The sequence below is a fragment of the Enterobacter sp. SST3 genome (genome assembly GCF_000286655.1).
In the GTDB taxonomy this organism is placed as follows: Bacteria; Pseudomonadota; Gammaproteobacteria; order Enterobacterales; family Enterobacteriaceae; genus Enterobacter; species Enterobacter roggenkampii.
In genome coordinates this window covers 1-56,118 of the sequence record NZ_ALNS01000016.1, presented here as the reverse complement: position 1 = coordinate 56,118, position 56,118 = coordinate 1, and the positions used below count along the sequence as shown (strand labels likewise).

54 protein-coding genes and 2 pseudogenes (1 of these 56 only partly in view) are annotated in these 56,118 nt (G+C 59.2%); 30 read left to right on the top strand and 26 right to left on the bottom strand.

Features of this window, described 5'->3' with window-relative positions; all coding sequences use genetic code 11:
* Nucleotides 1-157, bottom strand: the beginning of a protein-coding gene (trpS, locus tag B498_RS11140) for a tryptophan--tRNA ligase (RefSeq protein ID WP_008501358.1). Its footprint begins 845 nt before the window's first position; only the first 157 of its 1,002 coding nucleotides appear in the window; it begins with the start codon at nt 155-157; the stop codon falls past the left edge of the window.
* Nucleotides 158-355: 198 nt separating this feature from the next.
* Between trpS and fosA the strand changes: the two genes are divergently transcribed.
* Nucleotides 356-781 carry a FosA/FosA2 family fosfomycin resistance glutathione transferase gene (fosA, locus tag B498_RS11145; RefSeq protein ID WP_008501357.1) on the top strand — a complete coding sequence of 142 codons (426 nt, stop codon included), beginning with the start codon at nt 356-358 and terminating at the stop codon, nt 779-781.
* Here fosA and B498_RS11150 read toward each other — a convergent pair.
* Complete coding sequence (locus B498_RS11150; RefSeq protein WP_008501356.1) at nt 767-1,774, bottom strand: LacI family DNA-binding transcriptional regulator; 1,008 nt, start codon at nt 1,772-1,774, stop codon at nt 767-769. The two genes, fosA and B498_RS11150, sit on opposite strands and share 15 nt — an antisense overlap.
* A 185-nt stretch (nt 1,775-1,959) precedes the next feature.
* On the opposite strand from B498_RS11150, the gene B498_RS11155 reads away from it, so the two are divergent.
* Together B498_RS11155 and B498_RS11160 are read left to right on the top strand one after the other, a co-directional pair.
* Complete coding sequence (locus B498_RS11155; RefSeq protein ID WP_008501355.1) at nt 1,960-3,048, top strand: cellulase family glycosylhydrolase; 1,089 nt, start codon at nt 1,960-1,962, stop codon at nt 3,046-3,048.
* 50 nt (nt 3,049-3,098) lie between these two features.
* A complete protein-coding gene (locus B498_RS11160) occupies nt 3,099-4,493 on the top strand; it encodes an MFS transporter (RefSeq protein ID WP_008501354.1) in 1,395 nt (464 codons plus the stop codon).
* Nucleotides 4,494-4,534: 41 nt separating this feature from the next.
* Here B498_RS11160 and B498_RS11165 read toward each other — a convergent pair whose 3' ends face one another.
* From B498_RS11165 to B498_RS11180, 4 genes are read right to left on the bottom strand one after another with little or no spacing between them, the layout of a single operon-like run.
* Entirely contained in the window at nt 4,535-5,356 is an 822-nt protein-coding gene (locus B498_RS11165) for an alpha/beta fold hydrolase (RefSeq protein ID WP_008501353.1), read from the bottom strand.
* A 30-nt stretch (nt 5,357-5,386) separates the two neighbouring features.
* A complete protein-coding gene (locus B498_RS11170) occupies nt 5,387-7,006 on the bottom strand; it encodes an MFS transporter (RefSeq protein ID WP_008501352.1) in 1,620 nt (539 codons plus the stop codon).
* Nucleotides 7,003-7,410 carry a DoxX family protein gene (locus B498_RS11175; protein ID WP_008501351.1) on the bottom strand — a complete coding sequence of 136 codons (408 nt, stop codon included), beginning with the start codon at nt 7,408-7,410 and terminating at the stop codon, nt 7,003-7,005. The genes B498_RS11170 and B498_RS11175 overlap by 4 nt, the downstream gene beginning before the upstream one ends.
* Nucleotides 7,410-9,281: an amidohydrolase gene (locus tag B498_RS11180; RefSeq protein WP_008501350.1), complete on the bottom strand. Its 1,872-nt coding sequence runs from the start codon at nt 9,279-9,281 to the stop codon at nt 7,410-7,412. Before B498_RS11180 ends, B498_RS11175 begins: the two co-directional genes overlap by 1 nt.
* A 218-nt stretch (nt 9,282-9,499) precedes the next feature.
* Between B498_RS11180 and B498_RS11185 the strand changes: the two genes are divergently transcribed.
* The 5 genes from B498_RS11185 (at nt 9,500) to B498_RS11205 (ending at nt 16,722) form a co-directional block, all read left to right on the top strand.
* Nucleotides 9,500-10,186 carry a hydrolase gene (locus B498_RS11185; RefSeq protein ID WP_008501349.1) on the top strand — a complete coding sequence of 229 codons (687 nt, stop codon included), beginning with the start codon at nt 9,500-9,502 and terminating at the stop codon, nt 10,184-10,186.
* A 61-nt stretch (nt 10,187-10,247) separates the two neighbouring features.
* Nucleotides 10,248-10,469, top strand: a complete 222-nt coding sequence (locus tag B498_RS11190; RefSeq protein ID WP_008501348.1) for a DUF1427 family protein — start codon at nt 10,248-10,250, stop codon at nt 10,467-10,469.
* Entirely contained in the window at nt 10,466-10,729 is a 264-nt protein-coding gene (locus tag B498_RS11195) for a XapX domain-containing protein (RefSeq protein WP_008501347.1), read from the top strand. Before B498_RS11190 ends, B498_RS11195 begins: the two co-directional genes overlap by 4 nt.
* 20 nt (nt 10,730-10,749) lie before the next feature.
* A complete protein-coding gene (locus B498_RS11200) occupies nt 10,750-11,130 on the top strand; it encodes a response regulator transcription factor (protein ID WP_008501346.1) in 381 nt (126 codons plus the stop codon).
* Between the two features lie 9 nt (nt 11,131-11,139).
* The gene (locus B498_RS11205; RefSeq protein WP_008501345.1) at nt 11,140-16,722 is read left to right on the top strand and encodes an ATP-binding sensor histidine kinase; all 5,583 of its coding nucleotides are present in this window, start codon (nt 11,140-11,142) and stop codon (nt 16,720-16,722) included.
* A 3-nt stretch (nt 16,723-16,725) separates the two neighbouring features.
* Here B498_RS11205 and B498_RS11210 read toward each other — a convergent pair whose 3' ends face one another.
* Nucleotides 16,726-17,343, bottom strand: a complete 618-nt coding sequence (locus tag B498_RS11210; protein WP_008501344.1) for a response regulator transcription factor — start codon at nt 17,341-17,343, stop codon at nt 16,726-16,728.
* A gap of 179 nt (nt 17,344-17,522) precedes the next feature.
* On the bottom strand, nt 17,523-17,909 hold the full coding sequence (locus B498_RS11215; RefSeq protein WP_008501343.1) for a VOC family protein: 387 nt from the start codon (nt 17,907-17,909) through the stop codon (nt 17,523-17,525).
* A gap of 82 nt (nt 17,910-17,991) precedes the next feature.
* Here B498_RS11215 and B498_RS11220 point away from each other — a divergent pair.
* The 8 genes and pseudogenes from B498_RS11220 to B498_RS11255 all read left to right on the top strand — a co-directional run.
* Nucleotides 17,992-18,600 (top strand): annotated as a pseudogene (locus tag B498_RS11220) (ATP-dependent Clp protease proteolytic subunit); the annotation flags it as partial.
* Nucleotides 18,601-18,735: 135 nt separating this feature from the next.
* Complete coding sequence (locus B498_RS11225) at nt 18,736-19,857, top strand: cupin domain-containing protein (RefSeq protein WP_008501341.1); 1,122 nt, start codon at nt 18,736-18,738, stop codon at nt 19,855-19,857.
* Nucleotides 19,858-20,075: 218 nt separating this feature from the next.
* Nucleotides 20,076-20,813 (top strand): DUF3944 domain-containing protein, encoded by a 738-nt coding sequence (locus tag B498_RS11230; RefSeq protein WP_008501340.1) that lies wholly within the window; start codon nt 20,076-20,078, stop codon nt 20,811-20,813.
* Nucleotides 20,813-21,697, top strand: a complete 885-nt coding sequence (locus B498_RS11235) for a hypothetical protein (protein ID WP_008501339.1) — start codon at nt 20,813-20,815, stop codon at nt 21,695-21,697. The genes B498_RS11230 and B498_RS11235 overlap by 1 nt, the downstream gene beginning before the upstream one ends.
* Nucleotides 21,698-22,041: 344 nt before the next feature.
* The gene (locus B498_RS11240) at nt 22,042-22,857 is read left to right on the top strand and encodes an ATP-binding protein (RefSeq protein WP_237716803.1); all 816 of its coding nucleotides are present in this window, start codon (nt 22,042-22,044) and stop codon (nt 22,855-22,857) included.
* 10 nt (nt 22,858-22,867) lie between these two features.
* Nucleotides 22,868-24,121, top strand: coding sequence for a hypothetical protein (locus B498_RS11245; protein WP_008501337.1), 1,254 nt, complete (start codon nt 22,868-22,870; stop codon nt 24,119-24,121).
* Nucleotides 24,118-25,656, top strand: coding sequence for a hypothetical protein (locus tag B498_RS11250; RefSeq protein ID WP_008501336.1), 1,539 nt, complete (start codon nt 24,118-24,120; stop codon nt 25,654-25,656). Before B498_RS11245 ends, B498_RS11250 begins: the two co-directional genes overlap by 4 nt.
* Before the next feature lie 8 nt (nt 25,657-25,664).
* Nucleotides 25,665-26,333 carry a flagellar motor protein MotB gene (locus B498_RS11255; RefSeq protein WP_008501335.1) on the top strand — a complete coding sequence of 223 codons (669 nt, stop codon included), beginning with the start codon at nt 25,665-25,667 and terminating at the stop codon, nt 26,331-26,333.
* Between the two features lie 94 nt (nt 26,334-26,427).
* On the opposite strand, the gene B498_RS11260 is transcribed toward B498_RS11255, so the two are convergent.
* Nucleotides 26,428-27,846, bottom strand: a complete 1,419-nt coding sequence (locus B498_RS11260) for a PLP-dependent aminotransferase family protein (protein WP_008501334.1) — start codon at nt 27,844-27,846, stop codon at nt 26,428-26,430.
* A gap of 176 nt (nt 27,847-28,022) precedes the next feature.
* Here B498_RS11260 and B498_RS11265 point away from each other — a divergent pair, with 176 nt between their 5' ends.
* Nucleotides 28,023-28,184, top strand: coding sequence for a DUF1127 domain-containing protein (locus B498_RS11265; protein ID WP_008501333.1), 162 nt, complete (start codon nt 28,023-28,025; stop codon nt 28,182-28,184).
* A gap of 86 nt (nt 28,185-28,270) precedes the next feature.
* Here B498_RS11265 and B498_RS11270 read toward each other — a convergent pair whose 3' ends face one another.
* On the bottom strand, nt 28,271-29,659 hold the full coding sequence (locus tag B498_RS11270) for a PLP-dependent aminotransferase family protein (RefSeq protein WP_008501332.1): 1,389 nt from the start codon (nt 29,657-29,659) through the stop codon (nt 28,271-28,273).
* Between the two features lie 101 nt (nt 29,660-29,760).
* On the opposite strand from B498_RS11270, the gene B498_RS11275 reads away from it, so the two are divergent.
* Complete coding sequence (locus B498_RS11275; protein WP_008501331.1) at nt 29,761-30,240, top strand: carboxymuconolactone decarboxylase family protein; 480 nt, start codon at nt 29,761-29,763, stop codon at nt 30,238-30,240.
* Here B498_RS11275 and B498_RS11280 read toward each other — a convergent pair.
* Nucleotides 30,227-31,129: a LysR family transcriptional regulator gene (locus tag B498_RS11280; protein ID WP_008501330.1), complete on the bottom strand. Its 903-nt coding sequence runs from the start codon at nt 31,127-31,129 to the stop codon at nt 30,227-30,229. The two genes, B498_RS11275 and B498_RS11280, sit on opposite strands and share 14 nt — an antisense overlap.
* 100 nt (nt 31,130-31,229) lie before the next feature.
* Here B498_RS11280 and B498_RS11285 point away from each other — a divergent pair, with 100 nt between their 5' ends.
* From B498_RS11285 to B498_RS11310, 7 genes and pseudogenes are all read left to right on the top strand, one after another.
* A complete protein-coding gene (locus B498_RS11285; protein WP_008501329.1) occupies nt 31,230-32,645 on the top strand; it encodes an aldehyde dehydrogenase family protein in 1,416 nt (471 codons plus the stop codon).
* Between the two features lie 151 nt (nt 32,646-32,796).
* The gene (locus tag B498_RS11290; RefSeq protein WP_008501327.1) at nt 32,797-33,126 is read left to right on the top strand and encodes an antibiotic biosynthesis monooxygenase family protein; all 330 of its coding nucleotides are present in this window, start codon (nt 32,797-32,799) and stop codon (nt 33,124-33,126) included.
* Nucleotides 33,105-33,221: pseudogene (locus B498_RS22280) on the top strand (amino acid-binding protein); the annotation flags it as partial. The gene B498_RS11290 and the pseudogene B498_RS22280, both read left to right, overlap by 22 nt.
* Complete coding sequence (locus B498_RS11295) at nt 33,214-33,909, top strand: ArsR/SmtB family transcription factor (RefSeq protein WP_008501326.1); 696 nt, start codon at nt 33,214-33,216, stop codon at nt 33,907-33,909. The pseudogene B498_RS22280 and the gene B498_RS11295, both read left to right, overlap by 8 nt.
* A gap of 145 nt (nt 33,910-34,054) precedes the next feature.
* Nucleotides 34,055-34,525: a MarR family winged helix-turn-helix transcriptional regulator gene (locus tag B498_RS11300; protein WP_008501325.1), complete on the top strand. Its 471-nt coding sequence runs from the start codon at nt 34,055-34,057 to the stop codon at nt 34,523-34,525.
* The gene (locus B498_RS11305; protein WP_085930304.1) at nt 34,522-35,589 is read left to right on the top strand and encodes an HlyD family secretion protein; all 1,068 of its coding nucleotides are present in this window, start codon (nt 34,522-34,524) and stop codon (nt 35,587-35,589) included. The genes B498_RS11300 and B498_RS11305 overlap by 4 nt, the downstream gene beginning before the upstream one ends.
* Nucleotides 35,579-36,655, top strand: coding sequence for a DUF2955 domain-containing protein (locus B498_RS11310; RefSeq protein ID WP_008501323.1), 1,077 nt, complete (start codon nt 35,579-35,581; stop codon nt 36,653-36,655). Before B498_RS11305 ends, B498_RS11310 begins: the two co-directional genes overlap by 11 nt.
* Here B498_RS11310 and B498_RS11315 read toward each other — a convergent pair.
* The gene (locus tag B498_RS11315) at nt 36,652-37,923 is read right to left on the bottom strand and encodes a DUF445 domain-containing protein (protein WP_008501322.1); all 1,272 of its coding nucleotides are present in this window, start codon (nt 37,921-37,923) and stop codon (nt 36,652-36,654) included. The two genes, B498_RS11310 and B498_RS11315, sit on opposite strands and share 4 nt — an antisense overlap.
* Before the next feature lie 241 nt (nt 37,924-38,164).
* On the opposite strand from B498_RS11315, the gene B498_RS11320 reads away from it, so the two are divergent.
* Genes B498_RS11320 through tssD form a run of 3 tightly spaced genes read left to right on the top strand, consistent with a single transcriptional unit; the run spans nt 38,165 to nt 39,531 of the window.
* Nucleotides 38,165-38,527, top strand: a complete 363-nt coding sequence (locus B498_RS11320; RefSeq protein ID WP_008501321.1) for a tlde1 domain-containing protein — start codon at nt 38,165-38,167, stop codon at nt 38,525-38,527.
* Nucleotides 38,527-39,039, top strand: coding sequence for a hypothetical protein (locus B498_RS11325; RefSeq protein WP_008501320.1), 513 nt, complete (start codon nt 38,527-38,529; stop codon nt 39,037-39,039). The genes B498_RS11320 and B498_RS11325 overlap by 1 nt, the downstream gene beginning before the upstream one ends.
* Nucleotides 39,040-39,531 carry a type VI secretion system tube protein TssD gene (gene tssD / locus B498_RS11330; protein ID WP_008501319.1) on the top strand — a complete coding sequence of 164 codons (492 nt, stop codon included), beginning with the start codon at nt 39,040-39,042 and terminating at the stop codon, nt 39,529-39,531.
* 21 nt (nt 39,532-39,552) lie between these two features.
* On the opposite strand, the gene B498_RS11335 is transcribed toward tssD, so the two are convergent.
* Nucleotides 39,553-40,179, bottom strand: coding sequence for a LysE family translocator (locus tag B498_RS11335; protein ID WP_008501318.1), 627 nt, complete (start codon nt 40,177-40,179; stop codon nt 39,553-39,555).
* A 47-nt stretch (nt 40,180-40,226) separates the two neighbouring features.
* Nucleotides 40,227-40,970: a helix-turn-helix transcriptional regulator gene (locus B498_RS11340; protein ID WP_008501317.1), complete on the bottom strand. Its 744-nt coding sequence runs from the start codon at nt 40,968-40,970 to the stop codon at nt 40,227-40,229.
* A 151-nt stretch (nt 40,971-41,121) separates the two neighbouring features.
* On the opposite strand from B498_RS11340, the gene B498_RS11345 reads away from it, so the two are divergent.
* Nucleotides 41,122-42,492, top strand: a complete 1,371-nt coding sequence (locus B498_RS11345; protein ID WP_008501316.1) for an NAD-dependent succinate-semialdehyde dehydrogenase — start codon at nt 41,122-41,124, stop codon at nt 42,490-42,492.
* A gap of 42 nt (nt 42,493-42,534) precedes the next feature.
* Here the strand turns inward: B498_RS11345 and B498_RS11350 are convergent, their stop codons facing one another.
* Both B498_RS11350 and B498_RS11355 read right to left on the bottom strand, forming a co-directional pair.
* Nucleotides 42,535-42,855: a hypothetical protein gene (locus B498_RS11350; protein ID WP_008501314.1), complete on the bottom strand. Its 321-nt coding sequence runs from the start codon at nt 42,853-42,855 to the stop codon at nt 42,535-42,537.
* Nucleotides 42,855-43,400, bottom strand: coding sequence for a YfaZ family outer membrane protein (locus B498_RS11355; protein WP_008501313.1), 546 nt, complete (start codon nt 43,398-43,400; stop codon nt 42,855-42,857). The genes B498_RS11350 and B498_RS11355 overlap by 1 nt, the downstream gene beginning before the upstream one ends.
* Before the next feature lie 411 nt (nt 43,401-43,811).
* Here B498_RS11355 and B498_RS11360 point away from each other — a divergent pair, with 411 nt between their 5' ends.
* A complete protein-coding gene (locus tag B498_RS11360) occupies nt 43,812-45,170 on the top strand; it encodes an esterase-like activity of phytase family protein (protein ID WP_008501312.1) in 1,359 nt (452 codons plus the stop codon).
* Nucleotides 45,171-45,239: 69 nt separating this feature from the next.
* Here B498_RS11360 and yjiA read toward each other — a convergent pair whose 3' ends face one another.
* From yjiA to hpaH, 10 genes are all read right to left on the bottom strand, one after another.
* Nucleotides 45,240-46,193, bottom strand: coding sequence for a GTPase (yjiA, locus tag B498_RS11365; protein WP_008501311.1), 954 nt, complete (start codon nt 46,191-46,193; stop codon nt 45,240-45,242).
* Nucleotides 46,194-46,203: 10 nt separating this feature from the next.
* Nucleotides 46,204-46,407 (bottom strand): YbdD/YjiX family protein, encoded by a 204-nt coding sequence (locus tag B498_RS11370; RefSeq protein WP_003856610.1) that lies wholly within the window; start codon nt 46,405-46,407, stop codon nt 46,204-46,206.
* A 96-nt stretch (nt 46,408-46,503) separates the two neighbouring features.
* Nucleotides 46,504-48,657, bottom strand: coding sequence for a carbon starvation CstA family protein (locus B498_RS11375; RefSeq protein WP_008501310.1), 2,154 nt, complete (start codon nt 48,655-48,657; stop codon nt 46,504-46,506).
* 191 nt (nt 48,658-48,848) lie between these two features.
* The gene (locus tag B498_RS11380; RefSeq protein ID WP_008501309.1) at nt 48,849-49,766 is read right to left on the bottom strand and encodes a helix-turn-helix transcriptional regulator; all 918 of its coding nucleotides are present in this window, start codon (nt 49,764-49,766) and stop codon (nt 48,849-48,851) included.
* Nucleotides 49,767-49,943: 177 nt separating this feature from the next.
* Nucleotides 49,944-50,456 carry a 4-hydroxyphenylacetate 3-monooxygenase reductase subunit gene (locus B498_RS11385; RefSeq protein ID WP_008501308.1) on the bottom strand — a complete coding sequence of 171 codons (513 nt, stop codon included), beginning with the start codon at nt 50,454-50,456 and terminating at the stop codon, nt 49,944-49,946.
* Between the two features lie 17 nt (nt 50,457-50,473).
* Nucleotides 50,474-52,036 (bottom strand): 4-hydroxyphenylacetate 3-monooxygenase, oxygenase component, encoded by a 1,563-nt coding sequence (gene hpaB, locus B498_RS11390; protein WP_008501307.1) that lies wholly within the window; start codon nt 52,034-52,036, stop codon nt 50,474-50,476.
* Nucleotides 52,037-52,231: 195 nt separating this feature from the next.
* Complete coding sequence (hpaA, locus tag B498_RS11395; protein WP_008501306.1) at nt 52,232-53,122, bottom strand: 4-hydroxyphenylacetate catabolism regulatory protein HpaA; 891 nt, start codon at nt 53,120-53,122, stop codon at nt 52,232-52,234.
* Nucleotides 53,094-54,446: a 4-hydroxyphenylacetate permease gene (hpaX, locus tag B498_RS11400; protein ID WP_008501305.1), complete on the bottom strand. Its 1,353-nt coding sequence runs from the start codon at nt 54,444-54,446 to the stop codon at nt 53,094-53,096. The genes hpaA and hpaX overlap by 29 nt, the downstream gene beginning before the upstream one ends.
* A 21-nt stretch (nt 54,447-54,467) precedes the next feature.
* Entirely contained in the window at nt 54,468-55,265 is a 798-nt protein-coding gene (gene hpaI, locus B498_RS11405) for a 4-hydroxy-2-oxoheptanedioate aldolase (RefSeq protein ID WP_008501304.1), read from the bottom strand.
* Nucleotides 55,266-55,274: 9 nt separating this feature from the next.
* On the bottom strand, nt 55,275-56,078 hold the full coding sequence (gene hpaH, locus B498_RS11410; RefSeq protein WP_008501303.1) for a 2-oxo-hept-4-ene-1,7-dioate hydratase: 804 nt from the start codon (nt 56,076-56,078) through the stop codon (nt 55,275-55,277).
* Between the last annotated feature and the right edge of the window lie 40 nt (nt 56,079-56,118).

The window sequence follows — 56,118 nt, the reverse complement described above, 5'->3', positions numbered from 1 at the left end:
TGCTGCCGTTGTCGGTCAGCCCCTGCAGGTCGGCAATCAGCACAAACTGGTTGTGCGTCTGCTGGAGCGCCACGCGCTGGCGCAGCGATCCGACGAACTGGCCGAGGTGCAGCGGGCCGGTTGGGCGGTCGCCGGTGAGGATAGTTGGTGCGTTCATAAAGACTCCTTAATATGCAGTTGCCGAAAGGGGTCTTAGATGTGAGAAAGCCGCCTTTCGGCGGCTATCTGAAAATGGGGAAAACTACTCCGTGCCGCCTTTAAGAAGGCAGCCACCAGCGGTTTACGGTGAGCACGGCGTGGTTTATGTTCATCTCTTTACCGTACCACGTCCGGCGCGAAAAACAAAAGGCACGTCATGCTGCAATCACTCAACCATTTGACCCTCGCGGTCAGCGACCTGCAAAAAAGCGTCACCTTCTGGCACGAGTTGCTGGGGCTGACGCTGCACGCCCGCTGGAATACCAGGGCCTATCTCACCTGCGGCGATCTGTGGGTCTGCCTGTCGTACGACGAGGCGCGCCAGTACGTGCCGCCGCAGGAGAGCGACTACACCCACGACGCGTTTACCGTGGCGGAAGCGGATTTTGAACCGTTCTCGCAAATGCTTGAGCAGGCGGGCGTCACCGTCTGGAAGCAGAACAAAAGCGAGGGGGCGTCGTTCTATTTTCTCGACCCGGACGGGCACAAGCTGGAGCTGCACGTGGGCAGCCTCGCCGCGCGTCTGGCGGCGTGTCGCGAGAAGCCCTATGCGGGCATGGTGTTTACCTCAGACGGGGCTTGAGGCGCGTACCTTCAGCCTGCCCGCCAGCGTCACGTGCGTGGCGGCATCTTCCTGATTGCACAGGTACTCCACCGCCAGCCGTCCCAGCTCGCTGTAGGGCAGCTGGATACTGGTTAGCGGCGGGGTGAGCTGCTCGGAGATCTTCTGGTCGTCGTAGCCCGCCAGCAGCATGTCCTGCGGGATGCGCACGCCGTTCACCGCCAGCGCCTGATAGCAGCCGATGGCCAGCCAGTCGCTGGCGCAGAAGATGGCGTTCGGACGCTCGGCCAGTTCCAGCAGAGAGGTGGTGGCGGTAAAGGACTCGCTGAACTGCCAGTTGGTCTGGCGCACCAGGCCGTCGTCGCACGCGAGTCCGGCCTGCTGCAGCGCGGCCTGGTAGCCCGCCAGACGCTGGCGCGAGGCCTCCATCCAGCTCTCGCCGGTGATGTGGGCGATGCGCGTCGCCCCGCAGGCGATGAGGTGTTTCGTCACCTGGAAGGCGTTGGCGTAGTCGTCCGGGATAAACGACGGCAGCAGCGGCGAGCCGGGGTCGCGCTGGTTGAGCAGCACCAGCGGGATGCGGGTGCAGTCCTGGAAGGCGGTCATGTCCACCAGCGTGGTGACCGGAGAGGCGAGAATAATCCCGATGCAGTTGCGCTTCTCCAGCTGGCGGATGATGTTCAGCGCCAGCTCGATGTCGTCGCCGTAGTCGTAGACGGTGAGCAGGGTCTCGTTGCGCCACGCCGCTTCCCGCGCCTGGCTGATGGCGTCGATAAACGGGTCGAAGCTCTGCAGCGAGCTGACCAGCAGGGCGATCTCTTCCTGGTTGCGCGGGGGGTGTACGGCGGGGAGGCGGTCGTAGCCGAGCTCGGTAGCCACACTAATCACCCTATGACGGGTATCGTCGCTGAGCTTGATGTTGCGGGACTGGTTGAGCACCAGCGATACCGTCGCCTGCGACACCCCGGCCGCCCGCGCAATATCGTTCATCGTCACTTTCGTTTTTCGCTTCATCCGTCCTCTCCCTTTCGCGACTTCGCATCATACCCTAACCGCACGCTTACGCGCCGTCGATCACGTTTCTCATTCATCGAAGCGCGAACTTTGTGAGGGGCATCGCTTTTCTTCGTGCGAGAAATTGCGCATTTATCCCACAACTAATATTTATTAGCTAAATATTATCAGTAAGAGGACGCGTAATGAAAGAGCAGTGGAGCAGGGAGCAGGCACAGGCGTGGTATGAGCAAAAAGGCTGGCTGTGCGGGTTTAACTACCTGCCGTCGACGGCGGTGAACTGGACCGATATCTGGCAGGCAGAGACCTTCGATGCCGAAACCATCGAGCGCGAGCTGGGCTGGGCGGCGGACGCGGGCTACAACACCCTGCGCATCAACCTGCCGTTTATCGTGTGGGAGCACGACCGCGACGGGCTGATGGCGCGCATCGACCGCTTTTTGACGATTGCCGACGGCCGCGGCTTCAGCATCATGCTGACCCTGATGGACGACTGCGGCTTCTCCGGCGACGAGCCGTACCTCGGCCCGCAAAAGCCCCCGGTGCCGGGCAAGCACAACAGCCAGGCGGCGGCGAGCCCGGGGCGCGACAAGGTGTGCGATCCCGACTGCTGGGCAGACATTGAGCGCTATATCCGCGACGTTGTGCGCCAGTTCCGCGACGATAAGCGCGTGCTGTTGTGGGATCTCTACAACGAGCCGGGCAACCGCGGCATTTTCGCCACCGGCACGCAGGAGGTGCAGTACGACGCGAAGCTGGAGACCTGCGCCCACGCGCTGATGAAGCTCGCATTCCAGTGGGTGCGTGAAGAAGATCCGACCCAGCCGCTCACCGTTTGCGCGTGGCGCCTGCCGCCGGAAGAGGAGGGCGAGACGTTCTTCCAGCATCCGCTGGACCAGACCGCGCTGGCGCTCTCGGACGTGGTGAGCTTCCACGCCTACACCCACACCGGGCGCATGACGGCGATTATTCAGCAACTGCAAAAGCTTGGTCGCCCGCTGTTCTGCACCGAATGGCTGGCGCGCCACGTGGGCAGCAAGATGGAAGAGCAGCTTCCGCTGATGTACGCGGCGAAGGTCGCGCCGTACCAGTGGGGGCTGGTGCGCGGCAAAACCCAGACGTGGCTGCCGTGGCCGGTGGTGATGAAGGAGTCCACGGACTACTGCCGCCTCTGGTTCCACGACGTGTTCGAGGAGAACGGCATCCCGTTCTCGCGCCGTGAAATCGCCCTGATGCAGCAGCTGCGCAAGATCGCCCCGCAGGCGCAGGACTAATAATATCGACCCGGCGGCTGACCGCCGGGCAACCAGGCAGGCATATAACAATGGCAATGACAATGAAAATACCGTCTCGCGAGCTGTGGTCTTATTTTGGCTATGGTTTAGGTCAGTGTTTTAGCTTTGGTTTAGTGGGTTCGTTTATTAACTATTTTTACACCGACGTGCTGGGGATCTCGGCGCTGGCGGCCAGTACCATCTTCCTGATTGCCCGCGCGTGGGACGCGGTTCACGATCCGCTGTTTGCCAGCATTATGGACACCATTAACAGCCGGTTCGGCAAGTTTCGCCACTTTTTGCTGATCGCCCCGCTGCTGATCACCGGCGTCACGCTGCTGTCGTTCTATAAAATCGAAGCGGATATGACCACCAAAATCCTCTACGCCGGGGTGACCTACATCCTGTGGGGGACGCTGTACGCCATCTCCGATATCCCGTTCTGGTCGATGTCGTCGGTGATGACCAACGACTCCGCCCAGCGCACCCGCGCGGTGACGGCGGCGATGCTCGGGGTGAACGCGGGGATTGCCTGCGCCAACATCTTCTTCCCGAAGCTGGCGGCGTTCTTCGCCCAGTACAGCAACGATAAAGGCTACTTTATGGCGGCGCTGGTGATGATGCTGGTGGGCCTGCCGCTGATGCTTAACGGCTTTATGCAGATCAAAGAGCGCGTGCCGCCGAGCCCGGAAAAGGTGACCATTCGCGACACCTTCCACAACCTGCGCCAGAACAAGCCGCTGTTTATCGTCCTGCTGTCGTTCTTTTTCTGTGTGTTCCACAACGTGGCGGGCGGGCTGTATATCTACTTCTTTATCAATAATCTGGGCGACGGCAGCCTGCAGATGGCGATTGGCGTGATGGGGATTGTGGCGGCGGTGCTGTGCCTGGTCGCCCCGATGCTGACGCGCCGGATGCAGAAGCGGAAGCTGTTTATGATCCTCTGCGGGCTGGACGTGGCGGTGCGCGTGGTGATGTGGTTTGTCGGGTATCAGCAGGTGACGATGCTGTTTATTCTGCTCGGCCTGAGCACGCTGTTCGTGATGATGACCAACATCCTCACCTCGTCGATGATTGCCGACACCATCGAGTACGCGGAGTACCACACCCACAAGCGCTGCGCGGCAATCACCTTCTCCGGGCAGACCTTTACCGGCAAGATGTCGGTGGCGGTGGGCGGCGGGTTAATCGGCGTGTTTCTGACGATGATAGGCTACGTGCCGCAGGCGCAAATTCAGAGCGAGAGCGTGCTGTCGGGGCTGTTCTTCGGGATTTGCCTGCTGCCGGCGATAGGGTCGCTGATCCGCATGGGCTTTATGTCGCGCTTTACCTTTACCGAGGAGAAGCATGCGGAGATTTGTCGGCTGCTGGCGGAGCGGAACGCGTCTGCGAAAGCGCCGGGTGGCGGCTGCGCCTTACCCGGCCTACAGGACCAGCCCTTGTAGGCCTGATAAGCGAAGCGCCATCAGGCTTCGCTTTTAAAGACTTAAAGCGACTTCACAAACGCCAGCAGATCTTCGTTGAGCTGGTCCTGGTGGGTCAGCGCGAAGCCGTGCGGCGCGTTGTCGTACACCTTCAGCGTGGCGTTTTTGATCATCTCTGCCGCCAGCTTGCCGGTGCTTTCAAACGGCACGATCTGGTCGTTGCTGCCGTGGATCACCAGCGTCGGCACGTCGATTTTCGCCATATCCGGGCGGAAGTCGGTTTCGCCGAACGCGGTCACGCAGTCGATGGTGCCTTTTAGCGACGCCAGCAGGGCGATGTTCAGCGTCTGGGTCAGGGCACCGGCGGAGACGGTCTGCCCGGCGTTGATGCCAAAGAACGGGGTGGCGAAGTCGCTGATGAACTGGGCGCGATCTTTACGCAGCCCGTCGCGAATGCCGTCGAACACGCTCTGATCCACGCCCTGCGGGAAGGAGTCGGATTTGCCGAAGATTGGCGTCACCGCGCCCAGCAGCGCCAGACCGGCGACGCGCGCGCTGCCGTAGTTGTTGATGTAGCGGGTCACGTCGCCGCCGCCCATGGAGAAGCCCACCAGCGTCACGTCCTGCAGATCCAGAGTGGTAATCAGGTCGTTGATGTCGGATGCAAAGGTGTCGTAGTCGTAGCCGTTCCACGGCTGATCCGAGCGGCCGAAGCCGCGACGGTCAAAGGCGATGGCGCGGAAGCCGCGTTCGGCCAGATAGTTCAGCTGGCTGTCCCACATGTCGCCGTCCAGCGGCCAGCCGTGGCTGAAGAGAACCGGTTTGCCCGCGCCGCCTTCTTTGTAGTAAATCTGCGTGCCGTCTTTTGCCTTAAACGTTGCCATAGTGTGTTCCTGTGCAGGTGATGGTTGTGGTTATACCGGCGCGACCAGATAGCGAATGGCCGGTGATGTTGTGCCCTGATGAAAAGCCAGAACGCGGCTCTGCAGCAGGAGGTCATTCATGGTGTGGCGCTCCTGCTGGCGCAGATGCTCAATCCACGAGCCCATCAGGAAGGTCTCGATAAACAGGCCGGGGCGCTCGATATCCTCGTACACCGCCCAGCTCATCGCCCCGGCGCGGCGTCGCACCCGGCGCAGCTCGTGCACCGCCTGCAAAAACGCTTTCGCGTTGTGCGGGTCGATGATGTACTCGTGCGAGACCAGCACCGGGCCACGCTCGTTCGGCAGGTCGATCTCCACGCCGTCCAGCGGCTGGCCGCTCAGGTCGAGGTTTAAATCAGGATCTTTCTCCAGCTTCCAGCGGAACACGGTGGCGCTTGCCAGCACCATCCCCAGCGTGGCGACAACCAGCGCGGTCGGGGTGCCAAACCGGGAGGCAATCTGCCCCCAGATGGCGCTGCCCGTGGTCATCGAGCCGAAGAACACCGTCAGGTAGACCGCCAGCGCGCGGGCCTTCACCCAGCGGGCGGCGCTGCGCTGCGCGCCGAGGTTCAGCGTTGAAAGCACCGCAATCCACGCGAAGCCGGTGAAGAACTCAAACAGGTTGAGCAGCCAGACGTGGCGCACAAACGCCAGCGCCAGCATGGTGAGGGCAAAGACCAGGCTCGCGGCCACCATCAGGCGGTCGGCGTTCAGCCGCTGGCGCAGGCGCGGCAGCAGGATGGCCCCGGCAATCGCCCCCAGTCCAATGCACGCCAGCATCACGCCGTAGCCCGCCGGGCCCAGGCCCAGCTCGCGGCGCGCCACCAGCGGCAGCAGCGCCCAGCCTGCGCTGCCGAAAACGAAGAAGGCCACCGTACGCACCAGCACGTTGCGCAGCACCGGGGCGGCGTGCACGTAGCGGATGCCTGTGCGCACCGCCGAGAAGAAGTGCTCCGGCGGCAGACGCTGAATGGACGGGGCCGGACGCCAGCGCCACAGCACCCACGCCACGCCCACCACGGACAGCGCGTTCAGGGCAAACACCATCCACGGCCCGGCCAGCGACAGCAGAAAACCGCCCAGCGCCGGGCCAATCGCCCGGCTGATGTTCACCCCGAGCGAGTTCAGCGCCACGGCGGCACCCAGCTCGGGCTTGCTCACCAGATCGGGCACCACGGCCTGAAACGGCGGCGAGCTCATCGCCGCCCCCACGCTCAGCAGAAACGTCGCCACCAGCAGCACGGTGGGGGTAACGTGTCCGGTGAAGGAGAGCGCCGTCAGCCCGGCGGCGGCGATGAACACCCACAATTGAGAGAAGAGCAGGTATTTACGTCGGTCGACGATGTCCGCCATCACCCCGGACGGCAGGGCGAAGAGGAACATCGGCAGGCTGCTGGCCGCCTGCACCAGCGCGATATCCAGCGGATCGGCGCTCAGGGTCAGCATGCTCCAGTTGATGCCGACGTCACTCATCCATGAGCCGACGTTAGAGACCACCGTGGCGATCCACAGCATGCGGAACACCGGCTGGCTCAGCGGCTGCCAGGGCGAAACCGCCCGCGCGGGCGTCGTCTCAACGTGTGTGTCGCGAACGTCGTTAACCTGGGTCATGCGAACCTCTCCGTTGCCTTACGCTGCAGCCGCCACTGGCCCGGCCCGGTGAGGGCGAGAGTGGTGAAGATAATCAGCAGCAGCCAGCCAAACTGCCCTTCGGCAATCGACCAGTTCGGGTGGACCGCCAGCATCGCCACCAGCAGCACGGCGATAATCGGCAGGCACGCCAGGCGGGTGTAGACGCCCGCAATGATCAACAGTGGGCAAACCACCTCGGCGACAATCGCCGGGATCAGGCTGGCGTAAGGCCCGAAGCCGAACGGATCTTCAATGCGCGTCAGCTCTTCGCTGAAGTGCAGCACCTTCGGCAGGCCGTGCACGTAGAGCAGCAGCAGGCTGCCGGTCAGGCGCAGGAAGAACAGCCCCAGGTCGACCCGGGGCGGAGCAAAGGTGTTTTTCATCAGAATGCAAAGCAGCTGCAGCCCAGCGCCCCCCAGAAAGCGTTATCGTCGGACACCGGCATCGCTGACGTGCGGGCGAAGTCATGCTGGTGGCTGTGAACCCCGCACGGCCCGCTGCAGTGGTGGACGGCGCTCATACCCACGCGGGCGGCCTGCGGCGGCGCGCTGCGGTAGTGGCCCGGCACCTTGACCACCGGGGACCACTCGGGCAGGACCGGGATGGCCGGCGGCGCGAGCGGGCCAAAGCTGCCCGCGGCGTAGACGATGTCGCCGTTCACCACCGTGAGAACGGACTCGATGCCCTTGATCTCCTCTTCCGGCACGCGGAAGTAGTCTTTGCTCAGCACCGCCAGGTCCGCGAGCTGGCCGACCTTGATCTGCCCCTTCTGGTTCTGCTCGCTGGAGAACCACGCGCTGCCCTGGGTCCAGAGCATCAGGGCGGTATCGCGGTCCAGACGGGCACTGTGGTCGTACATCTGCATTCCGCCGACGGTGCGGCCGGAGACCAGCCAGTAGAGCGCGGTCCACGGGTTGTAGCTCGCCACGCGGGTGGCGTCCGTTCCTAAGCCTACCGGCACGCCGGTCTCGAGCATTTTCGCCACCGGCGGCGTGTGGCGGGTGGCTTCGATGCCGTAACGCTCGGCAAAGTATTCCCCCTGGAAGGCCATGCGGTGCTGGACGGCAATGCCGCCGCCGAGCGCTTTGATGCGGTCGATGTTGGCCTGGGTGACGGTTTCCGCATGGTCGAAGAACCAGTGAAGGCCGTTGAACGGAATGTCGCGGTTCACCTTCTCGAAGACGTCCAGCATGCGGCTGATGGATTCGTTATAGGTGGCGTGCAGGCGGAACGGCCAGCGGTGCTCCACCAGATGGCGCACCACGCGCTCCAGCTCGTCCTCCATGCCCGGCGCAAGGTCCGGGCGCGGCTCGAGGAAATCTTCAAAATCGGCGGCGGAGAAGACCAGCATCTCGCCCGCGCCGTTGTGGCGGAAGAAGTCGCTGCCCTGGCCCGGCGTGAGCATGTCGGTCCATTTTTCAAAATCTTCCAGCTCGTGGCCCGGGCGCTGGGTAAACAGGTTGTAGGCGATGCGGATGGTCATCTGCTTTTTCGCGTGCAGCTCGGCGATCACCTCGTAGTCTTCCGGGTAGTTCTGGAAGCCGCCGCCCGCGTCGATGGCGCTGGTCAGCCCCAGACGGTTGAGCTCGCGCATGAACTGGCGGGTGGAGTTGACCTGCTGCTCCAGCGGCAGCTTCGGCCCTTTGGCCAGCGTGGCGTAGAGGATCATGGCGTTCGGACGGGCAATCAGCATCCCGGTCGGGTTGCCGTTGGCGTCGCGCTGGATCTCCCCGCCCGGCGGGTTTGGCGTGTCTTTGGTGTAGCCGACCACCTTCAGCGCGGCGCGGTTGAGCAGGGCGCGATCGTAGAGGTGCAGGATGAAGACCGGGGTATCCGGCGCGGCGTCGTTGATTTCGTCGAGGGTCGGCATACGGCGCTCGGCAAACTGGAACTCGGTCCAGCCGCCCACCACGCGCACCCACTGCGGCGACGGGGTGCGCAGCGCCTGCTCTTTCAGCATCCGCAGGGCGTCGGCCAGGGAGGGCACGCCTTCCCAGCGCAGCTCGAGGTTGTAGTTCAGCCCGCCGCGAATCAGGTGCAGGTGCGAGTCGTTCAGGCCGGGGATGGCGGTGTGGCCTTTCAAATCCACTACTTTGGTGGCGTCGCCGTGGTGTTGCATCACCTCGGCGACGGTACCCACTTCCAGAAATTTTCCGTCGCGCACGGCAACGGCTTCCGCGACAGGATTCTCGCGATCGACGGTATGAAACTGGCCGTTAACCAGAATGAGATCGGCTTTACCGAGGGTAACCATAACTGCTCCTGACTGAGAGGGGAATGGTCAGGATTATGGGAACCGGTTTCGGCAAAGATCCAGTTATACAATAGGATAGGTATACCAAAGTATAACTATACCTAAGGTTAACTATACGAAGAGATAATTACGCGCGGAGGCGGCAAACCGCAGGATAAAGGTGATTTTATCGTCGCGGCGCTCGCGGCGATTTCTACCCTTAACCACTGGAAAATGCTATGACCTCTTCAAAGCTCGAAGTGTTAACCCCTGCGAACTGTCAGATCATCTTTATCGATCACCAGCCACAGATGGCGTTTGGCGTGCAGTCGATTGACCGTCAGGTGCTGAAAAACAACACCGTGGCGCTGGCGAAAGCGGCTAAGGTGTTCAACATCCCGACCATCATCACCACCGTAGAGACCGAAAGCTTCTCCGGTAATACCTATCCGGAGCTGCTGGACGTGTTCCCGGGCCAGGACATTCTGGAGCGTACCTCCATGAACTCCTGGGACGACCAGAAGGTGCGCGACGCGCTGAAGGCCAACGGCAAGAAGAAGGTGGTGGTTGCCGGTCTGTGGACCGAAGTGTGCAACAACAGCTTTGCCCTGTGCGCGATGCTGGAAGGCGACTACGAAATTTATATGGTGGCGGACGCGTCCGGCGGCACCTCCAAAGAAGCCCACGACTACGCGATGCAGCGCATGATCCAGGCGGGCGTGATCCCGGTGACCTGGCAGCAGGTGATGCTGGAGTGGCAGCGCGACTGGGCGCGTAAAGAGACCTACACCGCGGTGATGGACATCGTGCGCGAGCACTCCGGCGCGTACGGCATGGGCGTGGATTACGCCTACACCATGGTGCACAAAGCGCCGTCTCGCCAGAAGAGCGAGCACCGCACCTTAGCGCCGGTTCCGGCTCGCTAAGTCCCGTCGGCGGGCTGGTCCCTCATCCGGCTCGCCGCTGCCTCTTTCTCTGGAGTTCACGATGAGTACTGGGCTGATATCCCTTGCGGCAGGCGTGTTGATTGGCCTGATGTATGCCGTGCTGAAGGTGCGCTCCCCCGCGCCGCCCGCGCTGGCGCTGATTGGCCTACTGGGGATGCTGGCGGGTGAACAGGCGACGCGCCATCTCTTATCCCGCGACGGCGCGCCGCCGCCTCAGGCGATCGTTCCGCAGGCCAGTTCGCAGACGGGAGCGTCATCATGAAAGCATGGATAATTTCGCTGGTGTGCGGCGTGGGTGCTGGGGTAATTTACGCTCTGCTCGACGTCCATTCCCCGGCGCCGCCGGTTGTCGCCCTGCTTGGCCTGTTTGGCATGTTGGTGGGTGAACAGCTCATCCCGGTGGGACGGCGTTTACTGAGTCGCGAACCGCTCACCCTCGCCTGGTTTCGTCACGAATGCGTACCGAAAATCAGCGGCACGGCGCCCCCTGCGCCCGCGAAGGATACCCGCGACGTTAAATGACTGGTTAGAGGAATAACAGCATGACGCTGCCGTGGCGCATTGCCATCATTGATGACGAACGTTCCGTCCGCAGCGGGTTGAGTAATCTCCTGGAGTCGGAAGGCTATTCGACCGATACGTTTGATTCGGCAGAGGTATTTCTGAGCCATCCGCTCGCCCTGTCCGGCGCGGCGCTGGTGATCACCGATATCAAGCTGCGGGGCATGAGCGGCCTTGAGCTGTTTGACAAGCTGCGGCTGCTGGCCGTACCGCCGCCGCCCGTGCTCTTTATCTCCGGTCATGCTGATGAAAATATGCAGCGGTACGCTCTCGGTCTGGGCGCCGCTGCTTTTTTGCGTAAGCCCATTAACATCGATATTCTGCTGGATCATATCCAGCGGGAGCTGGCCCGCCGACAATAAGGATCGCGGATGAACGAAAACGAGCAGCCTGCATTCTGGCCCGCCCAGGGAAATCTTCACCAGGGGCGGGTTTTTGTCCTTAAAGAGGATGTGATTTTTACCGTGCTGGCGCAGGAGGGCGGAATCGCCTGGATGCACGCGCGACATCCTCATTCCGGCGGCTCGTTCATTATCGCCACCGCGGTCAGCGACGAAGAGGAAGAGCGTGCCACCCGGCTGCTTAAAAACGAGTTTGCGCTGCGCGATATGCTGCAGGACAGCTGGGCCATTCGCGCCGTCGCCTCCACCCAGTACCGGGGACGCTTCGCGCTGGTGTACGCCCCGTTTTCCTTTGAGCTACTGGCGCGGCGCGCGGGCAGGGCGATCTCGGGGATCGCGCGCTTTATCGAGCTGGCGATCCAGATCTGCGTCCCTCTGCGCCAGATGCATCTGCAAAACCTGATCCACGGCGATATCAAGCCCGGCAGCATTTTTGTTCAGCACGATGCCACCTGCCGTCTGGGCAGCTTTGGCCTCTCCTGCACGCTCTCCGATGCTTTCTCCAAGACCCGGCTTGCGGTTTCAGGCGGTACGCCTGCGTGGATGTCGCCGGAACACACCTCCCGCACCCAGCGTCCCGTGGATAACCGCAGCGATCTCTACAGCCTCGGCATGGTGCTGTATGAACTCCTGACCGGCCGCCTGCCGTTTGAGCTGGGAGAGGACGACCAGACCAACTGGGCGCATTACCACATCGCCTCGGCGCCGCTCGCCCCGGACGCGATACGCCCGGACGTGCCGGGGATGCTGTCGACCATCATCCTGAAGCTGCTGGAAAAGCACCCCGATAACCGCTACCAGACGGTCGACGGGCTGATTGCCGACCTCCGCCGCTGCCAGGCGACGCTGACCTGCGAGGGCGACATCGTCGCCTTTACCCCCGGCCAGCAGGACCGTACCCCGGCGATCCATCTGGCGGACTCCCTGTTCGCGACCCATCCGCAGGCGAACGACGTCATTGCCGCGTTTGAGCGGGTGGGGCAGAACCGCGTGCCGGAGCTGGTGACCATCGGCGGGCCGTCGGGGATCGGCAAATCCTCGATCATTGCGACGGCGCTTAAAACGCTGCAGCAGCGCACGGTGCTGCTGGCGGTGGGCAAGGTCGATCAGTTTTCACCGTCGCTGCCCTACGGCGTATTAAGCTCCGCGTTCCGCACCCTGACGCTGCACCTGCTGGGGCTGCCGGCAGACGAGGTGGCGAAGTGGAAAATCCGCCTCTCGCGCGCCCTGGAAGGCTATGAAGAACTGGCCGTCAGCCTGGTGCCCGAGCTGGGCCTGCTGCTTGAGAGCAAGCCGCGCTTCTCGGCGGATACGTTTTCAATTGATGCCCGGGCGCGCTTCAGCCATATGGTGCTGGCGCTGGTGAAAACCTTTGCCTCGCAGGGCTGCCCGCTGGTGCTGGTGCTGGACGATCTTCAGTGGAGCGATGCCGCCAGCCTGCAAACGCTCAACGCTCTGCTGGTGAACTGCGGCGCCATCCCGCTGCTGGTGGTTGTCGCTCACCGCGATATCGGCTCGTTGTCCGACCCCACGCTGCAACAGCAGCTGGCGAGCCTGCCGGAGGCGGCACAGCACGCGAGCGAGATTGTCCCGCAGGCCCTCTCGGTTAAAGCCGTGGCGCGCTGGCTGGCAACGGTGTTTCGCACCCGCAGCGCGGCGACGACCGACCTTGCCACCCTGATCCACGAGAAGACGGGCGGCAACCCGCTCTTTGTGCACGAGTTTTTCCGCCGCATCGTCGACGACGGGCTGGTGGTGCATAACAAATACCAGGACAAATGGCATTACGATTTGCAGGCGATCCGCGCCCGGCATTACACCGAAAACGTGGTCACCCTGGTGCTGGAGCAGCTCGAAGAGTTGCCCGACGAGACGCGCCGCCTGCTGGGCAGCATTGCCTGTCTCGGCGGCACGGGCGAGATGGAGATGATGTGCCGCGTGGTTGGCCTGTCGATGGCGGAGATGCGCTATGCATTGCATCCGGCGGTGATGGCCCAGCTCATCGTGCTGACGGAAAAAAAGTACGCCTTCACCCACGACAGGGTGCAGGAGGCTGCCGTTGCGCTGCTGGATCGGCATGAGAAAAGCCACATTCACCTGACGACCGCCAGCCTGCTGGCCGACGCCGCGCGCCAGGCGGCGGGGAATGAGCTGCTGTTCCGCGCCGTTCACCACGTCACGGCCGCGCTGGACAGCATCCAGCCCGCCCCGCAGCGCCAGCGGTTCCGCGAGCTGAGCCTGCTGGCCGCGCGACGGGCGAAGCGTTCGGGTGATTACCTTTCGGCGCTGAGCTATATCCAGACTGCCCGAGCGCTGGGCAACGCCGGGACGGTGTCAGACTTTATGCTCGATATCGAAGAGGCGGGCTGCGAGTTTGCGCTGGGGCACCTGGAGCGGACCCGCGAGCTGTGTGACGCCATCCTCGGCTGCCCCGGCGGGCTGACCGAAAAAGCGCTGGCGGCCAACCTGCTGGTGGAAGTCTACATTCGCCAGTCGGACAGCCGTCTGGCGCTGGAGGCGGCGCTCTGCTGGCTGGGGGTGTTTGGCATCCAGATTGGCCGCTATCCGGAAGATGCCGACTGCGACGAGGCCTGGGAACGCTTTTGCAACCGCGCAAATGACGCGCCGCAACATCTCTTTGCCCCGCTCTCGCGGATGGAGAACCCGGAAACGGAAGCGGTGATGAACCTGCTCTACAGTGCCAGCATTTGTGCCAGCTTCATCTGCCCGCGCCTGCATTTCTTACTGCTCTGCCGCATGATGCACCTGACCCTTGACCACGGCATCACCGGCGCCTCCACCACGGCGATGGCCTGGTTTGGCGTGCTGATGGGCCACCGCTACGCCGAGTATCGCCTCGGGTTTCAGTACGGCACGCTGGCCCGCGAGCTGGTGACCCGCCACGGCTACGATGCGTTTGAAGCCAAGACCCTGCTGCCGCTCGACCAGCTCAGCGTCTGGACCCAGCCTTTGTCGTTCACCATCGAGTGCGCGAAAGCCTGCTTCAGCGCGGCGGTCACCCACGGGGATATGACGATGGCCTGCTTTGCGGCCTGCCACCAGGTGATCAACTTCCTCTCTCGGGGCGATCACCTGGACGGGGTGCTGACCAGCATCGATCGCGGCCTGGCGTTCGTGCGTAAAACCCACTTCCAGGACGTGGAAAGCATTTTGATGGTGCAGCGCGGCTACGTTGAGTTCCTGCGCACGCCGGTCATCGGCACCTGGAGCGCGTCGCAGGTCTTGCCCGAGGCGCTGCTTCCCGCGTCGCCGGAGCAGGCCCCGGAGCAGACCTCCACCATGCTGTTCTGGTACTGGCTCTATCGCGGCATGGCGCACTTTACCTGCGGCGAGTACGCCGACGCGCAGGCGGATCTGGAGATGGCGGGGTGGTACGCGTGGTCCGCGCCGGGGCACATCCATCTGCTGGATTACCATCTCTACAGCGCGCTGGCGCTTTCGCGTCAGCTGACGCCGGAGACCTTCTCGGCGAACCACCGCCGCAGCATTCACGCCCACTACGACAAAATCGCCCTCTGGGCGCGCATTAATCCCGGCACGTTCGCGGATAAAGAGGCGCTGATCTACGCCGAAATCGTGCGTCTGGACGGGATGAACAGCATCGCGCTTGAGCAGTACGAGAAGGCGGTCCGGCTCTCCCGCGAGGGCGGATTTAATCCGATTAATGCCCTGGCCCACGAGCTGGCGGGCCGCTTTGCGCTGGCCTGCGGCTATCCAACCGCCTCGGACGCACACTTCCGCGGGGCCATCTCCGCCTGGGGCCGCGCGGGCGCGCAGGCCAAGGTGCGCCAGCTTGAGCAGGATTTCCCGCACCTGCTGGCCTCCGGGCAGGCGAGCGCCTATGACACGGTAGCGTTCGCCCAGAACGAGACCATCCGCGATCTGCAGAGCGTGATCAAAGCCTCCCGCGCGCTGTCGGAAGAGATCAACCTTGAGCGCTTAATCGAAAACCTGATGACGATCCTCCTCGAACGCGCCGGGGCGCAGCGCGGCCTGCTGCTTCGCGTGAGCGATAGCCTCATTCCGGAGATCGAGGCCAGCGCCTGGACCAGCACCGATGGCGTGCGGGTGCGGATCCTGAAAGACGTGCCGACGGCGACCGACCTGCCGCTGTCGGTGCTCGCGGCGGTGATCCGCACCGGGCAGGAGATCCGCACCGGCAGGCCGGAGGAGTTTCACCCCTTCAGCCAGGACCCCTATCTGGTGACCTCGGGAGCGGCCGTTATGTGCGTCCCGATGTTCAAACAGGCGCGGCTGGTGGGCGTGCTGTACCTGGAAAACCGCCTGATGCCGGAAGTGTTTACCGCCGAGCACTCGCGCGTGGTCAGCCTGCTGGGCGCGCAGGCGGCGGTCTCCCTGGAGACGGCGCGGCTGTACGCCGAGCTGCTGGCGGAGAACATCCAGCGCCGCCGGGTGGAGAAAGAGCTGCGCGCCAGCCAGACCTCGCTGATGCTGGGCGAGCAGATCAGCCACACCGGCAGCTGGCGCTGGGAGCTGGAGCAGGATCTGATGTTTGTCTCGGACGAGTACGCCCGCATTCTCGGCCTGCCCAAGCAGCAAAAGACGATCTCCATGGCGGAGTTTTTGACCTTCGTCCATGAGGACGATTACGCCCGCATCAACGCCATTGTTACCCAAAGCGTGCGCGACGGGCTCTCGATGCGCGCGGAGTTTCGCGTTAAGCGTCCCGACGGCTCAACGCGCTACATCCTCGGCATTGGCGATCCGGTGGGCGTGGGCAGCGAGGTGAACGAGTATTACGGTATCATCACCGATATCACCAGCCAGCGCGCCGCAGAGGATGCCATGCGGGTGGCGCAGGCGGATCTGGCGCGGGTGTCCCGGGCCACCACCGTCGGACAGCTGACCTCCTCCATCGCCCATGAGATCAACCAGCCGCTGATGTCGATCGTCTCGAACGCCGGAGCGAGCTTGCGCTGGCTCAGCCGCGAGCCCGCCCGGCTGGATAAAGTGCGGGAAGGGCTGGAGGAGATCGCCGCCGAAGGCGCGCGGGCAGGGGAGATCATTCGCAGCATCCAGTCCCTGACGCGCAAGCAGGATCCCACCTTCTCGCGCATCGATCTGCACTATCTGATCCACCATATCATCGCGCTCTCCCGCAGCGAGCTGGAGCAGCGACACATTAGCGTTGATTACCTGTTGAAGGCGCAGGACAGCTTTATCACCGGCGATAGCGTGCAGATCCAGCAGGTGCTGCTTAACCTGGTGATGAACGCCGTTGAGGCGATGGCCGAGGTGAAGGATCGCGCCTGCACCATCACCCTCAGCACCAGCAACGCGGACGGGAAAGCGATCGTTGAGATCGCCGATACCGGCAGCGGCATTGAGCCCGAGCGGCTGGAGCAGATTTTTGACTCGTTCTATTCCACCAAGCCGCAGGGAATGGGGATGGGGCTGACCATCAGCGCCAGCATTATCGAGCGCCACTGCGGGAAGCTAAGCGCGCGCCGCCGGGAGCCGCACGGCACGGTATTTGCCTTCGCGCTGCCGCTGGCCGCGCAGGAAGCGTAAACGTTACTCCGCGGGCTGGCTTTTGGTCAGGCGCTCAACGGCCCTGACCAGCTCGGCCACGGAGCGCACCTGCATTTTCTCCATCACGCGGCGACGGTGCACCTTCACCGTGATCTCGCTGACGCCCAGCTCGGCGGCAATTTGCTTGTTCAGCATGCCGCTTATCGCCAGCGTCAGCACCTCGTGCTCGCGCGGAGTAAGGGACATGTGGCGCTGCTTCAGGGCGTAGTGCTCTTTATTGCGCTCGGCGTTGTTTTCCGCCAGCTGCAGTGCGGATTCGATGGCGTCGATCAGCGCGTTAGATTCGACGGGCTTGGTGAGGAATTCGTACGCCCCACCTTTGATGGCGCGCACCGACATCGGGATGGTGCCGTGGCCGGTGAGGAAAATAATCGGGATTTCGCGCCCGCTTTCCTTGAGGGCGTCTGCTACCTCAAAACCCGAAATGGCGGGCATTTGCATATCGAGGATCACGCACGACGGCAGATCCTCAAAGCGGTATTGCAGAAACGCTTCTGCCGATGAAAAGCCGATGGCGTTCAGGCCTGCCGATTCCAGCAGCCCGATCACGGACTGTCTGACGGCGTCATCGTCATCTACCACATACACAATGTGTTCCATTCACCGCCCCGGTGCTGATTGACATGTCGAGGATGCAAACAGTCACTACGGCGACGTAAGAGACTGTTTATGCTGCCTTTCATCTTAACACATTAACTATCATTATCATTTAACAATATGATAACCGTATGAAGTATAGCGAGCCGGGGCGGGGGCGGTGAAGGAACGAAACGCTGTTTTTATGCACCGACAAGCTCAATGCGGTTGCCGTCCGGGTCCGCGATCACCGCCTCATAAAAGCCGTCTCCGGTCAGGCGCGGAGCGCTGAGCAGCGTGCCGCTGGCCTGGGCTTGCTCGGCCATGCTGTCCACTTTTGCCTTGCTGCCGACGTTGATGGCGATATGCGCCCAGCCGATAAACTCCGGGTGCAGCGGGGCGTCGGGCAGCTCCGGCAGCGTCATCAGCTCGATGGTCGGACCGTCATCCAGCGTAATAAAGTGTGATTCAAACCCCGGACGGTTTTTACTGACGTAGCGTTCGTTACTGCGGCCATTAAAAACCGTTTCCCAGAACTGAACCTGGGCGTTCAGGCTGCGGGTCCAGAGTGCAACATGGGCAATATGCATAAGTTCCCTCGTGATGTGTCGGTGAGGACTTTCACCGGTAAAACAGGCTACACTCTGGTTTTGAGCGCGACAAGCTGAGGAAAAGACAATGCACTACACACTGAAAGAAAGCGACAAGGATAAAGCGGAAGGGTCAAACGGCGCGGGCGCTCTGCAGCAAAAACTGCTGGAGTCCCGTTCGATTGTGATCTCCGGTGAGATCAACCAGGAGCTGGCGCAGAAAGTGATCACCCAGATGATCCTGCTGCAAAGCGTCAGCAACGATCCGATCAAGCTGTACATCAACAGCCAGGGCGGCCATGTGGAAGCGGGCGACACCATCCACGACTTCATCAAATTCATTCGCCCGGAAGTGCACGTGATCGGCACCGGCTGGGTGGCGAGCGCCGGGATCACCATCTTCCTGGCCGCGAAAAAAGAGCACCGCTACTCGCTGCCAAATACCCGCTTTATGATCCACCAGCCGCTGGGCGGCGTGCGCGGTCAGGCGACGGATATTGAGATCGAAGCGCGCGAGATCATCCGCATGCTGGATCGCGTGAACAAGCTGATCGCTGACGCCACCGGCCAGCCGCTGGAAAAAGTGAAAAAAGACACCGACCGCAACTTCTGGATGTCCCCGGCGGAAGCGCTGGACTACGGTATCGTGGGTAAACTGATTACCCATTATGACGAGCTGAAGCTGGACTAAGTTTTTACCGCCGTGTACGTGTCGGGTGGCGGCTAGCCTTACCCGACCTACACGCCCTCGTTTGACCCATGACAAGTTCCCCCTCTGCCTTCTTGCCTATAATCGCGCCTGTTTACCCTCTCACTGGTGCTACCCATGGCGTATCAACTGAACCTGAACTGGCCGGAGTTTCTTGAGAAATACTGGCAAAAACAACCCGTTGTGCTGAAAAATGCCTTCCCGAATTTTGTCGATCCGATTACCCCGGACGAGCTGGCAGGGCTGGCGATGGAGCCGGAGGTCGATAGCCGTCTGGTGAGCCATTTCAACGGTAAATGGCAGGCCAGCAATGGTCCGTTTGAGCACTTCGACGATCTGGGCGAAACCGGCTGGTCGCTGCTGGCGCAGGCGGTGAACCACTGGCATATGCCCGCCGCGGAGCTGGTGCGTCCGTTCCGCGTTCTGCCGGACTGGCGTCTGGACGATCTGATGATCTCCTTCTCCGTGCCGGGCGGCGGCGTGGGTCCGCATATCGATCAGTACGACGTGTTTATCATTCAGGGGATGGGCAGCCGCCGCTGGCGCGTGGGCGACAAGCTGCCGATGCGTCAGTTCTGCCCGCATCCGGCGCTGCTGCATGTGGATCCGTTCGAGCCGATTATTGACGAAGATCTGGCTCCGGGCGATATCCTCTACATCCCGCCTGGATTCCCGCACGACGGCTTTACCCATGAAACGGCGCTTAACTACTCCGTCGGCTTCCGCGGGCCGAACGGCCGCGATCTGATCAGCAGCTTCGCCGACTACGCGCTGGAAAACGATCTGGGCGGCGAGCACTACAGCGATCCGGATCTGACCTGTCGCGAACACCCGGGCCGCGTGGAGCAGTACGAGCTCGATCGCATTCGTCAGATGATGATCGACATGATCGGCAAGCCGGACGATTTCACAAAATGGTTTGGCAGCTTTGTCTCCACGCCGCGTCACGAGCTGGATATTGCCGCCGCCGAGCCGCCGTACGCGCCGGAAGAGGTGCTGGACGCGCTGCAGGGCGGCGAAACGCTGTCTCGCCTGAGCGGCCTGCGCGTGCTGAACGTTAACGGCAGCTTCTTCATCAACAGCGAACAGCTGGAGACGGTAGACGCGAAGGCGGCGGATGCGCTGTGCCGCTACACCGAACTCGGCCAGGCCGAGCTGGGCGATGCGCTGAAAAACCCGGCGTTTGTCGAGGAGCTCACCGGGCTGATTAACCAGGGATACTGGTACTTCGACGAGTAGTGACGTTTACCGTCAATACGGCCTTAGCTTTCGGGTTAAGGCCGTTTTTTTCTGCTTTCCGCTGACATGTTCTGTCATTACCTGCGGTTATTCTTGTACTACCTAAAAAGAGAAGGGTTTTCATTGCAGTTTTTTCTGCAAATGCCGTTAACACCTATCAGGCACCCTTAATAATTACGCAATTAAAACTGAAAATAGCCTTCGGCTGGTAAGAGATAATGGGAAAATACAGAACAGATCAAGACCTGGAGCTACTTCGCTACTCAGACAACGAGATGCTGGAAGTATTGGTTAACTATCTCACCACGGATAAAGACGGGTCGACGCGTTACACTGAGTCCTTAACGGGTGAGAAAGCATTTCAGGATGCAGGTAAAAACTATAAGCAGGTTTGGCAACTCATCGGGGCGGAGCTACAACATTTCGGTGGCGATACCTTTGTTAACCTCTTCCGTGGTAACGGCGTGCTTTATAAAGAAATCCTGACGGACGTATGCAAGAAACTCTCCGTTAAAACCGATTTCTCTGCGGATACTGTCGATATTGAGCAGGCCCTTCTCGCAAAATTATTCACTGACTCCTGGGATAAAATGAATGAGGAAGAGCGCCGCAACATCCGTCGCGAACTCAAAATTGACGGGAATCTTGCTAGTGGTGCGGCACTGACGGCAATCATCACCGCAATCCGTATGGGCGGATTTATGTCCTACCAGGTGGCGATGATCGTAGCGAATGCCGTAGCGAAAGCGGTGCTGGGCAGGGGGTTGGCGCTGGCCGCCAATGCGGGACTGGTACGCGCGATTGGGATTTTTGCCGGTCCGATCGGCATGGCCATTACGGCGTTACTGACTATCCCGGCCATCAGCGGCCCGGCGTTTCGCGTTACGCTGCCTGCCGTGGTGCAAATTGCTGCCATGCGCCAGCAAATGCTAAACAAAGGTGGAGATTTCTTTTGATGAAGGAAACGTTGCTTACTATCGACTGGGTGAATGTGTACAAAGAGGTTCAAAGCGCGCTGGAAACCGGGCACGTCATTATTCGTGATGGGGTAGCGTACTGGCACGCCATGTCCGGTAAAAGCGGGATCGCTCAACACCTTCCGCTAAAAGAGGTGGTGCTGGAAACGGCCTCGATTGGCGACATCAAACAACTTATACAAATGGCACAGACCGTTCAGCTGGCTGCAGTCGGCGTCTCCACGGGGATCATCGTGGGGGCAATGGTGGTACAAACCATGTATTTGTCGAAAAAAATTGATCAACTGCAGCAGAGCATGGATCTGATCTCCGAAGATGTGCACGCGCAGAATGTTATTTTCTACATGGATAAACTGTCTCGCTACTTTGGCGTCGTAGAGTCTGCTCGCGTTATGTTGCTGGATCGCACGCTGGTGGATGAGACGCATGACGTTGCGGCACACCTCATTGTCCGAATGGGCAATGAACGCAACGAGGTTCTCTCGTTTATTGATAACTTGCTCTCCTTTGCCGATAAACTCAGCGACAGGCATTTAGAACAGGTTCTGGATTTCATTACTCTCATGCTCGATCTGGTGCCAAAAGCGATCTACATCGAGAGCCAACTTTGCGATCGCTACGGAAAATTCAGGCTGGCAGAGCACCTGATGCGCGAAAACTCACGCCGCTATGCTGCCACGCTGGAACATTATCGCCAGTGGTGTAATAGCAAAGTTAAGGAGAGCATCAGCGGTCGCGTTGAGCCACAGTCGCTTGCCTTTACCCGTAAGCAGGAAGATTTGCGTCTGTTATTTAAATCGGAAGATAACGCGCTACTGCTCCAGGAGCTGGTTTCCATCGCCCCCCTTCCTCTTAAAGCGTAATCATGATGATGCCTGGAACTTTTTCCAGGTATTCTTCTTATTTCTTGAAGCATATTTTTTTCTGACACATTTTGTCAGTCCCATCCTCTATTTTCTCTTCACTGACCAATATTGGTAGGTCTGCTCGAAACGGTAGGAAATATCATTGGAGTTTTCGACGCTCCTGCCGTTAACCAATATTGCACCAGCAACTTAATTCAAATTTCCTACAGCCCATAATGAGGTAATACATGTCTCTGGGACGAATTCGACCGCAATTTACGCAGGGCCTGGAGAAAGCAGCCGGTGAAGAAAATAAGGCGTTTGCATCAGCGGTTATTCCCCGTTTTACGCTAGAAAACGATGTGGCGCTGACGACGCAGGTCATTGCCCAGCTTGATGAAGCCAGAGCCAAAATTGACCACTTCCATAAAATTTACGTGGAATGGGAATTCGCAGCGGTCGACCCTATGGGGAACGGGATCGTGCTGAATTTTTTTGGCCCACCAGGAACCGGCAAAACCCTGACGGCAGAGGCGCTGGCAGGTTCGCTTAAGCGCAAGATTATGGTTGTCAGTATTGCCGATCTCGAAAGCAAATTTATGGGTGAAACCGCGAAAAATATCGCTGCTCTTTTCCGTCAGGCCACGGAGGAAGAGGCCGTGTTGTTCTTTGATGAAGCAGACACCCTTTTGGGTAAACGTCTCTCATCTGTTACTCAGGGCATTGATAATGAAGTAAACGCGATGCGTTCCACCTTATTGATTGAGCTGGAAAAGCATACCGGTATCGTCATCTTTGCTACCAACTTCGTCAAAAACTACGACAGCGCATTCCTCAGCCGTATCTCTCACCATGTTGGTTTTACGTTACCCGGCAGCCAGGAGCGTTTTCGCATCTGGGAAAAATTGCTCGTGCGCGCTATTCCGCTTGCCGATGCACGGGAAACGATGCTGGAAAGCGCCGTGTCTCTCTCCGAAGGGCTCTCTGGCCGAGATATCCGCAATGCCATGCGCCTGGCGCTACCTAAAGCCGTACTGGAATCAGAACAAAAACTTACGCTTAAGCATCTTGAAAGTGCACTTGCGCAAATTCGTGATGCTTACGACGCGATATCGAACGCGGCCTCTTTCGTTCCACCACACATTAACACAGCAAAAAAAATGCTCGGTTTGAGCTAAGGGTTGAATCATGGGTTTATGGAGTCGTATTTGCTCTGCAGTCTCGTACGTACGAGATGTCGCTTCATCCGTCGTCAGCAAAGCAAAAGAAATTGCCGGAAAAGCGATCGGTTTCATGGCAGAAAAAGCGGAAGGCTTTGTTGGTAAAGTCAGCCAGATGTGGCAACGCATTAAGCCGCATATCGGCACGGGACGTAAAATTCTTCAGATGCTAGGCGGTTTTATCACATTGCCATGGGTAAAGAGCGCGCTGGCAGGGCTGGATCGCGCGCTGGCATGGCTGGAAAAACTTGATAAACAGCCGCTGGTAAAAAAGCTGCAGAAAGCCCTGGAGTGGGTCATTAACTGGTGTAAAAACGCCCACCAGAAACAAATGGAGGAGCAGGAGCTTGAAGAGGCTCGCCATCATGCTCAGGCTATGGCTGAAGCGGGAGGTGAGTTGAGTGGTGAGGAGAAAGAGGCTGTGTCGGCTTTCGCACTGGTGAACAGCTATCTTATCGCAAAAGCAGAAGTGGATATCGCCGTGAAGCGAGATACGCTGCAGGACTTCGAGTATTTCCTGCGCCTGCGTGCAGTGCAAAAGCTGCTCGCCTTCTATGAAACCCGTATGCAGGCCGTGAAGTCCATCAGTGATGTCGATGCGGATATGCACTTTATGGTTTATGCCGCGAACGCGCTGATCCAGCAGGAGGCAGAGTTTAGCGATGCCGATACTCTGCGTCTGGATAACCTCACTCAGAGACTATTCGGCAAGCCGATTATCCCGTTTGTCTTCGAAGAGATGATTATTACATGGGAGAAAAGCCGTCAGCTTCTGGAAGAGGAGTGGGAGAAGAAAAACAGCGCGCTTTCGAAAGATCGTTTGCTGCATAACCGTCTGGTGCGCGCGCTAAAATACGAAGAACTTGAACCGGGTGAAGTGGGCGTGCTGAACGATCTTAAAATCACCCTGCCGCGTGATACGGCCGATCTGGAACAACTAGGCGACGATCTACTGGCGCGCCATAGCTACGTCAACGCGGCGGAAGGCTTTCTGCAGATGCTCGAAAAAGAAGAACAGCAGCTGATTGCGGAAGGCAAAGCGTATCTGCTCGATCAGGGGGCGATTGTGGGTGCACTGCTGATCGACTGCTCGCAAAACGATCGCGCCTGGTCTTCTCTTTCCCAGCAGGAACAGAGCTTAATTACCGATTTCGCCAACATCTTTGCTGCCGATTGCCAGAAACGTACTGAAGCGGGTCTGCTCGTCGAGGTGGTTGCATGAATCTGCTGACTGAAATTGGCCACTTTTTGATCCCAGGCTTTGATGCGCTGCAGATGGGCTTTTTCGGCGTAATGCTGCTGGCAGTAATCTACACCTGGCTCTCCGTCAGGCGCAATGCGCAGGAAGCGCGCTGGCAGCATGCCTGGGAGCAAAGTGGATTACAGGCTGCTCAGCCGGGGGTGAGTGCAGAAATGGGATCGGCCGCTGAGCTGAGCCAATCACTGGCGACCAAAGCTGAGAAAATAGCCGCCATTATGCCGGGTATGCTGTTGATCCTTGGTCTGTTGGGAACCTTTCTTGGGCTGGGGCTGGCGCTCGATAAAGCTTCCGGCATTTTGCATAACGCGGGAAACAGCATTGGTGCAATGGACTCCTCCATGCGCGACCTGATGGAGATGATGCAGGGCCTGGGCACGAAATTCAAAACCTCAACCTGGGGGATTATTGCCTTTATCGCCCTCAAAATCTGGGAGTCGAAAAATGGCTATGAAGAGCGCCGTCTCAACTGGTGTATGGCCAAACTGCAGCACTCCCTGACCGAAGAATATGCCCTGCAGGCGGAGGAAAATGCTTCCAGGCAGCAGCAGCGTGAAGCTGGACGTAACGCGGCTACCGAGCGTCTGGTGGAGGCGATGGCGCTGCAAACTGTCGCGTTGCGCGAGGAGTTCAGTCAGCAGGCAAAACGCAGTGAAGAGCAGGAAGCGCAGCGTCATCAATACCATCTGGCGGCGTTAAAAGAGATCGCAGATATTAATAATCAGTCGCGCAATCTGCTGGAAACTTACACCCGTAAAAGTGAAGAGAACCTGGTAGCACTGCAGCAGGCGGCGACTACTATGAGTGATGCTTCGCAGCAAGTCTCTGGCTCGGCGATGAGCCTGGAAAAAGTGGTTACCGCGCTGGGTGCCGAACTTAGTGAGGTCATGACCGGCATTAAGCAAGAGCTGTCGCAGGTAGTGAATGAGATGAATGCCGACTTCACTCGCAACGTGCAGCAGATGAGCGATAAGCTGGCGGAGTCTACTCATCAGCTCAGTACGACAATGGGCCAGATAGAAACCTCCCTTAACGGTGCTATCGCCAGCATGGATGCGTCTTTCCGCGGCAACATGACGCAGATGGCCAACCAGCTGGAATCCGCCACTTCGCAGATCAGCGAGTCGGTTAACAACATGTCTTCGCAGATCGATTCAACCATGACCACGGTGAAAGAGAGAACCGAAGCCGCGGCGAAAATTCAACGTCAGGCGATGGATGAATTCTCCGAAACCAGCCTGACGCTGAATGAACAAGTCACCTCTATGACAAACTATATTCAGCGCGTCACGAAGGAGATCGCTCTCGGTCTGGCCGCCGTTTCCGAAGGCAACCGTAAGATGGAGCACTACATCACGCGCTTTAACGAGGCCTTCGATCAGCTTGGTGCATTGCCGGAAACCGTTAAGCAGATCACCACTCAGGTGTCTGCATTGTGCACCCGCATCGATAAGTTGCTCCCGGCTCAACAGCTTGTCGCCGAACGTGTTGAGGTCTGATATTGCCGATGAAAGATAAACCGAATGAGTGGATTTCTATTTCCGATCTAATGGCAGGGGTCATGGCCGTGGTGATGCTGATGCTGGTGTTATCGGTACTGCAAAACAAAGTGGCTGACGTAAAACGCGAGCAGGAGAAAAACAGCGGCCAGGCAGCCGCTCAACAGAAACTGAATGCCATGATGCACAGCATGCAGCAGGAGATGGTGGATCAGGGAGATGCTGCGCTGGTGGGGTTTGATATAGCCAGCGGAAAAATTACGCTGCGGGATAAAATCTTCGCCCGCGGTAGTGCCTGTATCACCGATCAGGCAAGAGATGCACTTGCTCGTCTGGCACCACGGATTCAGGCGTTCGTGAGCGGTTCGACGAACACTCAGGTTTTTGTTGAGGGGCATACGGATAACATCAACGTGAATAACCCTGTGATCGATTACACCAGGTTCTGTACCGTGTATGACGATAACTACACGCTCTCGGCTGCCAGAGCCCGTGAAGCACGTAAATTGTTAATTGCGAACCTCAACGATCAGCAATCGCATCGTGTGATTGTGGCCGGTTTTGGCGACTCTCAGCCGCTAAAAGGGATTTCACCCAGCGATGAGCGTAATCGCCGCGTTGAGGTGCAGTTCCTGACGCACGCGCCGTCACGTCAGGAGCAGGGCAGCGCTCTGTAACTCAGCGGCTGGTTGAGTAATGGCATCTAAACCAGCCCGCTATAGGGACTTACTGAACCGTTGGAGAGGACTGGGGTGAGGGCATCAGGCCGCACTAGCCCTCCTCCATCGCAATCACAATCGCTTCACCCATCTTCTTCAACGCCTCGCGATGTTTCTCCGTTGGCGGCAGCGCCACGTTGATCCGCAGGCAGTTGCGGTACTTCCCGGAGGCGGAAAACAGCGACCCGGCCGCGGCCTGGATTTTCAGCCGGCACAGCTGCTTGCTGACGCACACCATATCCACATTTTCCGGCAGCTCCACCCACAGCAGGAAGCTGCCCTGCGGGCGCGTGACGCAAATTTCTGCCGGAAAATACTGCCGCACCCAGCAGGTGTAGGTTTCCATATTCTGCTGATAAATCTGGCGCATACGCCGCACGTGGCGATGGTAATGGCCGTCGCGGATAAACGCCGCCACCGCCATCTGCGTGCCCGGCACGTTAAACCCGCCCGCGGCGTATTTCATGTGCATCACCCGGTCGTAGTAGCGTCCCGGCACAATCCAGCCGACGCGCAGGCCCGGCGCCACGGTTTTGGTAAACGAGCTGCAGAGGATCACGCGGCCGTCGATATCCATGGAATGAATGGTGCGCGGGCGCGGGTACTCCGCCGCCAGCTCGCCGTAAATATCATCCTCGACAATCACGATATCGTGCCGCTGGGCGAGGGCCAGCACCTGCTTTTTCCGCGCCTCCGGCATGATAAACCCGAGCGGGTTATTGCAGTTGGGCACCAGGATCACCGCCTTGATCGGCCACTGCTCCATTGCCAGCTCTAGCGCTTCGATGCTGATCCCGGTTTCAGAGTCGGTGGGAATTTCAATCGCCTTGATGTCAAACCCGCGCAGCATCTGCATCGTGCCGGGAAACGACGGTGATTCCACCGCCACGATATCCCCCGGTTTGCACACCGACAGCAGGGCGATCGACAGCGCGCCGTGGCAGCCGTTGGTGATCACAATGTCGCTTGCCGAGACGGTGGAGCCGCCGTCCAGCATCAGGCGGGCGATCTGCTCGCGCAGCTCCAGGCGCCCGTCAAGCACGTCATAGCTCAGCATCTCGCCGGGGTTATGCTGCGCGATGCGGCTCATCTCGCGCCACAGGGGCTTCAGGCTCGGCTGGTTAATGTCCGGCGAACCGCCGCCGAAGGAGATCATCTCTTTGTCGGCGCGGGCGTCCAGCAGCATCATCACCTCATCCCACTGGGTAACGTCCACCGGGCGCTGCACCGGGCGCGTCATTGCCGGTACGGGCGGCTGGGCCTTGCGCGGCGAGACAAAATAGCCGGAGCGCGGCTGAGGCGTGATCAGCTGGAGGTTCTCGAGGATCTGATAGGCCTGCTGTATGGTGCTGATGCTCACGCCGTGCTCCTGGCTCAGCGCGCGCACCGACGGCAGACGTTCGCCGCTGCGATACAGCCCTTGTTCAATGCGTTCTGCCAGAAGGTTGGCGAGATGTTGATAGCGCGTCATGCTGTATCCTCTGTTTTCATCATACAGATTATAAAACCAGTACAGATTGCTGCGAAAATTGCCATGCAGATACTGTTTTAGCGGATCTGTATGTTAAACAAAAGTTGTTTTTGCATCTGTATTGCACAGGCCGATTTCCGGGATGATAACCCCACTGACACAGTGAGGAGAGCATCATGGAATTCTACGAGAATCGTTCAAAACGTCCGTTTGTTGTGTTTGTCTGGATCGCGAAAACGCTGCGTAACTGGTATCGCATCAACCGCACCCGCCGCATCCTGAGCCAGATGAGCGACGAGCAACTCAAGGACGTTGGGTTATCGCGATATGATGTGTGATCCACGTCGTCGCCGGGTGGCGGCTGCGCCTTACCCGGCCTACTCGATCCCGTAGGCCCGGTAAGCGTAGCGCCACCGGGCGATTTTCAGCGCAACAGCGCAAGCGTCTGCCGCTTCGGCCTTTCCAGCAGCTCCACCGCCTCCTGATACGTCCGCACGTTGTTATAGCCCATCACCAGCCCGTAGCGTTTGCCCGACCCGCGATACCACTCCGAGAGCGCATTGACCTGCAGCTGCTGTTCCTGCCAGCAGCGCGCCACTTCCCGGTCACGGCTTCCTTTGGTCAGGAACGCCACGATATGCATCCCACCGTCGTTTTGCTCGGTGAAAAACAGATCGCCATACACCTCCTGCAGGGCGGCAATCATCCAGTCGCGGCGGGTCTGATACAGCGCGCGCATCTTTTTCAGATGACGGAAAAAATGCCCTTCGTTGAGAAACGCGGTGAGGATCTTTTGCGTCAGCACCGGCTGGCCGCTGGTGGTGATGTCCGCGCAGTCGGTAAAGGCCCCGACGGTGCTGGCGGGCATCACCACGTAGCCCATGCGCAGCGACGGCATAATGGTTTTACTGAAGGAGCCCATAAAAATCACCCGGTCGTGCTGGTCGAGGCTTTTCAGCGACGGCAGCACCTTGCGCGTATAGTGAAACTCTCCGTCGTAATCGTCTTCGATAATCCACGCCTCGTTCTGGCTGGCCCAGTCGAGCAGCTGCTGCTTGCGCGGCAGCGAGAGCGTGACCGCCAGCGGACTCTGGTGCGACGGGGTGACGATGGCAAAACGGACGTCGCGATGGTGGCGGAGCAGGTAGTGCGTGTCGATGCCGCAGCGATCGACCGGCACCGTGTGCAGGCGCGGCACGATCCGCTTCAGCAGCTGCTGGCCCATAAAATAACCCGGATCCTCAAACACCACCTTGTCGCTGCGGCTGGCGAGGGTATCGAGGATCAGCCGCAGGCTGCCGCTGTAGCCGCTGGTGATCAACACCTGTTCAGCGGTGCAGGACAAGCCGCGCGAGATGTTGAGGTAGCTGGCGATGGCCTGGCGCAGCGGATACCAGCCCAGCACCGGCGGGTTGAGCATCTCCTCCTGACGCATGGCCCGCGTCGCCTGGCCCGCCAGCAGCAGCCACTTTTTATACGGGAAGCTGTCGAGGGCGGGGATGCCGGGGCGCAGAAACCCCGCCCGCTCGCGCTGGCTGATGAGCGAGGCCGGAAGCGTACCGGTGGGCTGCTCCGCCGGGGCATGCTTGTCCGGCAGCAGGAGGTCCGGGTTAACCCGCGTGCCGCGCGCCCCCTGGCTCACCAGATACCCTTCACCCGTCAGAATGGCATACGCCGTTTCGACGGTTTTACGCGCCACCTTCAGCTCTTCCGCCAGCACGCGGATGGCAGGCACCTTATCGCCCGGCTTCAGCACGCCGCGCATGATGTTGTCGCGATAGCGGGAATAAATCTCGTGATAGCCCGGCTTCATGTCCTACCTCATTTCACGCTTTTTGTATCTTTTTACTATGTCATGAACGGCGTAGATTTGCCTCATCGCATGACACATGCCGCACAAAAAGAGGAAAGACCATGAGCACTCGCGTTAACCACCATAAAGCTACACCTGCCCTCGCCAACGCGCTGTCTGCCCTGAGCATGGAGGTGGCAAAAACCTCCATCGACCCGGCGCTGAAGCACCTGATCGACATTCGCGTGTCGCAGCTGAACGGCTGTACGTTCTGTCTGGATATGCACTCAAAAGAGGCGAAAATCGCCGGCGAGCGCGAGCTGCGCCTGTACCATCTGGCGGCCTGGCGCGAGTCCCCGCTGTTCAGCGCCCGCGAGAAAGCGGCGCTGGCCTTCACCGAAGCGCTGACCCAGATTGGCGTTCACGGCGTGAGCGATGCGCTCTACCGCAGCGTGGCGGAGCACTTCTCGGACGTGGAGATTTCAGAGCTGAACTTCGCCATCGTGGCGATCAACGCCTGGAACCGTCTGGGGATCACCTCCCGCATGGCGCCCGGCTCGCTGGACGCGGCGTACGGGCTGAATAAGGCTAACCTGGAATAATCCCGCGCTCGCGGATCATCGCCACCAGCGCCCGCAGTCCCGGCGGGACGTGGCGATGGCCTGGGTAGTACAGGCGCAGCCCGGCAAACGGCTGCGCCCAGTCGTTTAAGACGCTCACCAGCTCCCCGCTTTTCAGCTCGTCCTGAATATAGAGTTCCGGTAAAAATCCCACCCCTAACCCCGCTTTTACGGCGCGGATCGAGGCAAAAAGATCGGACGTCGCAAAGCGCGGCGGCACGGCAAGCGCGTACGTTTCACCCCGACGTGCCAGCTCCCAGCGGTAGATCCCGCCGTGGGCCATACGCATGCCGATCCCCTGATGTGAAAGCAGATCGTCCGGCGTCTCGGGTATGCCGTGACGGGCGAAATAGTCCGGCGTGGCGGTGACGAGCTGGCGGATCTCACCGGTCAGCGGCACGGCGATCATGTCCTGCGGGACGGACTCCTCAAGACGGATCCCCGCGTCATAGCCTTCGGCGACGATGTCGATCATCCTTGCTTCACTCACCGTCTCCACGCGCATTTTCGGGTAGCGGATCATGAAGTCGATCAGCAGCTGGTCCAGAAACAGCGTGCCGATATGGTTCGGCACGTTGAGGCGCAGCGTGCCGGCGGGTTCCCCGGTGTCGCTGTGGATCGCCTCCCCGGCGAGACGGATCTCCTGCAGCGCCGGGCCGATACGCGCCACGTAGCGCTGCCCGGCGTCGGTGAGCGCCACGCTGCGGGTCGTGCGGTTGAAAAGTCGCGTCTCAAGGCGGCTCTCCAGCCCGGCGATGGCGTTGCTGACCGCCGTGGCGGACATCCCCAGCTCCTGCGCCGCACCGCGAAAGCTGCCGCGCCGCACCACCGCCATCACCACTTCCAGCTCTGTCAGACCTGAACGATGCATAGATTATCCTGAAAATCGAAACAACCCTTGCAGCATAGCGTGGATTATCGCAACGGAGAAGCCGTGACAGACTGGGCTCACACAGCCTGAGGAGGTTTATATGCACACTATCGAACAGATCTTTATTAACGGCGAATTTGTTACCCCACACGGTGCCGAGTGGTTTGATTTGTACAACCCGGCGACGGCGCAGGTCATCGGTCAGGTTCGTCTGGCGGATGAGGTTGACGCAGCGCGCGCCGTTGCGGCGGCGAAAGCGGCGTTTCCGGCGTGGTCCCGGACCACAAAGCAGGAACGCATCGCCGCGCTGAAGCGCATGCACGCCGCCGTGGCCGCCCGTCACGATGCGCTGCTGGATGCGATTGTTGAGGAGTACGGCGCGCCCGCCTCGCGCTCGGCGTGGATGGCCAGCTATCCGGCAGAGGTGATTGCTCAGGCCATCGAGGCGCTTGAGGCGTTTGAGTTTGTCACTCCAGCAGGTGCCGCAACGGTGCAGATGACGCCGCTCGGCGTGGCCGGGCTGATTACGCCGTGGAACAGCGATGCGGGGTTTATCTGCGGCAAACTGGCGGCCGCGCTGGCGGCGGGCTGCACGGCGGTCATCAAGCCGAGCGAAATGAGCGCCCTGCAAACGCAGATTGTCACCGAAGCGCTGCGCGACGCCGCGCTGCCGCCGGGCGTGTTTAACATCGTCACCGGACGCGGCGAGACGGTGGGCGAAACGATTAGCCGTCATCCGGACGTGGCAAAAATCTCGTTTACCGGCTCCACGAATACCGGCAAGGCGATCCTGCGCAACGCGGCGGAAAGCTTTAAGCGCGTCACGCTGGAGTTGGGCGGTAAATCGCCGACGATCCTGCTGGATGATGTGGATCTCGCGCAGGCGATCCCGCTGGTGATCCAGGCCGGGTTTATGAACAGCGGGCAGGCGTGCGTGGCCGGGACGCGCATTCTGGTGCCTTACTCGCGCAAGGCGGAGATCGAAACCGCGCTGGCGCAGGCCGTGGCGGCGGTGAAATCCGGCGACCCGCGCAGCAGCACGACAGACGTCGGCCCGATGGTCAGCGAAAAGCAGTGGCTGCGGGTGCAGGGCTATATCCGCAAAGGAATCGAAGAAGGGGCGCGCCTGCTGGCGGGCGGCGAAGGGCGACCGGACGGCACGCAGGAGGGCTGGTTCGTGCGTCCGACGCTGTTTGCCGACGTGAACAATCGGATGACCATTGCCCGCGACGAGATTTTCGGCCCGGTGCTGTGCGTCATCCCTTATCAGGACGAGGCGGAGGCGATCGCCATTGCCAACGATACCGAGTACGGCCTGAGCGCGATGGTGCTGGGCGGCGATGTGGACCGCGCGCGACGCGTGGCACAGCAGATTGTTTCCGGTCGCGTGCTGGTGAACACCCTGGCTCATGAACCGAAAGCGCCATTTGGTGGCTTCAAACACTCCGGCGTGGGGCGCGAGATGGGCGAGTGGGGAATTCGGGCGTTTATGGAGCCGAGGTCGATGGTGGGCTAAAACCCGCCCGGTGGCGCTGCGCTTACCGGGCCTACATGAGCCGTAGGCCGGATAAGCGCAGCGCCATCCGGCACAACGCTTCGCTCCTTGCCGAAGCATTGTGCTTTTCCCTCCTGCATTCTCTCCCCAACATCACAACGGAGAGAAAACCATGATCGCAGTCCTTTTCGAAGCCAAAGCCGCGCCTGCCCATCAGGCGCGCTATCTTCAGCTTGCCGCAGAGCTTAAGCCGCTGCTGGCGGACATCGACGGCTTTATTGATATCGAACGGTTCCAGAGCCTGACCACCGACGGCAAAATCCTGTCCCTTTCCTGGTGGCGGGATGAAGAGGCCGTCCGCCGCTGGAAGCAGAACGTCTTTCATCAGGCGGCGCAGGCCGAAGGGCGGGCGTCGATTTTTTCTTTCTACCGTATTCGGGTGGCGCAGCTGGTGCGGGAATACAGTTCCGAAACCGGAGGGCACGCGGCGTGTCTATCCTGACTCAGTACAGCGACCATGCGAATCACCTTATTCTGCTGACGGATGATGATAAGCTGGCCGCAGAGATCACCGAACCCTGGGCGGCCCATGCTTAAGACGAGTTTACCCCCCGATAACAGCGCGATGCTGGAAAAGGCGATTGCCGCGGTGGCGGCTGCCATGGCCGATCCGTCGCGCGTGAAGATGCTCTGTGCGCTAATGGACGGGCGTGCGTGGACGGCCACTGAACTGAGCGCGGCGGCAGACGTTGCGCCGTCGACCGCCAGCGGGCATCTTGCCCGGCTGGTTGAAGGGCAGTTGATTACCTGGCTGTCGCAAGGGCGGCATCGCTATTATCGTCTTGCCGGGCACGACGTGGCGGCGCTGGTGGAACAGATGATGGGGCTTTCGTGGAGCCGCATTACCCCGCCGGAAACCAGCGCGCCGAAAGCCATGCGTGAAGCCCGGACCTGCTACGACCATCTCGCAGGCGCCGTGGCGGTGCAGATCTATGATTTCATGCAGGCGGAAGGCTGGCTGGAGGCTGACGGTTCCGCATTGACCCTCTATGGCAGGGAGCAGTTCCTGGCGCTCGGTATTCCGTTAAGCGCGCATCCGCGCCGGAAGGCCTGCTGCGCCTGCCTGGACTGGAGCGAGCGACGGTTTCACCTGGGCGGAGAAGCCGGTGCGTTGCTGCTCGACCATCTGGAAAGTAAAGGCTGGATCCAGCGGGTGGCGGGGTATCGGGAGGTGGTGGTGACGGCGTCGGGAAAGGCTGCTGTTAAGAGGCTTTTTAGCCGCTAAAAACCCCCGATGGCGCTGCGCTTACCGGGCCTACGCGTACATCGCCTCCAGTAACACCTTTCGCAATTCCTGCGCTTTAACTTCTCGTTTCTTGATAGTTACCCTGATAACTATTATCTTGACCGCGTGTGACGAGAGGTTCCCCATGAGTGAAGAAGAACTGTTCTGCCGCAGGCCGATGGGCATGCGGATGGCGATGATCGTGCGCCAGTGGCGTGCCGTCATCGACGACGCCATTCTCGATACCGGGTTAACCCAGTCGAGCTGGACGGTGATGATGCAGCTTCATCAGCTCGGGGATAACGTCTCAATGAGTGAGCTTGCGGAGGTGCAGGGCATTGAACTGCCGCCGCTGATGCGCACCCTGACACAGCTGGAAAAACAGGGTTACCTGCTGCGCACCACATCGCCTTATGACAAGCGCATCCGGCTTCTGACGCTGACGCCTGAGGGAAAAGCCATATTAAAAAGGCTCACTCAGGTGATTGAGACGTATCAGGCGCGCGTATCGCAAAACATCGCGCCGGAACATCTCGACATTTTCAGCGCCACGTTGAATCAAATCGCCTGCAATTTGCGGACAATCCGCGAAGAAGATAACAAGACCGAAAAATAATGACCCCTGAACAAAAGTTTGCCCGCTGGGTAAGGGTGAGTATTGCCTCTTTCCTGCTGATGTTTGTCTACTTTATCGTCGCGGATATCTGGATCCCGCTGACGCCGGACTCCACCGTGATGCGCGTGGTGACGCCGGTGTCTCCGCGCGTCTCCGGTTACGTGGCGGCGGTACATGTCCATAACAACAGCCAGGTGAAGAAAGGCGATCTGCTGTTTGAACTCGACGACACGCCGTTTCGCAATAAGGTAGAAGCGGCGCAAATCGCGCTCGAGCAGGCACGCCTGTCCAACGAACAGCTGGATGCGCAGATCGCTGCCGCGCAGGCCAGCCTGAAAACCGCCGTGCTGACCGCGCGTAACGACAAAGTGACCTTTGATCGCTACCAGAAGCTGAGCACCCTGCAGAACGTCTCGCAGGCGGATCTGGATAAGGTTCGCACCACCTGGCAGAGCAGCGAGCAGTCCGTCAGCACGATTCAGGCCAACATCCGCAACCTGCGCATCCAGCGTGGTGAGCGCGAAGAACACCGCAACGTGACGCTGCAAAAATACCGCAACGCGCTGGATGAAGCAGAGCTGAACCTCGGCTGGACGAAGGTCTACGCCCAGGCGGACGGCACGGTCAGTAACCTGCAGCTGAGCCCGGGCTTCTACGCTTCCTCCGGTTCCGCCGCGCTGGCGCTGGTAAACAACCAGACCGATATCGTGGCCGATTTCCGTGAGAAGAGCCTGCGCCATACCCATCAGGGCACCGATGCGGCCGTGGTGTTTGACGCCTTCCCGGGACACGTTTTCCGCGCCCACGTCACCAGCAGCGACGCGGGGATCCTGGCAGGTCAGGAGGCCGTTAATGGCCAGCTCTCCGAGCCGGAAACCTCTAACCGCTGGGTGCGCGATGCCCAGCGCATGCGCATTCACGTCTCGCTGGATGAGCCGCTGCCGAAGCATCTGCCGACCGGCGCCCGCGCGACCGTGCAGCTTTACAACAGCGAAGGGCCGTTTGCGCGCTTCTTCTCCGGGATGCAAATCCACCTGGTGAGCCTGCTTCACTATGTCTATTAGCACCCTGGCGCGAGTATTTACCCCGCACGGTAACATCGTCTACACGGCAAACGACTTTCGCCAGACCCTGCGCATCGTCTTTGCCGGGATGATTGCGCTGAGCATCTCGAGCTTCTACAACACCCGCTACGGCGTGTTTTTCGTGGTCTACCCGATCATGCTGCTGTCGCTGGTGCCGGTGTTTAACCGCCACGTGGCGAAGCAGTTTATCTTCAGCGCATCGCTTAACTGCGTCGAAATGGTAATTATCATCGGCTATCTGTCGCAATGGCCGGCGATCATGACGCTGGTGGTCTTCGCCCTCTACGTGATGCGCTTTCGCTTTATGAGTAAAGGGCCGCTGTTTTTGTTCGGGTCCATGGGCGTGGTGTGCCAGAGCGTGATGCTCAACTTTATGAGCTACCCCACCACCAACTGGCATACGCTTTTGTTCTCGAACATCGAAGCCAGCGTGATGGCGGTGTGCCTGAGCGCGCTGATGAACTACCTCCTGCCGGACGTGGAGCCCCGCAAGCCGCCGCCGCTGATTGAGAAAGACGACGCCCGCGTGCGCCACGAGTCGCTGCTCTCCGGCAGCGTCGCGACGATGATTTTCGTGGTGTTTCAGATTAGCGACTTAAGCGATTCGCTCTCGGCGCTGATGGCAGGGATTCTGATCCTGTTCCCGATGCACTATCGCGGCGCGGTGATGAGCTCCATCTGGCGCGTGGTCGGCGTGGTGCTGGGCTGCCTCTATATTCTGGTGGTGCAGCTGATCCTCTACGATCACAGCAGCCATATGCTGTTGATGATGCCGCTGATCGGCCTTGGGCTGGCGTTTGGCGCGCGCCTGCACGTAATGGAGAAGGTCGGGGCGGGCGTGGGGTTCTCCAGCATCACCACCATCGGGATAATGTTCGGGCAGAACATGCACCCGGACACTGACCTGGTGTTCAGCGATCTGTACCGCATCACCTCCGTCACCTTTTCGCTGGTGGCGACGCTGACGATGGTCTTTCTGGTGCACCTGATCCTCAACCGCTTCGAGGCGACGCGCTACGTCATCGCGCCGCCCAAAGTAGATTAATGTCCCAGCACGGCAGGCAGCTGCGAGAGTAAAAACAGGATCAGGCCAATCGTCCCGCCCACCAGCGTACCGTTGACGCGGATGAATTGAAGATCTTTTCCGATGTTGAGCTCAATCTGGCGGGACATGTCTTTGGCGTCCCAGCTTTTGACCGTGTCGCTGATGTGGCGCGTCAGGAACGCGGCAAAATCCGGCGCGAGGCGGTGCGCCGCCTGCTCCAGATGCTCGTTCAGAGATGCCCGCAGGCTGGCGTCGTTTGTCAGCGTTTCGCCAAACCACAGCCCGGCGTTGGCGATGCGCTGCTTCACGCGCGAGTCCTCACTCTGCATATCTGCCTTCAGCCACTGGCGCAGGTCGGCCCACATCTCCCCCAGATAGCGGTTAAACGCCTCGTCGTTTTTCAGGTAGTGCTTAATGTTGTCGGCTTTTGCCGCCATCTCCGGATCGTTTTTCAGGTTGTCGATAAGCTTCAGCGTGGCGCGGTCAAACGCCTGGCGGATCTGGTGCGTGCGGTCGTGGCTGATATCGTCCAACAGCGTGTTGACCGCGCTCGATACCATCTCCGCACTCTGATCGCCCAGCCACTCCGTGGGCAGCACCATCGCCTTGCGGGGATGCTCGGTCTTCAGCCAGTGGACAATCTGGTCGGCAATAAAGTCCCGCGTGCTTTCCCGCTGAATCAGGGTAATCAGGCGGTTGATGATGGCGTCCAGCAGCACCTGGTGACGGTTGTTTTTGGTCATGCTCTCCAGCATCACGGCGCTGGTTTCGGTGAAATCGACCTTGTCGATGGCCTTATGCACCGCGCGTTTGAGCAGGCGCTGAATGCGCCCGTCATCGGTCAGTTCGAGAAAACCGCTCATCACCTGCATCAGATGCAGCCCGACGCGCTGGGCGTTGTCGGGCTTGCTGAACCAGGCGCCAATCATCTGTGCGGGCTCATAGCGGCGGATCAACGCCACCAGCGACTGGGTATCCAGAAACTTCTCCTGCACGAACTGGCCGAGATTGTCGCCAATCCGGTCTTTATTGCGCGGGATGATCGCCGTATGGCGCGAGATAAAGGGAATGGGCACCCGGCGGAAAAGCGCGACCACCGCAAACCAGTCCGCCAGCGCGCCGACCATCGCCGCCTCGGCAATGGCCTTGACGCCGCGCACCCAGAAGGTCTGCGGCAGGAACAGGGTGGTGATAAAGGCCGCGGCGGCAACCAGCAGCAGCGACAGCGCCAGCAGCTTGGCGCGTTTGAGTTCAGCTATTTTTTCCATGGGTTAAGGATAGAGGCAAGTGAACCAAAAGTGCAAAACTGGTGAAAGGGTAGACGCAATCTCTGCCTGAACACACGGCTTTTATATAAAAATTATATACATCAAAATTATCTATTATTAATTTTTCTATATTTTTTGTGCTTATTTATTTTCGGACGTCATGTTTTGTGACCATCGTTGTCATTTTAACGCTCTTATTAGCCATAAGATAAAGGACTATTTATGAAAGGAGACGGTATTGATGACATGGGAGTATAAAGTTTCGACGGGGGTATTGAGCCATAATGGTGAGTTTGTTGCTAACTGCTACAGCGGTGCGGGTGAATCGAAAGATAAGCCAGAGTGTGAAAGTCAACGAAACAGAGGGCCTATTCCAAGAGGTATTTATTTTATCGCCGGGTGGAATAATCATAAAAGTGCAGAGGCCATTATTCTTGAGCCTATAGCCGGGACCAATACCTTTGGTAGGGATCATTTTCAAATTCATGGCGATAAAAAAGGTCAGCCACCAGGATCAGCATCAGCTGGTTGCATCATTATGAACGGCCAGGACAAACGTCATATGATTTATGATTCGGGTGATACAATACTGGTGGTGCGATAATGAAGTATATTATTGCGCTATTCTTCTTGTGCTTACCGATGGGGTTATTTGCCAAAAACCACACTCCTGAACAGATCTTGCAGATGATAAACGGCAAAGGCGCCAGGCATGTTGTTGCACAATTATATGCTAATGATAGCGATGAGTCGGAATGGTGGAATCATGTTATCCCAGAGATTAGCAAAGGAAATCAGAAATGGTTAGCTGTCGCGAGTGCGCTTGAGCCGGGCGTGGACGCCAGTACGGCTGAAGACTTAAAAGCAGCGCTTTCTGAAGCTATCCCACATAATCCTCAAGGTGTCTTAGCAATCTTAAAAGACGATAAACCATTACTCACTATTGAACAAATTTGCGCGTTTGATAATTTCCCCGAAACAGAGGCAGAAAGTAATAAGCTTTTTGTGGATTCAATCAGGGAGATGTTCAAAATAAAAAGCCCGCCGGGTAAAAGATGTCTCGCCGTTATGATATCAACTGTTGAACACTCTGTTCCATTCGATAAGGATATGTAAATGGCCATTCCGGGATATATGTCATTAACTGACGATGCAGGTAATAACATAAAAGGCAGCGTGAAAGTTAATGGTCGTGAAAACCAGATTGAGGTTTTAGGGCTCTATCATAACGTAAGCTATAATTCTGACCTGCATAATGGCAGAGCATTGAGCAAACGCCAGCATCGTCCCTTTCTGATTGAGAAAGAAATAGATGCCTCCAGCGTTTTTCTCTATAAAGCACTCAGCACGGGCGGTACGTTCAGAAAAGCGACTATCGACCTGTACAGAATCAATGATGCCGGTCAGGAAGACATCTATTTCACGATAACGCTGGAAGCGGTGAAGGTCGTCACGGTGTTTTCATTAATGCATGACGTGAAAGAGACTTACCATGAAAAACAGGGGCATCTTGAGCTTGTTTTGCTTCGTTATGAAAAGATAACCTGGCATTACCGTGACGGTAACGTTATTCACATGGATGACTGGGATTATCGGTTAGGGGCATAGAAAACGGCTGATAAGATTCTTTCATATCACCCGCCACAGCACCCACCCGCCAAACCCCATCAGCACCACCCCCGCCGTGCGCTCTATCAGCCACAGCGCACGGCTGAGCTTCTGTTGCACCGACGATAGCCCCATCAGCGATACCAGCGCCAGATCCCACGCCAGCACCACCGTCACCATCCAGACGCCGCACGTCGCCTGCTGAAGCAGCGTCACGTCCGGCCCCAGCAACGCCGTCATCAGCGCCAGATAGAACAGCGCGTTCTTCGGATTAAGCAGCGCCGAGCCGAGCCCCAGCAGGATCTGCTTGCGCAGCGAGGGGCAGCGCTGATGGGTTTCATGCAGCCTCATCGCCTGCGGTTGGCTTCGCACCAGATGCGAGCCGATCCACAGCAGGTACAGCGCCCCGCAAAGCTCTATCAGCGTAAACAGCCAGGCAAACTGGCGCAGCGCGCTCCAGCCGATAATCACCAGAACAATATAAAGCGCGTTACCCGCGGCGATGCCGACGCACAATCCGGCGCTGCCGCGCAGTCGGTAGCGCGCCGCGTAGCCCACCAGCAGGAAGAAGTCCGGCCCCGGGCTTAACAGGGCGACAAAATGCGCCAGCGCCAGGGCGAGAAAAGCGGAAGGGAAGAACAGTTCCATAGCAACCTCGGTTAACAATCTGAGGTCAGGCTACGGTGATGCCAACGTTATTTATTGTCAGATATTGATCGGCCCGTCGCGTACTGGCGCGGCGTGGCGGCGGTATAGCTGACGAAGGTCTTATGAAAATGGCTCTGGTCGGCAAACCCGCTCTGGTAGCCAACGTCGGCAATGTCGTCCCCGGCACGCAGTCGCGCTTTGGCGAACTCCACGCGGGAGATGTTGAGGAAGCTGCCCGGCGTCAGGCCGGTATCCTGTCGGAAGATGCGGATCAGCGTCTCCTTGCGCAGCGAGAATCGCTGGGCAAGTTCGTCAAGCGAAGGCGGTGCGGCCAGGTCGGCAAGAAACGCCTGCCGCACGTGCTGGCTGGTTGAGCGAAGCGCATCTGAGTTTGTCACGCAGCGGGGCAGGGCTGAAAGCAGCGTGTCCACGGATACAGGCGACATCGCCTCAACAATATCCAGGTAGCGCTTAAACAGCGCAGGGTCGCGAATCACCTGTAACGCCAGAGGAATATCGGTGTCGATATAGAGCATATGGTAGCTGCGCGGTTGCCCGGCGACGGGGTTGCAGCTGTGCGGCGCAGAGGCCGGGATCACAATGAGGTCCCCGGGGTTAAGGATGTATTCTCTGTCATGGCACACGCAGCAGGTCTGGCCATCCATAATCGCGCCGATAGAGAGCTGAGGGTGACTGTGACGTTTGTACGCCTGCGTGCTCTGCCACGTGCTGCGCAGCTCAAGGCCTGAGGCGCGGTGAAAAGTCTGCCGGATGTGTCGGGTATCGGTCATATGAACTCCTTCTGGACGTTTTTTATACCACGTCAGCGAACCGTCTTGCAGCGCTTCATTAAGAACCTTCCGGATATACCCAACTTTACGTCCACAGCCAGTCATGTTGACTACCCTTAATACCCTAAGCGGTAAAACAAGGAGATTCGACATGGCTTATCAGACAGTAAATCCTGCCACTAACCAGCTCATCAAAGAATACCCCTCGCATACCGACGCGGATATCGAAGCGGCGCTGAAGGCGGCCGATGCGCTTTACCATTCGGACTGGGCGAAAGGCGACATCAATCAGCGCCTGCCGGTGCTGCATAAGCTTGCCGACCTGATCGACGAGCGCACCGAGGAGCTGGCGAAAATTGCCAGCCAGGAGATGGGCAAGCTCATCGAACAGAGCCGTGGCGAAGTGAAGCTGTGCGCGCAGATCGCCCGCTACTACGCCGACAACGCGAAGCAGTTCCTGGCCCCGGTGAAGTATCAATCCGAACTCGGGGAAGCGTGGGTGGAACATCACCCCATCGGCGTGCTGATGGCCGTTGAGCCGTGGAACTTCCCGTATTACCAGCTGATGCGCGTTCTGGCGCCAAACCTGGCGGCGGGTAACCCCGTTATCGCCAAGCATGCCAGCATCGTGCCGCACTGCGCCGAGACCTTTGCCCACCTGGTCCGCGAGGCGGGCGCGCCGGAAGGTGCATGGACTAACCTGTTTATTTCGTCCGAACAGGTGGCGAACATCATTGCCGACGATCGCGTGCAGGGTGCCGCATTAACCGGCTCTGAAAAAGCCGGCAGCGTGGTGGCCGCGCAGGCGGCGAAGCACATTAAGAAATCCACGCTGGAGCTGGGCGGTAACGACGTCTTCGTAGTGCTGGACGACGCGGACCTGGACAAAGCCGTCAAGACTGGCGTGAATGCGCGCCTCAACAACGCCGGGCAGGTCTGTACCGCGGCGAAGCGCTTTATCCTGCATGAAAAGATTGCCGACACCTTCCTGAGCAAATTCACCGAGGCGTTTAAGCAGGTGAAGATTGGCGATCCGCTCGACGAAAGCACCACGCTGGGGCCGCTGTCGTCCAAAGATGCTCTGGAAACGCTGACCAAACAGGTCAACGAGGCGGTGAAAAACGGCGCGACGCTGCACTATGGCGGCAAGCCGGTGCAGCGTGAGGGGAGCTTCTTCGAACCGACGATCCTGACGAATATCTCGCGCGACAACCCGGCGTACTTCGAAGAGTTCTTCGGCCCGGTGGCGCAGATGTACGTGGTAAAAAACGACGACGAGGCGGTCGCGCTGGCGAACGACTCACACTACGGCCTGGGTGGGGCGGTATTCAGCCAGAATATCGAGCGCGCGAAGAAGATGGCGTCGCGGATTGAGACCGGGATGGTGTATATCAACTGGCTCACCGATACCGCGCCAGAGCTGCCGTTCGGCGGCGTGAAGCGCTCCGGTTACGGACGCGAGCTGTCGGATCTGGGGATCAAAGAGTTTGTGAACCAGAAGCTGGTGGTGGTGCATAAGTAAAAGGAAAAAAAAACCTGCCAGATGGCAGGTTTTTTTATGGGGTTATTGCACTTCGATCTTGTCCCAGCCGCTTTTGAACATGCAGCTGTCAACCAGCGTATCCCGGCGATATTCATTCGCGTCTTCAACCGTGTAGCTCGTGGAAATATCCTTTTTCTTTTTCGATTTGTCCGTTTTTTCCGAGCTCGAACCGGTCACCACGTTATCCGGGGGAAGATCGATCAGCGCCTGCGCTTCGCATTCCGTGAGCTTTTTATTCATTTCCGCATCGCTGACGCCCGGTTTCACCCATTTGTACTGGACGCAGCCGGTGAGCATCAGCGTGAGGCTCAGAACGCAAAGCGCGGTCATGCGGTGTTTCATCAGAAGGTGACTCCACCGCCTACATATGCGCCGTCAATCAGTGTGTGGCCAGGGCGGCCGTCCTTGCCATCAACGCTCACGTGGCGGTAGCCCACTTTCAGGGTCACAGGCGTAATTGGCGTCCAGCTTACGCCGCCGTTGGCTTCCACGTAGTTTTTCACGCTGTTGTTCAGCCCTTCTGGCGCCACGTAGCCTTCACCGTACACGTGGATGCTGTCGGTCAGGGCAACGTTCACACCGCCGCCGATCGGGAACGCCACGCCGTTATCGCCTTTCTTCGGGCCGATGTAAATGGCTTTGGCACCCGCATTCAGCATCACCGGGCCCACTTCCAGGTTGTAGCCTGCGCCCACGCCGCCGGTCTGGGTACCGTCATCGGTGTTTTTAAGCCAGTTGCTCTCGGCATACAGGCCGGATGAGGATTTCCCCATCTCGAGGTTGAGGTTGGTAAAGTTTTTACCCTGCTCAATGCTGCCGCCCATTGCCAGAGCGGAACCCGAGAGGGCGGTCAGAGCAGAAAGAAGAAGGATATTCAGTTTTTTCATGTTTTATGCCTCGTCATTAAATTCATCTGGGGGCACCTTAACAAGCGATGTTTATGACTGCAAATGTGATGAAGGTCGCTGTTTTATGCTGATATTGTTAACTTTTTTATTTGAAATGTTGCATTGATGTTTGATTGTCGAGGTGTCAACGCGTGATGTTTGGACGTTTAGGCACCGTTTAATTTTTTGACTAAACATAAACTGAACGAGGAAGGGATAGTGATTAGAGGTGAATTAATTGGGTTTCTAATAATTTCCAGAAGTATTTCAGATGTCACACAATACAACACAACCTTACATTTCAGGGCAATGAATATACGTTCACCCGCGCACGCCGGTTGCCTTTCTATGTCATTTTTCTGACACGTTTATTCTTTACGTTGTTGGCTTCACTCACTGGACACTAACAATATGAAAAGAAAAATTATTCCTGTGCTTATCGGTTGTGCGCTCTCTTTCTCTGGCCTGGCTGCGCAGCCTACCGCTGAGCGCTATATCGTCAGCTTCCCTGACGGCTCCCATGTGAAATACAGCGGCGCGTTTGCCGATGCGTTCCCGAACGGGCTCCCGGTGGGGATTGGTTCTGGCCTGCTGTTTACGGGCAAGCAGGGCGATGCCCTGACGTTTGCGACCGTGACCGATCGCGGTCCCAACGCCGATGCGCCAAAAATGGGTAAAAACGAAGCCAAAATCTTTGTTACGCCGGATTTCGCGCCGCTCCTGATGACCATCCGCGTCCAGAACGGCAAAGCGGAGGCGGTTGATGCCCGCCCGCTGCACGACGATAAAGGCGAGATTAACGGTCTCCCGCTGCAAAGCGGCGTGATTGGCTCCACCAATGAAGTGGCGTTCAGCGACACCCTCAAGATCCTGAAAGGTGATAACCGCGGACTGGATACGGAAGGCATTACGCCGGACGGCAAAGGCGGCTACTGGCTGTGCGACGAGTACGGCCCGTTCCTGATTAACGTCGACAGCAAAGGCAAGATCCTCGCGATCCACGGGCCGCAGGCCGCGGAAGGGGAAAAATCTATCGCGGGCGGTCTGCCAAACATCATCAAATGGCGCCAGCCCAACCGGGGCTTTGAAGGCCTGACCCGGATGCCGGACGGGCGGATTATCGCCGCCGTGCAAAGCACGCTGGACATCGACGGGAAGAGCAAAAAGCAGGCGCTGTTCACCCGTCTGGTGAGCTTCGACCCGGCGACCGGCAAAACCGCGATGTACGGTTACCCTATCGACAGCGCGGCCTACGACAAAAACAGCGATGCCAAAATCGGCGACATCGTGGCGCTCGATAATCAGCACATCCTGCTGATTGAGCAGGGAAGCGATAAAAACGACGGAATGCGTAACCTGATCTACAAGGTGGATCTCAGCAAGGCGAGCGATCTTTCCGCCTTTGACAAGCCGGGCGAGTACCCGGAGTTTGATGATGAGAAAACCCTGGCGCAGCGCGGCATTACCCTTGCGGCAAAAACGCAGGTGGTCGATCTCCGCGCGCTGGGCTGGCAGCAGGAGAAGGCTGAAGGACTGGCGCTGATCGACAGCAAAACGCTTGCGGTGGCGAACGATAACGACTTTGGCGTGAAGGTCGCGATGCAAAACCCGGTCGAGGGCAAGAAGCTTAAGGATTACCGGGTGAACGCGGAAGGCAAGCTGACGCTGGAGGATAAACCGGTGGAAACCACGCTCAGCGTGAAGCCGCTGAAGAAGCCGGAGTCCGACAGCGAGTTATGGATTGTGACGCTGCCGGAGGCGGTGAAATAAGTTTACCGCTCACCCCTCTCCCCGCAGGGGAGAGGGGGATTGTTCGGAGCGCATAGTTAAGCGGGGAGGCTATTTCTTCAGCCCCGCAAACGCCGCCCGAATTTCCTCCTCCGGCAGCTGGATGCCTATAAACACCATCACGCTGTGCGGCGCTTCATCGCCCCACGGTCGGTCCCAGTCGGCGCTGTACAGGCGCTGCACGCCCTGGAACAGCAGGCGGTTCGGCTCGCCGTCAATCCACAGCATCCCTTTGTAGCGCAGCAGCCTGTCGGCAAACGACAGCAGCAGGTTCTCCATCACGCGGGAGACCTCGCTGATGTCCACCGGGTAATCCAGCTCCACCACAATCGACGCCACGTCGTTTTGCTTGTCGGACATAAAGTGGAAGCGCGGTTTTGTGGTGACGTTCTCTTCCAGCATAAAGCCGCTGGTGTTGAACAGCTGAGACAGGTCGATATCGCCGTGCGTCACCGTGTAAATCGGCGCGCGGGAGTTGATGCGCGTCAGGCGCTCGCGAAGCTTTACACTTTCGCTCGCCACGTCGGTTTTGGTCAGCAGGATGCGGTCGGCGTAGCCCACCTGAGACTGGGCGATGGTGAACTGGTTCATCTGATCGTCGGCGTGGACCGCGTCGACAAGGGCAATCACGCCGTCCAGCAGGTAGCGCTGGCAAAGGATCTCGTGAGAGAAAAAGGTCTGAATGATCGGGCCGGGGTCGGCCATGCCGGTGCACTCGATCACCAGGCGGTCAAAGTCGATTTCCCCGCGATCGCGGCTGTCGAGCAGGTCCAGCAGGGCATCTTCCAGCTCGTTAGAGCGGGTGCAGCAGATGCAGCCGTTAGTCAGGGTTTTGATCTGCGTGGCGCGATCGCCAATCAGCTGGTCGTCTACGGAGACTTCGCCAAATTCGTTTTCGATGACGGCGATTTTGAAGCCGTGCTGCTTGTTCAGGATGTGGCGCAGCAGGGTGGTTTTACCGGCGCCGAGGAAACCGGTCAGCAGGGTAACGGCAATCGGGGTCATGGTCTCTCCTTTAGCAGCAGCGGACGCCGCCTTCTCCACTTCCGCCGTAGCGCGCTTCCTGGCGCTCGCGGAAGAATTCGGTGTAGGTCATGTACGGCTTATCCGGATGGTTGGTCTTCATATGCTCAACGTAGTTGTCATAGTCCGGGATGCCAATCAGCATTTTCGCCGCCTGACCGAGGTATTTTTTTGCTTCGCCTAAGTTACCAAACATAACGTGTCCTGATAAGAAAAAGCCCGGTGGCGCGCAGCGATCCGGGCCTACAGTACCGTTGTAGGGCGGGTCAGCGCAGCGCCGCCCGCCATTGTTTTAGTGGTGTGAAGAGGTCTTCACGCCGCCTTCCGGTACCGGCACGTACGGGGTTTCTTTATCCGTGCGGCCATCGATGTTGCGCACTTTCATCCAGGTTTTGATGCCGTAGAAGATGATGCTGTACACCACCACCAGGAACAGAATGCTCAGACCCGCGTTGGTGTAGTTGTTCACCACAATATGGTTCATGTTGGCAATCTGCTGCGCGGTTAAATCCGCGCCGCCTGCGGCAATCTTCTCTTTGTACTGGTTAGCCATGAAGAAGAAGCCTTCCAGCTGCGGGTTGGTGCTGAACAGCTTCAGACCCAGCGCCCAGGTGGTGCAGAGCAGCAGCCACAGCGCAGGCACCACGGTAACCCAGATGTATTTGGTACGTTTCATCTTCACGAGGACCACGGTACCCAGCACCAGGGCCACGGCCGCCAGCATCTGGTTAGAGATACCGAACAGCGGCCACAGGCTCTTCACGCCGCCGAGTGGGTCAACCACGCCCTGATACAGCAGGTAACCCCACAGGCCTACGCAGCCCGCGGTGCCGAGTACGCCCGCCACCAGAGAGTCGGTTTTCTTCAGGAACGGCACGAAGTTACCCAGCAGATCCTGCAGCATGAAGCGGCCCGCACGGGTACCGGCATCCAGCGCGGTGAGGATGAACAGCGCTTCGAACAGAATACCGAAGTGGTACCAGAAGCCCATGTCCGCCCACGGCAGCACTTTGTGGAACACGTGTGCGATACCTACCGCCAGCGTCGGTGCACCACCTGCGCGGTTCAGCACGGACGGTTCGCCGATGTCTTTCGCGGTCTGCATGATCTGCTCAGGCGAAATCACAAAGCCCCAGGAGCTGACGGTCGCCGCCGCGTGTGCGCTGGCCTCTTTCAGCTGCGCCATGATCAGCGCGGTATTTTCGCCGCCCATCTCATGCAGGTTAGGCATGGTGATGCCCAGACCCGCTGGTGGCGTGTTCATCGCGAAGTACAGGCCAGGCTCGATAATCGACGCCGCAACCAGCGCCATGATCGCCACGAAGGACTCCATGAGCATTGCGCCGTAACCGATGAAGCGCGCGTCGGTTTCATTGGCCATCAGCTTCGGCGTGGTGCCGGAGGAGATCAGCGCGTGGAAGCCAGACACGGCACCGCAGGCGATAGTGATAAACAGGAACGGGAACAGGGCGCCTTTCCACAGCGGACCGGTACCGTCAATGTACTGGGTTACCGCCGGCATTTTCAGCTCAGGGTTGATGATCACAATCCCGATGGCCAGCCCGACGATCACGCCGATTTTCAGGAAGGTCGCCAGGTAGTCGCGCGGAGCCAGAATCAGCCACACCGGCAGCAGGGCAGAAACGAATGCGTAACCGATCAGCGCGAAGGTGATGGTGGTGTCTTTAAAGGTCAGCGCCGGGCCCCAGTACGGGTCGTGCGCAATCACGCCGCCGAAGTAGATGGAGGCGACCAGCAGCACGATACCGATCACCGATACCTCGCCAACGCGGCCAGGGCGCAGGAAGCGCATGTAGATGCCCATAAACAGCGCAATCGGTACGGTAGAGCAGACGGTGAAGACGCCCCACGGACTTTCGGCCAGCGCTTTCACCACGATCAGCGCCAGCACCGCAAGGATGATGATCATGATCAGGAAGCAGCCAAAGAGGGCGATGGTGCCCGGCACGCGGCCCATCTCTTCTTTGATCATCTCACCCAGCGACGAACCGTTACGGCGCGAGGAGATAAACAGCACCATAAAGTCCTGCACCGCACCCGCCAGCACCACGCCCGCCAGCAGCCAGAGCGTACCCGGCAGGTAGCCCATCTGCGCGGCCAGTACCGGGCCGACCAGCGGGCCAGCGCCTGCGATGGCGGCAAAGTGGTGACCAAACAGCACGTAGCGGTTGGTAGGCACGTAGTTCAGGCCGTCATTGTTAATGACCGCCGGGGTGGCACGCGTCGGGTCGAGCTTCATGACCTTCTGCGCGATGTATAAGCTGTAGTAGCGATAAGCCACAAGGTAGACGGAAACCGACGCGACCACGATCCACAGGGCGCTGACGTGTTCGCCCCGGCGTAATGCGACAACCGCCAGACAGAAAGCACCGAGGATCCCGAGTAAGGCCCAGGGCACGTGCTTCAGTAGTTTTTTAGTATCCATAGTAAGACCTGGTTTTTTATGTAAAGAAAAAAGGGTCAGGGTTCGTTGTGAGGAGGTATTGATTAATGCTGGAGCGATCGTGCCAGATCCCCGCGCGCGTAAAGGACGGTAAATGAATGAGTGGTTGAAAGTGCCGGGTGAGCGGTCAAAGGCGGCGACGAGCGGTTTCGGCGCGCCGCCAGAGGGCGAAATTATGTGATTGAGATCACTTGATTATTCGGGTTGCGCTCCACGGCCAGATAGCTCTCCAGCGTCCTGATGAGTTTCTCCTTCAGCCAGCTCGGTTCCAGGATCTGAATATGGGGGAGCCAGTAGAACAGCAGCGGCAGGATCTGGTTCTCGTGAGCCGCCTGGCAGCGCAGCGTGACGCCGTCCTGCTGCTCCTCCAGCAGCTCCTGTTCCGGCAGAAGATCCCGGCGCAGGAAGTAATGTGAAATATTATCTTTGATGAATATTTTCACCGCGAAAGTATCTTCGGACACCCAGGGGTCGAGGCTTTTCTCCAGCAGCTCAAGAACATTTTCTTCGGGAGTGAAGGTCGTTTTCTGAATATCAAACCAGCTAATCTGGCTCAATGAGAAGGATTTCAGCCGGCTATTTTCGGTGGCTTGTAAATACCATATATTTTTTTTGTTAATGAGTTTATAGGGATTAATCAGGCGGGTTTTACCCTTATAAACGATCTGGCAAACATTATGGTTTTTAATCGATTTCTCGATTTTCGTTAAATGACGGCGAATATCGCGTTCTACCGTATGTTCCGCTTCATTGCCAAGAATAAGAATATGGTTTTCGTCTACGCGCGTTTCAAGCTTTTGCCAGAATTCCATATTTCTTTCAGGGAAAAAGCTGTCGGCATTCAGAAAGTTAGCCAGAGTGTGATGCAATCCTTGCCCACCTGGCGATTGTGCGGAATGAATCAGCCGATATAGACCGTTACCGGTATGTTCAACAATGGGCGAGAGGGCATTTAAATCCCGGTAGACGGTGCGTTCGGTAATTTTAAATTTCTCCATTAGCGCACCGCGGTTTACCACACCGTTTAAATGTAGCTCAAGGAGAATATCGACCAGACGTTCAGCCGAGCGGCTCCGCGTCGTTTTAGCCATAAGGTCATCCTGTATATATAGGTATGCGCTGAATGATGCGGGTGCACTGACAGGCGGCGTCAGTATTCAGGCACAGAAAATTTCTCTTATGGGTATATAACGGCGTGATTTAGCGGAAACCTTAGGAGTTTTTGCAGAAAGCGGCGCTGGCCGGAAAAAAGGCCAGCGCGAGGGGGGTCACACGGCGACTTCCGTCTCCAGCATGACCGGGTGGAAGCGGCGCCTGAAGTAGATCAGGCCGTGGCCCGCGTCACTCAGAATGATGTTTTTAATTTCAACCAGATAAACCAGATGCGTGCCGATGGTTTGCACCTGGCTTATTTCGCCTTCAAGGCTGGCCAGCGCGCCCTTGAGTACCGGCTGCGCCAGCGGCCCTTTCTGCCAGCAGGAGAGGGCAAAGCGCTCTTCCATCGCCATACCGGTCATCCCGGCGAAATGGCGCGCCATGATCTCCTGCTCGTGGTTCAGCACGTTAACGCACAGCCTGCCGTTGCCCTGGAATACCGGGTTCATGGCGCTGTTGGCGTTGATGCACACCATGACCGACGGCGGGGTGTCCGTGACCGAGCAGACGGCGGTGGCGGTGATGCCGCAGCGGCCCGCCTCGCCCTCGGTGGTGACCACGTTAACCGCCGCCGACAGGCTACTCATTGCGTCGCGAAAACGCAGGCGTTGTTCATCTGAATGCATTGCAACCTCCCGCTGCGCTATTTCAGCAGCTTGTCCAGCATGTTGATATCGCTGTTGTTGTGCAGGTGTGGCACCGTCCAGCCGTGTTGGTCGTATTCGGACATACAGCGGTCGACCATCGCCATCATCTTGTCCATATTGCCGGAGCTCTGCGCCTGGCGCAGACACTGCAGGCGAATTTCATCCTGGCTGCCGGAGTAGTTAATTTCGTACAGCTCGTGACGGCCGCCAAACTCGCTGCCGATGGCATCCCACATCAGCTTCAAAATCTTGATGCGTTCGACGTGGTCCATGCCGTTGGAGCCGCGCACGTATTTCGCCAGATACTGGTCGATCTGCGGGTTGTTCAGGTCCCGCGCGCTGGACGGCAGGTAGATCAGCCCGGAGGTGACGTTACGCTCGATGATGTTCTTGATCTTGGCGTAGGCCATAGGGGCCATCACGCGGTAGGTCTGCAGCGCGGCGTGATCCGGCAGATACGCACCGTTGACCCACGGGGTGGCTTCGGAACACATGGAGTCGCTCAGCGCCCAGAACATGTTGCGCCAGGCCACCACTTCGCCGAGATCCGCCTGCACGCCGCGGAACTCCAGGGTGCCGGTACACTCCAGGGATTTCTTCAGCAGGGCGGTGATGAAGTCGAGCTTCACCGCCAGGCGCACGCAGGCCTGCAGCGGGTACATGCGGGCGAAACCGCCTTCCATCGTCCAGCGGCGGCAGCGGTCGAAATCGCGGTAGATCAGCACGTTTTCCCACGGGATCAGCACGTGATCCATCACCAGGATCGCGTCGTTTTCGTCAAAGCGGCTGGAGAGCGGGTAGTCGTAAGGGGAGCCGGTTGCGCCTGCCACCATCTCGTAGGAGGCGCGGGAGATCAGCTTCACGCCCTCGGCGTCCATCGGCGCGACGAACATCAGCGCGAAGTCTGGGTTTTCGCCCATCACCTGCGCGGAGCCGAAGCCGATCATGTTGTAGTGGGTCAGGGCGGAGTTGGTGGCCACCACTTTCGCGCCGCTAACGATAATCCCGGCGTCGGTCTCTTTCTCCAGCTTGATGTAGACGTCTTTCACCTCGTCCGCCGGCTTGTGGCGGTCGATCGGCGGGTTAACGATGGCGTGGTTGAAGTACAGGCCGGTTTCCTGAATGCGGGTGTACCAGTTGCGGGCGTTCTGCTCGAACTGGCCGTAGAAGGCCGGGTTGGCGCCCAGCGCGCAGCCGAACGCGGCTTTGTAGTCCGGCGTGCGGCCCATCCAGCCGTAGCTCAGGCGCGACCACTCGGCGATGGCGTCGCGCTGCTGGCGCAGGTCGTCGGCGCTTTTCGCCACGCGGAAGAACTTGTGGGTATAGCCGCCGCTGCCGGTGTCGGTGCCCCAGCACAGCGTGTCCTGCATGTCCGGCTTGTGCAGCGCGTCGTACATCTGCGCGATGGAGGCCGCCGCATTGCGAAACGCCGGATGGGTGGTGACGTCTTTGACGCGCTCGCCGTAGATGTAAATCTCACGCCCGTCCTGCAGGCTTTTTAAATACTCTTCACCGGTTAACGGGCGTTTGGCGTCTGCGCGGAACTCTTCAGGCTTCATAGGGACCTCGTATCGGAATTGTGTTGTTAAATTTATGTTTTGTTTTTGTTGTTTAATTGAAGCCTGAGAGGGGCGTAACGTGAAGGGACGATTGGGACAACGACGGGTACTTTTCGGGTGGGTTGTGGTTTTGTGATCTGTGCGGCTTTTCGGCGGGTGGCGCTGCGCTTACCCGCCCTACGAACCGTGATGCCTTCAGGAAACCGGTACTTTCTGGGCCCGGTATGCGCTCGGCGAGCACCCCACTAAGCGATTAAAAAAGCGGGCGAAATAGGCCGGATCTTTGAACCCCAGCTGCCAGGCAATCTCGCTGACGGTGCTGTCGGAGAAGAGCAGCAGGCGTCGGGCCTCGCGCAGCTGGCGGTCGAAGATCAGCCGTTTTGGCGGGCGGTTGGCGAAGCGGCGACAGATATCGGTCAGGCGGGATTCGGTCAGGTGCAGCTCGCTGGCGTATTCCGGCACCGTCCAGTGCTGGTGGTAGTGGGTGTCGATCAGCTGGGTAAACCGCTGGAACAGCTTCAGCTCGCCGCGCATGCCGCCTGACGCGTGGTCGTCGAGCTTCGCGTTGCGCAGCAGCAGGGTAAACACCGCCTGGGCCAGCAGGACCAGCGTATGCTCGCGCCCGGGCAGCTGCTCCGTGGATTCCCGGGCAATCAGCTGCCAGTAGTGCTTCAGCGCCGCCAGCTCGTCCGGCCTGTCGGCAAGCGAAAGGCAGATCCCCGGCAGGCCAAACGCCTCCCGCGTGCCGGGGTAGAGCACCTCCAGCAGCGGCCAGATCAGATCCTCGCGCACCGTCAGCACGTGTCCGTCGCTGTCGGATTCGGTGATAAACGCGTGCGGCACCGACGGCGGCGTGAGGACGAACAGCGGGGCCTGCACCGAATAGCGGTGATCGTCGAGCTGGAGCTCAATCTGCCCGGTATCGAGAAAGTGCATCTGAAAGTACTGGTCGTGACGATGCGCCTGCATGTCGCGGCCAAAAAAGGCCGCCATGCGGGCGAACGACTGGTAGTGCACATCGTCGGTGCCCAGACTTTCGTCGTACTCCTTGCTGATATCAATGTTGGCGATAGGGCTCTGGCACACGATCGTTCCTCTGTTGATCCCGCTGCGTCATCGGAATACGCGTCAGCACCAGCGCGCCGACCACCAGCAGCCCGGCCACAAACCACAGTCCCGAGCTGAAGCTGCCGGTCGCGTCGCGCAGGATCCCAATCAGCAGCGGGCTGACGGCGGAGCCGACGTTGCCGATGGCGTTGATCACCGCCAGCGCCACCGCGCGGGACTGCAGGCTAATCACCCGATCCGGCGTGGTCCAGAATATCGCCATGGCGGTAAACGATCCGGTTGAGGCCATGATGATGCCAAGCAGCTGGATCAGGCTGTGATCGGTCGCGGAGGCCAGCATCCATCCCGCCGCGGCGAACAGGTACGGCAGGATGGTGTGCTTTTTTCGCTCTTTCAGCCTGTCGGAACGGCGGCTCCACCAGACCATCCCGAGGATGGTGCAGAACTGCGGGATCGCCGCCAGCAGGCCGATGACGATGTTGCTGCTCCCCGTGTTGAAGCTTTGCAGGATTTGCGGGGTCCAGATGTTGATCGCGCTCAGCGTATTGGTCAGGCAGAAGTAGGCCAGCGTGTAGAGCAGTACCGCCGGGGTCAGCACCTCGCGCAGCGTCGAACGCGGCGTGACGGATTGGGCAATCGCGACCTCCTGCTCGCGGGCGATCATCGTTTTGAGCGCCAGCTTTTCGTCCTCATCCAGCCAGGTGGCCTGATCCGGGGTGTCGTTGAGGTAAAACCAGGTCACCACGCCGAGCACCACCGACGGCAGACCCTCCAGCAGGAACAGCCACTGCCAGCCCTTGAGGTTCCACAGCCCGTCCATCGCCAGAATGTACCCGGAGAGGATTGAGCCGAGCATCATGGTGACCGGCATGGCAATCATAAACAGCGCGTTGGCGCGGGCGCGGTGATAGGCCGGGAACCACCAGGTGAGGTAGACCAGAATCCCCGGCAGGAAGCCGGCTTCGGCAATGCCCACCAGCATGCGCAGGACGTAGAGGGTTTCGGGGCTGGTGGCGAACATGGTGCAGGTGGAGGCAATACCCCACACCACCATGATCCCGGCGATCCAGCGGCGCGCGCCGATCTTCGCCAGCATGATGTTGCTCGGGATCCCGCACAGCACGTAGGTGACGTAAAACAGCGTCGCGGCCAGGCCAAACATGGTTGACGTGAGGCCCAGATCTTTGCCCATCGTCAGCCCGGCGAAGCCGATGTTGATGCGATCGAGAAACGAGAAAACAAACAGGATAAAGAGAAAGACGATCAGGCGTCGGAACAGCTTGTGAATGACGCGGTGTTCAACGGCTTTATTATCATGGGCTTGCAGGGTAGAGGTCGTCATGGTGCGCTCCAGATCTTACGTTTAGTAGACGGATTTATTGTTATTAACTGACGTAACCGGTTTTTCGATAAAGCGTGCCGCCAGCGCTTCCGCGCCGCGGGCGAGCAGGGTCGTGTCGACCCCGACGGCGACAAACCGCGCGCCGAGTTCAAGATAGCGTTTTGCCAGCGGCTCGTTCGCCATCAGGATGCCGGGGGCTTTACCCGCAGCGCGTATCTGTGCGATCGCCTGTTCAATGGCGGCCTGCACCTCCGGGTGCTGAGGATTGCCGGCAAAGCCCATGTCGGCGCTGAGATCCGCCGGGCCGATAAACACGCCGTCGACGCCGTCCACGTCCAGGATCTGCGGCAGGTTTTTCAGCGCCTCGCGGGTTTCGATCTGCACCAGCACGCACATGGCGTCGTTGGCCTGCTGCAGGTAATCCGGAATGCGGTTCCAGCGCGATGCGCGCGCCAGGGCGCTGCCGACGCCGCGAATGCCCGCGGGCGGGTAGCGGGTGGCACGTACCGCCTGCCGCGCTTCGTCGGCGTTTTGCACCATCGGCACCAGCAGGGTTTGCGCGCCCACGTCCAGCAGCTGTTTGATCTGCACCGGGTCGTTCCACGACGGGCGGACCACCGGCTGGCTGGGATAAGGGGCGATGGCCTGCAGCTGGGTCAGGACGGTCTGCACGCTGTTCGGCGCGTGCTCGCCGTCGATCAGCAGCCAGTCGAAGCCTGCTCCGGCCAGCAGCTCCGCGCTGTAGCTGCTGGTCAGCCCCAGCCATAGCCCAATTTGCGGGCGGCCCGCCTGCAGCGCCGCTTTGAATGCGTTTTGCATGGTTATCTCCTAGACAAAGCGGCAGCTGATGGAGCCCATGTTGCCGTAGTCGACGTGGAAGGTGTCGCCTCTGCTGGCGGGCACCGGGCGGGTAAACGAGCCGCCGAGAACGATCTGGCCAGGCTCCAGCTGCACGTCATACGGGGCGAGCTTGTTTGCCAGCCACGCCACGCCGTTGGCCGGGTGGTTAAGGACGCCTGCGGCAACGCCGGTCTCTTCGATCACGCCGTTGCGGTAGAGCAGGGCGGAGATCCAGCGCAGGTCCAGCTCGTCGGGTTTGACAGGACGGCCGCCGAGGATCACGCCCGCGTTGGCGGCGTTATCGGAGATGGTGTCGAACACCTTGCGCGGGCGCTGGGTGTCCGGGTCAACGTTGTGGCAGCGGGCGTCGATCAGCTCCAGCGCGGGGATCACGTAGTCCGTGGCGTTATAGACGTCGAAGATCGTGCAGTTCGGGCCGCGCAGCGGTTTTGCCAGCACGAACGCCAGCTCCACTTCAATGCGCGGGACGATAAAGCGGTCAACCGGGATGTCGCTGCCGTCGTGGAAGAACATGTCGTCCAGCAGCGCGCCGTAGTCCGGCTCGCTAATCTGCGAGCTGGCCTGCATCGCTTTGGACGTCAGGCCGATCTTGTGGCCCTTCAGCACGCGGCCTTCGGCAATTTTCAGGCTGACCCATTCGCGCTGGACGGCGTAGGCGTCGTCGATAGTGATCGTCGGGTAGTCGAGGGAGATCTGGCGGATCTGCTCCCGGGACTGCTCCGCCTGATGCAGACGATGGGCGATCAGGGTATGGGTGTGTTTATCGAGCATGGCGTATCCTTTATGCGGCTGTTGCCGGGTGGCGCTGCGC

Coding starts and splice junctions, on each gene's coding strand:
- fosA (WP_008501357.1), top strand. CDS start 356: ATGCTGCAATCACTCAACCATTTGACCCTCGCGGTCAGCGACCTGCAA.
- B498_RS11150 (WP_008501356.1), bottom strand. CDS start 1,774: ATGAAGCGAAAAACGAAAGTGACGATGAACGATATTGCGCGGGCGGCC.
- B498_RS11155 (WP_008501355.1), top strand. CDS start 1,960: ATGAAAGAGCAGTGGAGCAGGGAGCAGGCACAGGCGTGGTATGAGCAA.
- B498_RS11160 (WP_008501354.1), top strand. CDS start 3,099: ATGGCAATGACAATGAAAATACCGTCTCGCGAGCTGTGGTCTTATTTT.
- B498_RS11165 (WP_008501353.1), bottom strand. CDS start 5,356: ATGGCAACGTTTAAGGCAAAAGACGGCACGCAGATTTACTACAAAGAA.
- B498_RS11170 (WP_008501352.1), bottom strand. CDS start 7,006: ATGACCCAGGTTAACGACGTTCGCGACACACACGTTGAGACGACGCCC.
- B498_RS11175 (WP_008501351.1), bottom strand. CDS start 7,410: ATGAAAAACACCTTTGCTCCGCCCCGGGTCGACCTGGGGCTGTTCTTC.
- B498_RS11180 (WP_008501350.1), bottom strand. CDS start 9,281: ATGGTTACCCTCGGTAAAGCCGATCTCATTCTGGTTAACGGCCAGTTT.
- B498_RS11185 (WP_008501349.1), top strand. CDS start 9,500: ATGACCTCTTCAAAGCTCGAAGTGTTAACCCCTGCGAACTGTCAGATC.
- B498_RS11190 (WP_008501348.1), top strand. CDS start 10,248: ATGAGTACTGGGCTGATATCCCTTGCGGCAGGCGTGTTGATTGGCCTG.
- B498_RS11195 (WP_008501347.1), top strand. CDS start 10,466: ATGAAAGCATGGATAATTTCGCTGGTGTGCGGCGTGGGTGCTGGGGTA.
- B498_RS11200 (WP_008501346.1), top strand. CDS start 10,750: ATGACGCTGCCGTGGCGCATTGCCATCATTGATGACGAACGTTCCGTC.
- B498_RS11205 (WP_008501345.1), top strand. CDS start 11,140: ATGAACGAAAACGAGCAGCCTGCATTCTGGCCCGCCCAGGGAAATCTT.
- B498_RS11210 (WP_008501344.1), bottom strand. CDS start 17,343: ATGGAACACATTGTGTATGTGGTAGATGACGATGACGCCGTCAGACAG.
- B498_RS11215 (WP_008501343.1), bottom strand. CDS start 17,909: ATGCATATTGCCCATGTTGCACTCTGGACCCGCAGCCTGAACGCCCAG.
- B498_RS11225 (WP_008501341.1), top strand. CDS start 18,736: ATGGCGTATCAACTGAACCTGAACTGGCCGGAGTTTCTTGAGAAATAC.
- B498_RS11230 (WP_008501340.1), top strand. CDS start 20,076: ATGGGAAAATACAGAACAGATCAAGACCTGGAGCTACTTCGCTACTCA.
- B498_RS11235 (WP_008501339.1), top strand. CDS start 20,813: ATGAAGGAAACGTTGCTTACTATCGACTGGGTGAATGTGTACAAAGAG.
- B498_RS11245 (WP_008501337.1), top strand. CDS start 22,868: ATGGGTTTATGGAGTCGTATTTGCTCTGCAGTCTCGTACGTACGAGAT.
- B498_RS11250 (WP_008501336.1), top strand. CDS start 24,118: ATGAATCTGCTGACTGAAATTGGCCACTTTTTGATCCCAGGCTTTGAT.
- B498_RS11255 (WP_008501335.1), top strand. CDS start 25,665: ATGAAAGATAAACCGAATGAGTGGATTTCTATTTCCGATCTAATGGCA.
- B498_RS11260 (WP_008501334.1), bottom strand. CDS start 27,846: ATGACGCGCTATCAACATCTCGCCAACCTTCTGGCAGAACGCATTGAA.
- B498_RS11265 (WP_008501333.1), top strand. CDS start 28,023: ATGGAATTCTACGAGAATCGTTCAAAACGTCCGTTTGTTGTGTTTGTC.
- B498_RS11270 (WP_008501332.1), bottom strand. CDS start 29,659: ATGAAGCCGGGCTATCACGAGATTTATTCCCGCTATCGCGACAACATC.
- B498_RS11275 (WP_008501331.1), top strand. CDS start 29,761: ATGAGCACTCGCGTTAACCACCATAAAGCTACACCTGCCCTCGCCAAC.
- B498_RS11280 (WP_008501330.1), bottom strand. CDS start 31,129: ATGCATCGTTCAGGTCTGACAGAGCTGGAAGTGGTGATGGCGGTGGTG.
- B498_RS11285 (WP_008501329.1), top strand. CDS start 31,230: ATGCACACTATCGAACAGATCTTTATTAACGGCGAATTTGTTACCCCA.
- B498_RS11290 (WP_008501327.1), top strand. CDS start 32,797: ATGATCGCAGTCCTTTTCGAAGCCAAAGCCGCGCCTGCCCATCAGGCG.
- B498_RS11295 (WP_008501326.1), top strand. CDS start 33,214: ATGCTTAAGACGAGTTTACCCCCCGATAACAGCGCGATGCTGGAAAAG.
- B498_RS11300 (WP_008501325.1), top strand. CDS start 34,055: ATGAGTGAAGAAGAACTGTTCTGCCGCAGGCCGATGGGCATGCGGATG.
- B498_RS11310 (WP_008501323.1), top strand. CDS start 35,579: ATGTCTATTAGCACCCTGGCGCGAGTATTTACCCCGCACGGTAACATC.
- B498_RS11315 (WP_008501322.1), bottom strand. CDS start 37,923: ATGGAAAAAATAGCTGAACTCAAACGCGCCAAGCTGCTGGCGCTGTCG.
- B498_RS11320 (WP_008501321.1), top strand. CDS start 38,165: ATGACATGGGAGTATAAAGTTTCGACGGGGGTATTGAGCCATAATGGT.
- B498_RS11325 (WP_008501320.1), top strand. CDS start 38,527: ATGAAGTATATTATTGCGCTATTCTTCTTGTGCTTACCGATGGGGTTA.
- tssD (WP_008501319.1), top strand. CDS start 39,040: ATGGCCATTCCGGGATATATGTCATTAACTGACGATGCAGGTAATAAC.
- B498_RS11335 (WP_008501318.1), bottom strand. CDS start 40,179: ATGGAACTGTTCTTCCCTTCCGCTTTTCTCGCCCTGGCGCTGGCGCAT.
- B498_RS11340 (WP_008501317.1), bottom strand. CDS start 40,970: ATGACCGATACCCGACACATCCGGCAGACTTTTCACCGCGCCTCAGGC.
- B498_RS11345 (WP_008501316.1), top strand. CDS start 41,122: ATGGCTTATCAGACAGTAAATCCTGCCACTAACCAGCTCATCAAAGAA.
- B498_RS11350 (WP_008501314.1), bottom strand. CDS start 42,855: ATGAAACACCGCATGACCGCGCTTTGCGTTCTGAGCCTCACGCTGATG.
- B498_RS11355 (WP_008501313.1), bottom strand. CDS start 43,400: ATGAAAAAACTGAATATCCTTCTTCTTTCTGCTCTGACCGCCCTCTCG.
- B498_RS11360 (WP_008501312.1), top strand. CDS start 43,812: ATGAAAAGAAAAATTATTCCTGTGCTTATCGGTTGTGCGCTCTCTTTC.
- yjiA (WP_008501311.1), bottom strand. CDS start 46,193: ATGACCCCGATTGCCGTTACCCTGCTGACCGGTTTCCTCGGCGCCGGT.
- B498_RS11370 (WP_003856610.1), bottom strand. CDS start 46,407: ATGTTTGGTAACTTAGGCGAAGCAAAAAAATACCTCGGTCAGGCGGCG.
- B498_RS11375 (WP_008501310.1), bottom strand. CDS start 48,657: ATGGATACTAAAAAACTACTGAAGCACGTGCCCTGGGCCTTACTCGGG.
- B498_RS11380 (WP_008501309.1), bottom strand. CDS start 49,766: ATGGCTAAAACGACGCGGAGCCGCTCGGCTGAACGTCTGGTCGATATT.
- B498_RS11385 (WP_008501308.1), bottom strand. CDS start 50,456: ATGCATTCAGATGAACAACGCCTGCGTTTTCGCGACGCAATGAGTAGC.
- hpaB (WP_008501307.1), bottom strand. CDS start 52,036: ATGAAGCCTGAAGAGTTCCGCGCAGACGCCAAACGCCCGTTAACCGGT.
- hpaX (WP_008501305.1), bottom strand. CDS start 54,446: ATGACGACCTCTACCCTGCAAGCCCATGATAATAAAGCCGTTGAACAC.
- hpaI (WP_008501304.1), bottom strand. CDS start 55,265: ATGCAAAACGCATTCAAAGCGGCGCTGCAGGCGGGCCGCCCGCAAATT.
- hpaH (WP_008501303.1), bottom strand. CDS start 56,078: ATGCTCGATAAACACACCCATACCCTGATCGCCCATCGTCTGCATCAG.